This is a genomic window from Pseudomonas sp. E1BtOHC1, from assembly GCF_058744285.1.
Genome location: NZ_CP196023.1, coordinates 2663962 through 2719955, shown reverse-complemented (window position 1 = coordinate 2719955; position 55994 = coordinate 2663962). Strand labels below are relative to the sequence as shown.

Sequence of the window (55994 nt, the reverse complement as noted above, 5' to 3'; positions counted from 1 at the left end):
CAGCATCGTCAAGCCGGTGACCAAGTGGGCCACCACCGTGCTGGAACCGGGCCAGGTGCCCTATGCCTTCCAGAAAGCCTTCTATGAAATGCGCTCCGGCCGTCCTGGTCCGGTGCTGATCGACCTGCCATTCGACGTGCAGATGGCGGAAATCGAATTCGATATCGATGCCTACCAGCCCCTGCCCCTGGCCAAGCCAACCGCGACCCGGATCCAGGCCGAGAAAGCCCTGGCCCTGCTGGATCAGGCCGAGCGCCCGCTGCTGGTGGCCGGTGGCGGTGTGATCAACGCCGATGCCAGCGACCTGCTGGTGGAGTTCGCCGAGCTGACCGGCATTCCAGTGATCCCGACCCTGATGGGCTGGGGCACCATCCCTGACGATCACCCGCAGATGGTGGGCATGGTCGGCCTGCAGACGTCCCATCGCTACGGCAACGCCACCCTGCTCAAATCCGACGCGGTGCTGGGCATCGGCAACCGCTGGGCCAACCGTCACACCGGCTCGGTGGACGTCTACACCGAAGGCCGCAAGTTCATTCACGTGGACATCGAGCCAACCCAGATCGGCCGGGTATTCACGCCGGACCTGGGCATCGTCTCCGACGCCGGCAGCGCCCTGACCGTGCTGCTGGAAGTGGCTCGCGAATGGCAGACCGCCGGCAAGTTGAAAGATCGCAGCGCCTGGCTGCATGACTGCCAGCAGCGCAAGGCCAGCCTGCACCGCAAGACCCACTTCGACAACGTGCCGGTCAAGCCGCAACGGGTCTATGAAGAGATGAACCAGGTATTCGGCAAGGACACCTGCTACGTCAGCACCATCGGCCTGTCGCAGATTGCCGGTGCGCAGTTCCTCCACGTCTACAAGCCACGCCACTGGATCAACTGCGGTCAGGCCGGCCCATTGGGCTGGACCATCCCCGCCGCCCTCGGTGTGGTCAAGGCCGATCCGAACCGCCAGGTGGTGGCCTTGTCCGGCGACTACGACTTCCAGTTCATGATCGAAGAGCTGGCAGTAGGGGCGCAGTTCAACCTGCCGTACATCCATGTCGTGGTGAACAACTCCTACCTGGGCCTGATCCGCCAGGCCCAGCGCGGCTTCGAGATGGACTACTGCGTACAGCTGTCCTTCGACAACCTCAACGCACCGGAGCTCAACGGCTACGGCGTGGACCACGTTGCGGTCGCCGAAGGCCTGGGCTGCAAGGCCCTGCGGGTGTTCGAACCCAAGGACATCCAGCCGGCCCTGCGCCAGGCCCAGGAAATGCTCCAGACCTTCAAGGTACCGGTGGTCGTGGAGATCATCCTGGAGCGCGTAACCAACATTTCCATGGGCACCGAAATCAACGCGGTCAACGAGTTCGAAGACCTGGCGCTGGTGGGCAACGACGCCCCTACCGCAATTTCCCTGCTCGACTAAACCCTGTAGCCGCAACCCCAGGCTGCCATCAGGTTCGCAGAGCCTGGCCGAGATCTGCCCCGCACCCTCTTCAAGAGGCACTGCCGGGGCAGCCCGACCGCAGCCTTCGCCCGCTCTACAGGCTTCACCGATTCACAGGAGATCACCATGCCGCGCTTTGCCGCCAACCTGTCCATGCTGTTCACCGAACAGGACTTCCTCGCCCGCTTCAAGGCCGCCGCCGATGCCGGCTTCAGTGGCGTCGAATACCTGTTCCCCTACGAATTCAGCTCTGCCGAAATCAAGGCTCAACTCGATGCCCACGGCCTGACCCAGGTGCTGTTCAACCTGCCGGCCGGCGACTGGGGCAAGGGGGAACGCGGTATCGCCTGCCTGCCCGACCGGGTCGAGGAGTTCCGTGCCGGAGTCGACCTGGCCATCGCCTACGCCCAGGTCCTGGGCAACACCCAGATCAACTGCCTGGCCGGTATCCGCCCCCAGGGGGCTGACGCCGCGTTGCTGGAAAAGACCTTCGTCGCCAACCTCAAGTACGCTGCCGACAAACTGCAGGCCGTCGGCATCAAGCTGGTGATGGAAGCCATCAACACCCGTGACATTCCCGGCTTCTACCTCAACAACACCGCCCAGGCGCTGTCGATCCGCGAGCAGGTGGGCAGTGCCAACCTGTTCCTGCAGTACGACATCTATCACATGCAAATCATGGAAGGTGACCTGGCGCGGACCATGGCCAACCACCTCAGCCAGATCAACCACATCCAGCTGGCGGACAACCCCGGGCGCAACGAACCAGGCACCGGCGAAATCAACTATCGCTTCCTCTTCGAGCACCTGGACAGCATCGGCTACCAGGGCTGGGTCGGCTGCGAATACAAGCCACTGACCACCACCGAAGCGGGCCTCGGCTGGCTGAAAACCCACAACGCAATCTGACCCTGTACCTGCGTAGGAGCCGGCTTGCCGGCGAACAGGCCCGCAAGCCTTGCGCCGCCCTCGTGGCCGCTTTCGCTGGTAAGCCAGCTCCTACAAGGTCCCGTTGAATAGAGGATTTTTATCATGGCTAAAATCGGATTTATCGGCACCGGCATCATGGGCCACCCTATGGCCGCGAACCTGCAGAAGGCCGGTCACTCCCTGCTGCTCTCGGAACACCATGGCAAGGCCCCTGCCGACCTGATTGCCGCCGGCGCGGTGGCTCTGGCCTCGCCCAGGGAAGTGGCCCAGGAAGCCGAATTCGTCATCATCATGGTGCCCGATACTCCCCAGGTCGAAGACGTACTGCTGCGTGCCGACGGCGTTGCCGCCGGGATCGGCAAGGGCAAGATCGTCATCGACATGAGCTCCATCTCCCCCACCGCGACCAAGGCCTTCGCCGCCAAGATCAACGAGAAAGGCGCGCAGTATCTGGACGCGCCAGTGTCCGGCGGTGAAGTCGGGGCCAAGGCCGCGACCCTGAGCATCATGGTCGGCGGTGACAGCCAGGCGTTCGAGCGCGCCCTGCCGCTGTTCCAGAGCATGGGCAAGAACATCACCCTGGTGGGTGGCAACGGTGACGGCCAGACCGCCAAGGTCGCCAACCAGATCATCGTCGCCCTGAACATCCAGGCCGTGGCCGAAGCCCTGCTGTTCGCCTCGAAAAACGGTGCCGACCCGGCCAAGGTGCGTGAAGCGCTGATGGGCGGCTTCGCCTCGTCGAAGATCCTCGAAGTGCACGGTGAACGCATGATCAAGGGCACTTTCGATCCGGGCTTCCGCATCAACCTGCACCAGAAGGACCTGAACCTGGCCCTCAGTGGCGCGCGCGAGCTGGGGATCAACCTGCCCAACACCGCCAATACCCAGCAAGTGTTCAGCACCTGCACCGCTATTGGTGGCGGCAACTGGGACCACTCGGCCCTGATCAAGGGCCTGGAACACATGGCCAACTTCTCCATCCGCGAAAAGAAATAAGCAGCATCCGTAGCCGCTGCCACAGGCTGCGCCAAGGTTCGCAGGAAACGCCTCACGGCGGGCCAGGGAAAGGCCCTGCTGACCTTGTCGCCGCCTGAGGTGGCGGCTACACCCGTTTCAAGCCCCCCATAACAAGAAATCCGGGAGCCCGCCATGTCGGTCGATCCGCAACAATTCCTCCGAGAGCTGTTCGCCACAGCCATCGACGCCGCCCATCCGCAACAGGTTCTCGAAGCCCATCTCCCCAGCGACCGTAGCGGCCGCGTCATCGTCATCGGTGCCGGCAAGGCAGCGGCGGCCATGGCTCAGGTCGTGGAACGCAGCTGGCAGGGCGAAGTCTCCGGGCTGGTGGTCACCCGCTACGGCCACGGCGCCCCCTGCAACAAGATCGAAGTGGTCGAGGCCGCTCACCCGGTGCCCGACGCGGCCGGCCTGGCCGTGGCCAAGCGAGTACTGGAACTGGTCAGCAACCTGTCGGAACAGGATCGGGTGATTTTCCTGCTGTCCGGTGGCGGTTCGGCGCTGCTGGCCCTGCCCGCCGCCGGCATCACCCTGGCCGACAAGCAGGCTATCAACAAGGCCCTGCTGAAGTCCGGCGCCACCATCGGCGAGATGAACTGCGTGCGCAAGCACCTCTCAGCGATCAAGGGCGGACGCCTGGCCAAGGCCTGCTGGCCGGCGACGGTCTACACCTATGCCATTTCCGACGTCCCCGGCGACCTGGCCACCGTCATCGCTTCCGGCCCCACAGTGGCCGATCCGAGCACCTCGGCCGAAGCCCTGGCGATTCTCAAGCGCTACGCCATTGAAGTGCCGACAGCAGTGCGCAACTGGTTGCAGAGCCCCGACTCGGAAACCGTCAAGCCCGGCGACCCGTGCCTGGAACGCAGCCACTTCCAGTTGATCGCCCGCCCCCAGCAATCCCTGGAAGCCGCCGCGGTGAAAGCTCGCCAGGCCGGCTACAGCCCGCTGATCCTCGGCGACCTGGAAGGCGAATCCCGGGAAGTGGCCAAGGTCCACGCCGGCATCGCCCGTCAGGTGGCCTTGCACGGCCAGCCACTGGCGGCGCCCTGTGTGATCCTTTCCGGCGGTGAAACCACGGTTACCGTGCGCGGCAAGGGGCGTGGCGGCCGCAATGCCGAGTTCCTCCTGAGCCTCACCGACAGCCTCAAGGGTCATCCCGGGATCTACGCCCTGGCCGGTGATACCGACGGCATCGACGGCTCCGAAGACAATGCCGGGGCGATCATGACCCCGGACAGCTACGCTCGTGCTGCGGCCCTGGGCCTGAGCGCCAGCGACGAGCTGGACAACAACAATGGCTATGGCTACTTCGCAGCCCTGGGCGACCTGATCGTCACCGAGCCGACCCGTACCAACGTCAACGACTTCCGCGCCATCCTGATCCTCGAGAACCCCAAACATGACGCCTGACAAGAAAGTCAAAATCCTCGCCACACTGGGGCCAGCCACCGACAGCATCGAGGACATCCGCGAACTGGTGCAGGCCGGCGTGAACATCTTCCGGCTCAACTTCAGCCACGGCAGCCACGCCGACCATGCCCAGCGTTATGAGTGGATTCGCCAGATCGAACGCGAGTTGAACCATCCCCTGGGCATCCTCATGGACCTGCAAGGACCGAAACTGCGGGTCGGCACCTTCGCCGAGGGCAAGGTCCAGCTGGTGCGGGGCCAGGCTCTGCGCCTGGATCTGGACCCGACGCCGGGGACCGCCCAGCGGGTCAACCTGCCGCACCCGGAAATCATCGCGGCCCTGGAGCCCGGAATGGACCTGCTGCTGGACGATGGCAAGCTGCGCCTGCGGGTCATCGTCAAGCAGGCGGACGCCATCGAGACCACCGTGCTCAATGGCGGCGAGCTGTCGGACCGCAAGGGCGTCAATGTGCCCCAGGCAGTGCTCGACCTCAGCCCGCTCACCGCCAAGGACCGCCGCGACCTGAGCTTCGGCCTGGAACTGGGCGTGGATTGGGTGGCGCTGTCCTTCGTGCAACGTCCGGAAGACATCCGTGAAGCCCGCACCCTGATTGGCGACAAGGCCTACCTGATGGCCAAGATCGAAAAGCCTTCCGCGGTGGCCCAACTGCGGGAAATCGCCGAACTGAGCGACGCGATCATGGTGGCCAGAGGCGACCTGGGGGTGGAAGTACCGGCGGAAAGCGTGCCGCAGATCCAGAAGAACATCATCACTACCTGCCGTCAGCTGGGCAAACCCGTAGTGGTCGCCACACAGATGCTGGAGTCCATGCGTTTCTCCCCGGCGCCCACCCGCGCCGAAGTGACCGACGTCGCCAATGCCGTGGCCGAAGGCAGCGATGCGGTAATGCTCTCGGCGGAAACCGCCTCCGGGGAGTACCCGCTGGAAGCGGTGCAGATGATGAGCAAGATCATTCGCCAGGTGGAAACCGGACCGGATTACCAGACTCAGCTGGACGTCAGCCGCCCCCAGGCCGATGCCACGGTTTCCGACGCCATCAGCTGCGCGATCCGCCGGGTGTGCAGCATCCTGCCCGTGGCGGTGCTGGTGAACTACAGCGAGTCCGGCAGTTCCACCCTGCGTGCCGCCCGGGAACGTCCTTCGGTACCTATCCTCAACCTGACGCCGAACCTGCAGACAGCACGCCGCTTGAGCCTGGCCTGGGGGGTGCACTCGGTGGTCAATGACCGCTTGCGCCAAGTGGACGAGGTCTGTGCCACGGCCCTGGAAATCGCCCAGGCCCAGGGTTTGGCCAAACGCGGGGATACCGTGGTGATCACCACCGGCGTGCCGTTCGGCCAGCCGGGAACCACCAACTCCCTGCGCGTCGAAACCCTTCTCTGACCCGCCGCCACTGCCGCCGCAGCGCCCCCGACCTGCAGCGCGCCTCCCGAAGAGGATGCCGCTGGGGTCGAACGCTGCGTGCGACGGCCGCCGCCTCCGCCGACTTTCGTCATGCCTTCACAGTCTTTCAATGCCTTCTGCCCCGACTGGGCCACTGCCTTGCTCAACGGTTTCAGTCAGATTTTCCTCCAGCGCCACCCGCTGTGCGGCCTGCTGTGCCTGCTGGCGATCCTGATCAGCGCCCCCGCCCTGCTCGGCGGAGCCCTGCTCGGTGCCCTGGCCGGCCTGCTCACCGCCCAGCAACGGGGCTACGCCAAGGCCGACCGGCAAGCCGGACTCTTCAGCTACAACGGCGTGCTCCTGGGCCTGCTGCTGAGCCAGTACCTGCCCTGGTCGGTGCTGCTGCCGCCGCTGATCATCGCCGCCGGCGGCCTCAGTGCGATCATCACCCAGCAATGGCTGAAACGGGCCCGCAGCCCCGCAAGCCTGCCAGCCTACACCGCGCCCTTCGTGGTCCTGGGCTGGCTGTTGCTGGGCCTGATGGAACCCTTGCAACTCATGCCCCAGGCGGTGCCCGACCTGTCCATGTGGAGCCTGCTGAGCGGCGTGTTCCAGGGCTTGGGCCAGATCATGTTCCTCGGCCAGCCACTGGCCGGGCTGCTGATTCTCCTCGGCCTGCTGCTGGCCAACCGCCGCGCCGCGACCTGGGTCCTGCTCGGTTCCGCCAGCGGCCTGGCCATGGCGCTATGGCTGCATGAGCCCGACCGGGCCCTGCTGGGCCTGGGCGGCTACAACTGTGCACTGGCGGCCCTGGCCCTGGGCCAAGGGTCGCGACGTCCGTGGCGACCACTGGCAGGGATGTGCCTGGCGCTGCTGATCACCCCGGGCATCGTCGCCCTGGGGCTGACACCCCTCACCGCCCCCTTCGTCCTGGCCTGCTGGCTGGTGCATGCCGCCACTCGGGTCCTGGGCCGTACCCCTGGGGACAACGCACCTTGCGCTCCCCCGGCAACTCCCCCTAGGCTTCGCTGATCTTTGATTCAGGCGACTCCCATGGTTAACCGCGACAACTGGCGCCAGCGCCTCTACGTGATGATCTTCCAGACCGATACGGTGGCGGGAAGACGCTTCGATACGACCTTGCTGCTGATCATCCTCGCCAGCCTGGTGATCGTGATCCTCGACAGCATCGACGAGGTGCACAGCAACTACGCCGACGTCCTGGCCTACATCGAATGGGGCTTCACCCTGATCTTCGCCATCGAGTACGGACTGCGCCTGTATTGCTCCCCCAAACCCTTGCGCTATGCCTTCAGTTTCTATGGCCTGGTGGACCTGCTGGCGATCGTCCCCGGCATCCTTGCCCTGTACTACAGCGACGCCCAGTACCTGTTGATCATTCGCATCATCCGCATGCTGCGGATCTTCCGCGTGCTCAAGCTGTCGCCCTACCTGAAACAGGCCCATTACCTGCTCGATGCCCTGCGCGGCAGCAAGCAGAAGATCCTGGTGTTCCTGCTCAGCGTCTGCACCCTGGTCACGGTGTTCGGCACCCTGATGTACGTGGTGGAAGGCCCGGAGCATGGTTTTACCAGTATCCCCAAGGGCATCTACTGGGCCATCGTGACCCTGACCACCGTAGGCTATGGCGATATCGTGCCCAAGACCGTGATCGGCCAGATGATTTCGTCCATGGTGATGATCACCGGTTACTCGATCATTGCCGTGCCTACCGGGATTTTCACCGCGGAGTTGGCCAGCGCCATGCGCGGCGAACAGCTCAAGCACGACTGCCCGGTGTGCCGCAAGAACAGCCACGAACCGGCCGCCGCCTTTTGCTCTCGCTGTGGCAATGCGCTGTTCAAGAAACTGGAATAAGCAAAGTACTTTTTAATCTTTAAAGAGATATAGCGCCCCGGCTATAGTCGGCGGCAAATTGCCTTCACTCTCGAACAAAAGGAATGTGCAGTGAAAAAACTCTTCAGCGCCTCGCTTCTGGCCGCCGGCCTGGCCCTGGGCAGCGTCGCCCAGGCCGCACCGACCCTGCTCAACGTGTCCTACGACGTGATGCGCGACTTCTACAAGGACTACAACGCGGCCTTCCAGAAACACTGGAAAGCCGAGCACAACGAAAACATCACCCTGCAGATGTCCTTCGGCGGCTCCAGCAAACAGGCACGCTCGGTGATCGACGGCCTGCCGGCGGATGTCATCACCATGAACATGGCCACCGACATCAACGCCCTGGCGGACAACGGCAAACTGGTGCCGGACAACTGGGTGACGCGCCTGCCGAACAACAGCGCCCCCTTCACCTCGGCCACGGTGTTCATCGTCCGCAAGGGCAACCCCAAGGCCCTGAAAGACTGGCCGGACCTGCTCAAGGACGGCGTGCAAGTGATTGTGCCCAACCCCAAGACCTCGGGTAACGGTCGCTACACCTACCTCTCGGCCTGGGGCTACGTACTGAAGAACGGCGGCGACGAGAACAAGGCCAAGGACTTCGTCGGCAAGCTCTTCAAGCAGGCACCGGTACTGGACACCGGTGGCCGCGCCGCCACCACTACCTTCATGACCAACCAGATTGGCGACGTGCTGGTGACCTTCGAGAACGAGGCGGAAATGATCGCCCGCGAATTCGGTCGCGATCAGTTCGAAGTGATCTACCCAAGCGTTTCCGCTGAAGCCGAGCCACCGGTGTCGGTGGTGGACAAGGTGGTGGAGAAGAAAGGCACCCGCGCTGCGGCCGAGGAATACCTGAAGTACCTGTGGTCGCCGGAAGGCCAGGAAATCGCTGCCAACAACTACCTGCGCCCACGGGACCCGAAAGTCCTGGCCAAGTACACCGACCGCTTCCCGAAAGTCGACTTCCTGTCGGTGGAAAAAACCTTCGGTGACTGGCGCAGCGTGCAGAAGACCCACTTCAACGACGGCGGGATCTTCGACCAGATCTACACCAACGCCAAGTGACACGGATAGGCCAATAAAAAAGCGACCGTAAAGGTCGCTTTTTTTATGCCGCCAATCCGGGACTCAGAGAGCCCGCGCCGAACTGAACTGCGCAGCTTCGGCCGCCTGATGACGCTCATCCAGCACCGCCTCGGCCTCGACTTCGATCAACCACTCCGGCAGCGACAATCCGCTGACGATGATCCATGAGGACGCCGGTGGCTGGCTGGCAAAACGCTCCAGCAATACCGCACTGATGTGCTCCTGCTGATCCCGCGCCGCTTCGGCGATGTAGATCCGCAACATCACCACATCCGCCAACTGACCTCCAGCCTCGGCCAGGACCCTCTCGATATTGTCGAAGGCCTGCTCGGTCTGCTGCCGCAGGCCAGGTCCCACGGTGCGCTCCTGCTCATCCACCCCCACCTGACCGGACAGCAGCAGGCGCCGGCCACCCCGCACTTCCACCGCCTGGCTGAAACCGTATTGCAGGGAATTGAACACACTGGCTGGGTTGAACGTTGACTTTTCCATAAGGGACTCCCACCGCACTGAACGACCGGAAACCCTAAACCAAGGCCTCTGCGACTTCCACTGCAAGCGCGGCGCAGCAACATTTGGCAATGCAAGCTTCAGCGCGCGGTTGCCAATGCAACATCACCGCCCAGTGCAGCGTGCCCTTACATCGGCGGTGCGACTCCGTCCTTGCCTGCGGAAATCGACTGTGCAGTGAGTTTGCCATCGGCGCTCTGGGTGACGAACATCACCACCTTGACCCCGGCCTTGAGCAGGCTGCGATCCCCCGGCGCCAGATTGACGATGGGCACATCGTCCGGCACCAGGATCTTCTGCTGCCCGTCCTTGTAATTGACGGTGAGGGTGCGGCCATTGCTCACCACCAGATCACCGACGCGGCCGTTGGTCATGCTGCTGCCCTTGACCAGGTCGAAGGGGCGATGACCATCGCCGGTACCGGCCAGTTGCGGTGGAAACACATGCACTTCCAGGGCCTTGAGGGTGCCGTCGGCCATGGGCATCGCGGCCGAGCCGATATAGCTGCCGGGCTTGATGTCCTCGATATTGGCCAGGGTCACTCCACGCACCTGGGTCTGCGGCGTCAGCTCGACACTGACGTTCTCGCCGCTGTTGACATGCACCCGCACGACATCGCCGCTGATCCCGGTGATTTCCCCGCGCACCCCCATGCGCATGCCCGGAGCATCCTGGGCCTGGGCCGCAACACTGCCCAACATGAGCATCAGGGCCAGGCATTGAACCCTGCACAACAGACCAAGCAAAGACCGATTCATGGAACGGATTTCCTCAACTGAAAAAGTGCAAGGCAGCAGCATGCTGCCCCCGGGGCCGTAAAGAACATGAGCATGCTATCGAACAAGATGTAAGTAAATGTATCATCAGCCCTCGGCAGCGGCACGCCCCGGCAATCTCCAGAGCGCCATGAATCAGGCATTTATTCCCAGCAGGAATGAATGCTATCGCCCCGCCCTCTCTACTGCGTTACCCCGCGGTCTCTTAACCTCGCTCCATCCTTTCGCCGCCAAGAGAAACCTGATGACTTCCACGACCCAGGTGCTGCCCGCCAGCAACGTGACAATGACCCGAGGCATGGTGCTGCTGTTCGCCTTCTGCTGCGGCGCCATCGTCGCCAACATCTACTACGCACAACCGATCATCGAGCTGATCGCCCCGGACCTGGGCCTGTCCAGCTCCCTGGCCAGCCTGATCGTGTCCCTGACCCAGATCGGCTATGCCCTGGGCCTGTTCTTCCTGGTGCCTCTGGGCGACCTGCTGGAAAACCGCCGGTTGATGATCATCACCACTGTGGTGGCCATCGCCAGCCTGCTGGGGGCTGCGTATACCCAGCAGCCCAACGCTTTCCTGCTGGTATCGCTGCTGATCGGCTTCAGTTCGGTCTCGGTGCAGATCCTCATTCCCCTGGCTGCGCACCTGGCCCCCGAGGAGTCCCGGGGACGAGTGGTGGGCGGCATCATGGGCGGCCTGCTGCTGGGGATTCTCCTGGCCCGACCGGTGTCCAGCGTGGTGGCCGACCTCTTCGGCTGGCGCGCGATGTTCATCGCCGCCGCAGTGCTGATGGCCGGCATCAGCCTGGTATTGATGCTGACCATACCCAAGCGCCAGCCGGCCCACAGCGCCACCTACGGCCAACTGCTGCGCTCCCTGGGCGGCCTGCTGCGCCAGCAACCGGTCCTGCGCCAACGAGCCTTCTATCAGGGCTGCATGTTCGCCACCTTCAGCCTGTTCTGGACCGCCGCGCCCCTGGAACTGGCACGGCATCACGGTCTGTCACAAAGCCAGATCGCGATCTTCGCCCTGGTGGGTGCCATCGGCGCCATCGCCGCCCCCATCAGCGGACGCCTCGCGGATGCCGGCCATACCCGCATCGCCTCGCTGCTGGCCATGCTCCTGGCGGCCCTGAGCTTTATCCCGACACTGATCCATCCCGCCTACAGCGTCATCGGCCTGGCAGTGACCGGGGTGGTCCTGGATTTCTGCGTGCAGATGAACATGGTGCTCGGCCAACGGGCGGTGTATGCCCTGGACGCCCACAGTCGCAGTCGCCTCAACGCGCTGTACATGACCAGCATCTTCATCGGCGGCGCCTTCGGCTCATCGATTGCCAGTGCGGTGTACGAACACGGCGGCTGGCTCGGAGTGGTGCTGGTGGGCAGTGGGTTTCCACTGCTGGCCCTGCTGCGCTTCCTGCTGGTGGCGGACAACCGCCGCGCGGCCCGCACCTAGGCCGTGCGCCCAGGACCCGATAAACGTTTGGGCGCACACTCCCCAAGTGACCCCTTCTCAACCCAGCAAGGACAACCGATGGACCGCCTGGCCGCGATGGAAACCTTTGTACATGTGGTGGAAAGCGGCTCCTTCTCCGCTGCCGCCCGGCGCCTGAACCTGGGTCAGCCCGCCGTGTCGAAAAGCATCGCCCAGCTGGAGGCCTATCTGCAGGTGCGGCTGTTGCTGCGCTCCACCCGCGGCCTGAGCCCCACCGAAGCCGGCCTGGCCTTCTTCGAACGGGCCAAACGCACCCTGGAGGAAGCCAGCGAAGCGGAAAGTGCCGCCCGGGGCTCGGCCTCCCAGTTGCGCGGCACCTTGCGTATCTGCGCTGCGGTGACCTTCGCCCGCCTGCATATCGTTCCTCACCTGGGGCCCTTTCTCGAGCGCCACCCCGAGTTGCAGATCGACGTGGTGATGGATGATCACACCATCAATCTGGTGGAGGCGGGAGTGGATGTGGCCCTGCGCATGGGCAGCCTTGCCGACTCGACCCTCATCGCCCGCAAGATCGCCGAGTGCCCGCGCCTGCTGCTGGCCACTCCCGAGTACTTCGCCGAGCACGGCGAACCGCAGCATCCCGGTGAACTGACCGGGCATCAGGCGGTGATCTACAGCCGGGGGCCTGGCAATCTCTGGCACTTTGCCCAAGGCGACGACGAGCAACGGGTGAGTGTCAGCGGCAGGGTTCGAGTGAATGCCGCGGAAGGCTTGCGTGAATCGGTACTGGCCCACCAGGGGCTGGCAATGGCCTCGCAATGGATGTTTGCCCCGGAGCTGGCCAAGGGTGCGGTCAAGGCCGTGCTCACGGATTGGCAACTGCCCCGGCAACAGCTGTGGGCCGTGTTTCCCGGCGGGCGCCTGGTGAGTGCCAAGGCCCGGGCGTTTGTGGACTATGTGGAGCAGTTGCTGGAACGTCTCTGAAACCCTGGCCTCAGATACGCTCGCGCACCAGCACTTCGATATTCGTCGCCTCACCCCAGCGCCGCAGCCGGTCGATCAGGCTCAGGTCGGTTTCACCCACCAGATACAGGACGTCGATGGTCTGGATCGCGGCCCACTGGACGAACTCACTGCTGTCGAACTCGCCAAGACTGGCGAGCTGGAACTCGTTCTCGTAGAAACCTGGGATCACCGGGACCGGGGTGTCCTGGGGACTGGCCCCGGCAATGAACGGGCAGGACAGGTGCACCACGCCCCAATGGGCCACACGCCAGTTCCTCAGGGCTTCGTCCAGACGCGCACGGGCACCGCGGACAAAGCCCAGGCCGTCGATCACCACCCGCCGGTTGACGATCAGCCACAGCTTGCGCCGGCGTGGCGCCTTGAGCAGTACCTCGCCGGTAACCTTGGACGCCCGCAGCGCCAAGGCGATCACCAGCAGCAAAGGTGCGCAGTAGCCATAGAGCCTCTCGGTCTGACTGACCTCAGTCAGGCCATGCAAGCGCTGCACCTCGGCCCGCTGGTGCTCCAGCTCACTGAAGCTTTCCCCCAGGCGCTGCAGCCATTGCTGCACCAGCGGCGCTGAATACTCACCACGAAGGTCGCCCAGGGCCTGCTGCACCTTGATCACGGCCAAAGCCGACAGACGCCCATCGGCAGAACGCTCCAATGTGCCAAAGCGTTCGCACAGGTTGCTGACCTGGGCGGCATCCTGAGGCTCATGCAGCTCCAGCGCCGCCTTGCAGTGAGCGCTGCCGAGCATGTCGTCGATCTCGGCCAGCACTCTGCGCTGCGCTGCGTCCCGGGCACTTTGTGCCAACTGGTAGTCACTCTGGAACCAGTCCACCCGCACCGCCTGGGTGGCGCTGATCAGGGCCAGGGCAGCCAGCAGCAGCCAGCCGTAGTCGACTTTCTTCCAGCCGACCTCCCCCAAGCGGAAAACCGAGATCAGGCTCCAGCAGAAGACGTAGTACATGAAAGCGAAGGCCACCAGCAGGTACACCGGTGCCACGGACAAATAGATCAGCTCCGGCACGTCCGCCGGCCCCAGGCCGTACAACAGCAGCAGGACGCAGACCACAGCCAGCCAAAACACCATCGGCGCGACATAGGGTTTGTTCAGGTCTTTCTTCATCGGGCGCTCAACGGCTGATACTCAGGAACACCCCGCTGTATCGGCCAGCCTGGGCGGGGCTTAAATAATCCGCTGACCGCGGCAAGGCCGGCGCGGGCTCTGGCCCGCGCCTATGCAGTCAGGCAATAGCGTTGCAGATTACTGGAACTGGCGCCCCAGCCCTGCGGGTACACCATGGATGTCGGTGTCTTCCCAGGGACCGTCGGGGCTGATGGAACGGCTCCAGCCGTTGTTCCAACGGTAATAGGTGCGCTGGCGATAGAAGGTGTTGTTCTGGTTATCCAGCACATAGACCCCCAGCCGTGCATCCCAGTGGCTGTGCCCGCCGGGTGGCGGAGCGAAGCTGGCGGAGGTGCGTGGCAGAGGCTTGGCGGCGGGAACCGGCGCGCCGGGCTTGCCGGGAGCGGGAGCCGTGGACGGGACCGGGCGCGTACTCGGTCCCGCGGGCGGGATGGGTTCAGAGGAGGTCGGCGCCGGCCGATGGACCGTACAAGCGCTCAACCCCAGGACCAGTGACAACAGGGTGATACGAGCGATGGCGGTCATGGCGGCTTCTCTGATTATTGATCCGGACTGTCGATGGTCAGCTGTTGCGCGGCAGTGGTGCTGCTGGACAGGGGCTGGCTCTGCCCGACCCACTCGCCGGCCGTTGGCTGGCCGGCACGGGAAATGCGCGCAACCAGTTGGACTTCAGGGAAGTTCGACAGTTTCAACTGCGGCATCATCGCGTCGCTATCACCCAGCTCCACAGTGGCCGGCAGATCGGCGACGGTCAGGCGCTTGGCTGCCAACGGCGCGGGTGGGCCCTGGGTGGCGCGGGCGAAGATGAACACACTGTCACCCGGCTGGACCTTGGCCTTGAGCTCCGCGGCCAGATCGACCCGGACCTTGAGCAAGGCACCCTTGGCCTTGACCGCAGGCTCGGCCGCGACCTTGCCGCCGGCCGCCAGCAGTTTCTCGCTGGCGCGATCGATGCCCCCCTGCAACGCGGCACGGGAGTTGTCCTCCGGCGGCAATTGAGCCTGCAGGCGCTTCCAGTAATCGATGGCCTCCTGGAAACGCCCGCCTTCGAAGGCGGCGATACCCAGCAACCCGAGACTGGTGACTTCATTGGGATCGGCCTTCAGCGCTTCATCGGTCAAGCCCTGGACCTTGTCCGACCATTGCTTGTTATCGGCAAAGTACTGCGCCTGGGCCCATTGCCCCAACAGCTCGGGCTGGCGTCCGGCCAGGGCCACGGTGCGCTCGAAGATCTTCGCCGCGTCCGCTGGACGGTCCTGGGCCATGTAGGTACGCCCAAGGAAATACAGGCCCTCGGCAGAATCCGGCTGAGCCGCCACCGCGCGCTCCAGGCGCCGGGTCATTTCTTCCATGGACTGCGGCGCCTGGGCGAATTCCCGGGTCAGCTCGACCTTGTCGCTGGCACCAAAGTGCAGGTAAAGACCCAGGCCCAGCACCGGTACCAGCAACGCCGCCAGCAACGGCAGCGGCTTGCCCAGGCGCGAGGTCCGCGCCGGGCCGCTGCCTTCGGTGTCCGCCAACAGTTCCCGGGCCGCTTCCGCACGCCCCGCGTCCATCTGCTCGGCACTGAGCACGCCTTCCGCTTGCTGGCCGTGCAGCTCAGCCACGCGCTCTTCATAAAGCGCCACGTTCAGCGCGGTACGATCCTCTTCACGTTGGGCACGACGCTCACGCAATACCGGGATCAACAGGAAACTCAGGGCGATCAGGAGCAGCAGACCTGCTGCAAGCCAGAAATCAATCATGGGTGGTTTTTATCCAGCAGTTGGTCGAGGCGCTGACGCTCTTCGACGGAAAGCGTGTTCGGGCTGTCGCTGCGCTCGACGCGACGACGCCGGACAATCACGGCAATGATCACCAGGCCGCCCAGCAGCAGGCCGGCAGGGCCGAACCAGAGCAAGGCGGTCTTGCCGGTCAGGGCCGGCTTGTAACGCACGAAGTCACCGTAGCGATCCACCATGAAGTCGATGATCTGCTGATTGTCCTTGCCCTCGCCGAGCATGCGGAAAATCTCCTTGCGCAGGTCGGCGGCAATCGGTGCATTGGAATCGGCGATGTCCTGGTTCTGGCACTTGGGGCAGCGCAGTTCCTTGGTCAGTTCGTGAAACCTTTCGCGGTCAGTGTCATTGGCGAACTGGTAGGTATCAATGGCAGCGTGGGCCACACCAGCGATGCTCAGGCCGAGGATAGCGGCGGCTAACCAGCGCTTCATGGCTTGGCCTCATCTACCAGGGCCTGGTACTTGGCGGCGAGCTGTTCGCGCCACACCACTTCGTCGATCACCCCGACGAACTTGTCACGGATGATGCCCTTGGCATCTATGAAGAAGGTTTCCGGGGCACCGTAGACACCCAGGTTGAGCCCCAGGGAACCCTCCTCGTCACGCACGTCCAGCAGGTAGGGGTTGTGGAATTCGGCCAGCCACTTCAGGGCGTCGGCGTTGACGTCCTTGTAGTTGATGCCGTAGATCACCACGCCCTTCTCGGCGAGCTTGTTCAGCACCGGATGCTCGACCCGGCAGGAAATGCACCAGGTGCCCCAGACGTTGACCAAGGCCGGCTTGCCCAGCAGGTCGGCGCGGGTCAGGGTCTTGTCGCCCTGCACCGAGGGCAGGGAGAACTCGGGGAACGGCTTGCCGATCATCGCCGACGGCAGCTCGGCCGGGTCCAGATACAACCCGCGATAGAGAAACACCGCCACCACCAGGAACACCGCCAGGGGCAACATCATCATCCAGCGTCTCATGCGGTGGCTCCTGTCATGCCCAGCGCTTCGCGCACCCGGCTTTTAACCTTGACCCGATAACGCCGATCCATCGCCGCCAGCAAGCCACCGAACCCGGTGAGCAGGCCGCCGAACCAGATCCAGCGCACGAACGGCTTGACGTGCACCCGCACTGCCCAGGCGCCATCACCCAGGGATTCGCCCAGGGCGACGTACAGGTCACGAGTGAAACCGGCATCGATGCCGGCTTCGGTCATCATCGAACTCTGCACGGTGTACAGGCGTTTTTCCGGATGCAGCACCGCCACTTCCTTGCCGTTGCGGACCACGCGGACGGTGCCCTTGTCGGAGGTGAAGTTCGGCCCTTCGAAATGCTTGGCGCCTTCGAAAATGAAGTGATAACCGGCCAGTTCCATGGACTCGCCCGGCTCCAGGCGCAGGTCGCGCTCGGCGCTGTTCTGGCTCGACAGCACCACGCCCAGGGCGCAGACCGCAATGCCCAGGTGCGCCAGCTGCATGCCCCAATAGCTGCGAGTCAGGCTCGGCAGGCCCTTGATCAGGCCCTTGTGGCGGGTCTTGTCGAAGATGTCGCGGACCCCGGCCAGCAGCACCCAGGCCGCCAGCAGGAAGGTCGCCAGCACCGCCCAGTTGAAGTCACCGTAGGCAATGCCGGCCACCACGGCCAAGGCCACGCTGCCCAGCAGCACCGGACCGAGCATGCCCGCCAGCCATTTCACCGGAGTGTCTTTCCAGCGCACCAGCACGCCCACCGCCATCACCACCATCAGCAACGCCATCAACGGAATGAACAGTGCATTGAAGTACGGCGGGCCTACCGACAGCTTGGCCCCGGTCAGGGCGTCCAGCACCAGCGGATACAGGGTGCCCAGCAGGATCATCGACGCCGCTACCACCAGCACCAGATTGTTACCCAATAGCAGGGTTTCCCGGGACCACAGGTTGAAGCCTACATGGCTCTTGACCACCGGCGCCCGCAGGGCGAACAGGGTCAGCGAGCCTCCCACCACGAACAGCAGGAAGATCAGGATGAACACGCCGCGCTCAGGGTCCGAGGCAAAGGCGTGCACCGACGTCAGGACCCCGGAGCGCACCAGGAAGGTCCCCAGCAGGCTCAGGGAAAAGGCGGCAATGGCCAACAGCACGGTCCAGCTCTTGAACACACCGCGCTTTTCGGTAACCGCCAGGGAGTGGATCAGGGCCGTGCCCACCAGCCAGGGCATGAAGGACGCGTTCTCCACCGGGTCCCAGAACCACCAGCCGCCCCAGCCCAGTTCGTAGTAGGCCCACCAGGAGCCCAGGGTGATACCAATGCCGAGGAAGGCCCAGGCGACGATGGTCCAGGGCCGCGACCAGCGTGCCCAGGCAGCGTCCAGGCGACCGCCGAGCAGCGCGGCGATGGCAAAGGCGAAGGCCACCGAGAAACCGACGTAGCCCATGTACAGCATGGGCGGGTGGACGATCAGGCCGATGTCCTGCAACAGCGGGTTGAGGTCGCGACCGTCCGCCGGCACCTGGGGCAGAATCCGCGAAAACGGGTTGGAGGTCATGATCAGGAACAGCAGGAAGCCGGTGCTGATCATGCCCATCACCGCCAGCACCCGGGCCAGCATCACTTGCGGCAACTGGCGCGAGAACACCGACACGGCGAAGGTCCAGCCTCCGAGGATCAGCGCCCAGAGCAGCAGCGAGCCTTCGTGGGCGCCCCACACCGCGCTGAACTTGTAGTACCAGGGCAAGGCGGTGTTGGAGTTGCTGGCGACATAGGCCACCGAGAAGTCGTCGCTCATGAAAGCGTAGGTCAGGCAGCCGAAGGCGAACACCAGGAAGGCGAACTGGCCCCAGGCGGCCGGCTGGGCCAGGCTCATCCACAGGCGATCGCCGCGCCAGGCGCCCAGCAATGGCACCACGGCCTGGACCAGGGCAAAGCACAGGGCGAGGATCATCGCCAGGTGGCCGAGTTCGGGAACGAACAGTGCGGAACTCATGGCTTAACCCTCTTTCGCTGGTGTCGGTGCCGACTGACCGCTGTCTTTCAGGGCCTTGGTGACTTCCGGCGGCATGTATTTCTCATCGTGCTTGGCCAGCACTTCATCGGCCACCACCACGCCATCGGCGTTGAGCTTGCCCAGGGCCACGATGCCCTGCCCTTCACGGAACAGGTCCGGAAGGATGCCGCGGTAAGTGATGGTCACCGACTTGTTGAAGTCGGTGACCACGAATTTCACGTCCAGGGAGTCGGCGGAACGCTGCAGGGAGCCGGCCTGGACCATGCCGCCAGCGCGAATCCGCGTGTCCAGCGGTGCTTCGCCGTTGGCGATCTGGGTCGGGGTGTAGAACAGGTTGATGTTTTCCTTCAGCGCACTCAGGGCCAGGCCGACGGCGATGCCGACGCCGACCAGAATCGCCAGGATGATCAAAAGACGCTTTTTACGCAGCGGATTCACTTACCGTTCTCCCGGCGCAGACGACGCGCCTCTTGTTGCAGATAACGCTTGCGGGCCAGGATCGGCGCCACCAGCTCACGAGCCAGGACGACCAGGCAAATGCCATAGGCCGACCAGACGTAGAGGCCGTGATGGCCCATGGCAAGAAAATCGCTGAAGGATGCAAAACTCATTATGCGGCCTCCAGGCTGCGTTGGACTTCGGCCTTGACCCAGCTGGTCCGGGCTTCGCGCTTGAGCACCTCAAGGCGCATGCGCAGCAACAGCAGCACGCCAAAGAAACAATAGAAACCCAAGGACGTCAGCAGCAGCGGCAACCACATTTCCACCGGCATGGCGGGCTTTTCGGTGAGGGTGAAAGTCGCCCCCTGGTGCAGGGTATTCCACCACTCCACCGAGTATTTGATGATCGGGATATTCACCACGCCGACAATCGCCAGCACCGCGCAGGCCTTGGCGGCGCTGTCACGATTGCTGATGGCGGCATTGAGCGCAATCAGACCTGCGTACAGAAACAGCAGGATCAGCATCGACGTTAGTCGCGCATCCCAGACCCACCAGGAGCCCCAGGTCGGCTTGCCCCAGATTGCCCCGGTTACCAGGGCCAGGAAGGTGATCGAATGCCCGATGGGCGCCGCGCATTGCAGGGCGACATCGGCCAGTTTCATTTTCCACACCAGCCCGACCACACCGCACACCGCCAGCATTACGTAGCAGGACTGGGCCAGCATCGCCATCGGCACATGGATGTAGATGATGCGAAAGCTGTTGCCTTGCTGGTAGTCCGGTGGCGCAAAGGCCAGGCCCCAGACCACGCCGATGCCGATCAGCAACACGGCGGCGACGCTCAGCCAGGGCAGCAGCTTGCCGCTGATGCCGTAAAACCATTTAGGCGAGCCGAGCTTATGAAACCAAGTCCAGTTCATTCGTTGTTTCCATCACGGTTGCTCTTCGCTTTCACGAACAGCCAGGGTCTTTACTGGTTAAAAAACAACCAGACCTCATTATTCGCCGACGCTGATCTTCAGGCCAGCAGCTATTGCAAAGGGTGTAAGGGTCACTGCCAGGGCGGTCAGGCTCCCAAGCCACAGCAGATAACCTGTCGCCGGCATGCCCTGCAGTGCCGCCTGCAGGGCGCCACTGCCGAGAATCAGTACCGGGATGTACAAAGGCAGGATCAGCAACGCCAGCAGCAAGCCACCACGCTTCAACCCCACCGTCAGGGCTGCACCCACTGCGCCGAGCAGGCTCAGCACCGGAGTGCCCAGCAGCAATGACAGCAACAACACCGGCAGGCAGGCGGTAGGCAAGCCGAGCATCAAGGCCAGCAAGGGTGCAAGCAATACCAGTGCCAGGCCGGAAAAGGCCCAGTGTGCCAGTACCTTGGCCAAAACCAGAAGAGGCAGGGGGTGCGACGAAAGGACCCACTGTTCAAGGGATCCGTCCTCGAAATCACTGCGAAAAAGCCCGTCCAGCGAGAGCAGGACGGACAATAAGGCCGCTACCCAGACCAGCCCTGGAGACAAGGTTTGCAACAGATTTGTCTCAGGTCCCACGGCCAACGGGAACAGTGCAACGACGATGGCGAAGAACACCAGAGGGTTGGCCAGCTCCGCCGGGCGTCGAAACAGCAAACGCGCTTCACGGGCCAGCAATTGGGCAAAGACGCTCATGCCGCCCACCGCCCCAGATCCAGATCGCGGTAGCCCGCCGGCATGCGGGTCAAAGTGTGGTGAGTGGTCAGGACCACCATGCCGCCACGCTCACAATGATTGGCCAGGTGCTCCTCGAGCTGGGCCACACCCTGTTTGTCCAGGGCGGTGAAGGGCTCGTCGAGAATCCACAGCGGCGGCCCGTCCAGATACAGCCGGGCCAGGGCCACACGGCGCTGCTGGCCAGCGGACAGAGTGTGGCAAGCGACGTCTTCGAAGCCGCGCAGGCCGACGGCAGCCAGGGCCTGCCAGATGGCGTCGCGCGTTGCCGACTGGTGCAGAGCACAGAGCCAGTTGAGATTTTCTTCGGGGGTCAGGACATCCTTGATTCCGGCGGCGTGGCCGATCCACAACAGATTGCGCGCCAGTTCGGCACGCTGGGCATGCAAGGGCTGGCCATTGAGCAGTACCTGGCCGCTGGTGGGTTGCATCAGGCCGGCCAGCAGACGTAGCAGGCTGGTCTTGCCACTGCCGTTGGGGCCACTGATCTGCACCATGTCTCCGCCCGTCAGACGCAACTCGAGGTGTTCAAACAGCATCCGCCAGTCGCGCTCACAGGCGAGTGCTACGGCTTCGAGAAGAGGGCTGGTCAAGGGATAGCGGGCCTTTACGGGTTCAAGTCGGCGATGGAGCGGCCGTTAAAGGGATGCAGGATAAATGCATTGGCGGCCTGTTCTAGAGAGCTGCGTCAAACATTTGCAATGTTTTCACCACTCCCCCAAAGACGAGCGGCATTATACATGCGAAGCCCTACGCTAATGAGGGCTAATTTCCACAGGTTGTGTCCGAATGACAGGCGAAATGAACATCCTCCCGCTGCCCCAGGCGCCCGCTCCCGGCACCTCGCGCCCGCAGGTGATCAGCGGCGAACTGCTCAAGTTGGTGCAACCCATTGAAGGCCTGATTGCCGCAGGCCAGAGTGCCAAGGCCGAAGTGCTGTCCCTCAAGCAGGCCGACCAGACCTTCCAGTTGCTGCTCAAGGTCACCCTGGACAACGGCCGGCAGACCACCGTGCAGGCCACCAGCAGCCAACCGCTGCCCCAGGGCACCAGCCTGGCGGTCACCCAGCCGTCTGCGGGTAATCTGGCGATCACCGTGCAGCAGGCCATCGCGTCCAACGTTGCCGCCCTGACTCGCCTGGATACCACCCAACTGCCGGCCGGCACCCTGCTCCAGGGCAAGGTGCTGACCACGCAAGCCCTGCCTCAGGGCAACAATCAGCCGGCGATCTACCGCTCCCTGGTAAGCCTGCTCAACACCGCGCAAAGTGGCGCTACCCTGAGCATCGACAGCCCGCAGCCGCTGCGTATCGGCAGCCTGCTCAGCGCCTTGGTCTCAGACTCGCAAACCCTGAATTTCGTCCCCCTGAGCAACCGCCAGGAACAGCTGGCCATCGCTGCTCAGCTGTCTAGCCAGCAAAGCCGCCAAGGCTCCCTGAGCGGACTGATCAACGTTCTGCAGAACCTGCCAGCCGACAGCCCACTGCCCACTGTTTCAGCCGACCTGCGGGCCGCCGTGGAGCGACTACTGGCCGGCCTACCGGACCCACAGCAATTGAGCAGCCCCCGGGGAGTGGCCCAGGCCCTGCTGGGCAGCGGCCTGTTCCTGGAAGCCAAGCTGCTGGCCGGAGCCAACCCGGGGCAGGCTCCGGACATGAAGGGCGACCTGCTGCGCCTGATCGCGCAGTTGACGCCGGCCCTGCCCGCCTCCAGCAGTTTCAACGCGATCATCGCCGCCAACACCCTGGCGCAGTCATTACCGAGCTTCGTGCGCAGTGCCCTGGGCACCCTCGGCCAGGTCAGCGCCAAGACGCCGCCCAGCGGCTTCCCGCTGCCGGCACGGCTGCTGCAAAGCCTGGAGGGTGAAGGTGATCTGGAGCACTTGCTGCGCCTGGCCGCCGCCGCGGTATCACGCCTGCAGAGCCATCAACTGGCGAGTCTGGAGCAGAGCGGCCAGACCGACGATGGCCGGCAATTGACCACCTGGCAGCTGGAAATCCCCATGCGCAACCTGCAGGACATCGTGCCCTTGCAGGTCAAAATGCAGCGCGAAGAAGCGCCGGAGCCGGAGCCGCAACAAAAACGTGAAGAGCGAGAACCCAAGCAGCCCTTGTGGCGGCTCGATCTGGCCTTCGACCTGGAGCCCCTGGGCCCCTTACAGGTCCAGGCACAACTGATTCAAGGCCGGCTGTCCAGCCAGCTGTGGGCCGAACGCCCCTACACCGCGAGCCTGATCGAAAGCCACCTGGGCAGCCTGCGGGAACGCCTGCTGGCTTCCGGGCTGGATGTCGGCGACTTGGACTGCCACCTGGGCATCCCGCCCCAGGGCCCGCAAACCCGATTGGAACAACGCTGGGTCGACGAAACCGCATGAAGCACACACCTCCTCCACGCCAGGCCATTGCCCTCAAGTACGACGGCCAGCAAGCCCCGACCCTGACCGCCAAGGGCGACGATGAACTGGCGGAAGCCATCCTGAAGATCGCCCGGGACTATGAAGTGCCGATCTATGAAAATGCCGAGCTGGTGAAGCTGTTGGCGCGTCTGGAATTGGGCGAGAGCATTCCACCGGAGCTGTACCGGACCATCGCCGAAATCATCGCCTTCGCCTGGAACCTCAAGGGCAAGTTTCCGGCCGGGCATGATCCGCATCAGGTGGAGCTGGAGAAGGACATCACCGAGCGCGGTGACGATTATTGAAGAGAGGCCGCAGCAGGCGCTAAAGCGCAAGCTCCCCGGAGGAAGCTTGCGACTGGTGGCTAGCCTTTGTGCAGCTTGCTGACCAGCTCCGCCTCGGCCTGGGTCAAGCCGCAGGACTGGGTCAGCTCGTCGACACTGGCGCCCATGCCCACCAGGCGCGCGGCCTGGGCGAAGGACAGGCTGGAAGGGTCACGCTGCTCCAGCTGGGCCAGTTTGTCCGGCAAGGGGCCCACTACCGCTCGCAGTTCGTGCAGATCCTCGCCCATGCGCACCGTACCGCTCTGGTAATGGTCAACGCGCTTGGCCAGTTCCTTGATCCGCTGGTCGCGCACGGCATCGCCTTCGGCCTGTTGCGCGGCGATCTGCCGCTGATTGCGGGTGTACGACAGGAATAGCGCCACAGTGGCGACCCAAAGGATCGCCAGGACAATCACCGCTACCTCGAGGATCAATCAGATACTCTCCAGTTCCGACCATTCCTCTTCGCTCATCATCTTGTCCAGCTCAACCAGAATCAGCAGTTCGCCGTTCTTGTTGCAGACGCCCTGAATGAACTTGGCCGACTCTTCGTTACCGACGTTTGGCGCGGTTTCGACTTCCGACTGACGCAGGTAAACCACTTCCGCCACGCTGTCGACCATGATCCCGACCACTTGCTTGTCGGCTTCGATGATGACGATCCGGGTGTTGTCGTTGACTTCGGTAGGCACCAGGCCGAAACGCTGACGGGTGTCGATCACGGTGACCACATTGCCGCGCAGGTTGATGATCCCCAGCACATAGCTTGGGGCACCCGGTACCGGAGCGATCTCGGTGTAGCGCAGGACTTCCTGGACGCGCATCACGTTGATGCCGTAGGACTCGTTATCCAGCTTGAAGGTGACCCATTGCAGGATCGGATCTTCGGAACCCTGTGCAGACGACGACTTATTCATACCCTGACCCCTCAAAAAACCGTTGAAAACGGCGTGTGTTCTGTGTGGCCACATCCGACGGACGCGGCCTGTTGTTGGTTTACTTCGGCTTGTGGGCCGCTTGACTGATAGCCATCTGCTTGGCGCCGCCGGTGGCAATCAACTCGGCCAGTTCAGCAACGTCGAGCAAGGCACACATATGTTCAATCACCGTGCCGGCCAGCCACGGGCGCTGACCACGATGACTGCGCCACTTGATTTCGTTGGGGTCCAGGCGCAGGGAGCGACTGACCTGATGCACTGCCAGCCCCCACTCGTAGCCCTGGACCGAGATCACATACTGCAGGCCCTGGCGGAAATCATCGCGGTAGCGATCGGGCATGACCCAGCGCGCGGTATCCAGCACCTTCAGGTTGCCGGCCTGGCTCGGCAGGATGCCGAGGAACCATTCCGGCTGTCCGAACAGCGGTGTCAGTTCCTGCCCTGCCAGGGAATAGATCGACCCCAGGCATACCAGCGGCACTGCCAGAGTCAGACCGGCGACATCGAACAACAGGCATTCGAAAGGCTCGGCCGCCCAGCTGGGACGGTCGCTACCGGTGACCGGAGGCGGTGTATTGCTCGGCGGCAGGTGAACTTCCACCAATGGCGGCACCAGGGCCTGGAGCAGCGGCACCACCGGCGAGATCGAACTCGGCAAGGGTTCCGGGGCTTCCATTACTGCCGGTGTCAGCGGCGCAGGCGCAGGTGCAGCATCCCGGGCGGCGGGTGCCGCCTGGTGCTGGGCCTGTGCATCCCGCGCCTGCTCTTCCAGTACTGCAGCCTGGAACTCATCCAGTACTTCGCTGGAAGCCGCAAGTGTTACCGGCGGGGCCGGCGGAGCAACCTGGACCGGCGGCTCCGGTAGCTGTTCCTCTTCGGTAGCATCCTGCAGCAAAGCGTCCAGGTACGACTGCAGCGCCAGCTGGGGCCGGCTCTTGATATCCAGAGGACGGTTCATGAGGATGCCCACGCAAAAACCCCGATACAGTGATCTGTAGGGGTTATCGGCCGGGCTGTCGAGTGACTTGAATAGCGCTTCACGTCAAGCCACCTGCGCCACGAGTTGTTGAGCCAGCAGATGCTTGAGCAAGGCCTTGTAGGCCAGTACACCGCGGCTCTTGGCATCGAACTGAGAAGGGGTGACCCCTGCCCGGCTGGCATCCCGCAAGCGGGTATCCACCGGGATATAGCCCTGCCAGATTTCTTCGGGAAACTTGTCCCGCAAAATCCGCAGAGTGCCCAGGGAAGCCTGGGTCCGGCGATCGAACAGGGTCGGCACAATGGTGAACGGCAGCGGCTGCTTGCGCGAGCGATTGACCATCGCCAGGGTGTTGACCATGCGCTCCAGCCCCTTGACCGCCAAGTGCTCGGTCTGCACCGGAATCACCAGTTGCTGACTGGCCGCCAGGGCGTTGACCATCAACACACCGAGCAACGGCGGGCTGTCGATCACCGCGTAATCGAAATCCTGCCACAGCTGCGCCAGGCTCTTGGCGATCACGAGGCCAAGGCCACTCTGCCCCGGCGACTGGCGCTCGAGGGTGGCCAGAGCGGTGCTCGACGGCAACAATGAAATGCGCTCATGGCTGGTGCCCAGCAACAACTGGCCCGGCAGGTCCTGGGGCACATTGCCCTTGTGCAGGAACAGGTCGTAGCTGCTGTGCTCCAGGCTGTCCGGGTCATAGCCGAAGTAGCTGGTCATGGAACCGTGGGGGTCGAGATCGACCACGACCACGCGCTTGCCCGCCTCGGCCAGCAAACCGGCTAAAGCGATGGAACTGGTGGTTTTACCGACACCACCCTTTTGATTGGCAACTGCCCAGACTCTCATTCGGTTTGTTCCTCCCGCCCGGCCACAGCGGGGCGAGACATAGCGCTAAGTTATAAAGCAGGTGACGGAGAATTGACGGCGCTTCCCTGTACCGGCGTTTTCACTGGGGTTGGTGCAGTTTGTGTGCCAGCACGCTTGAGTGCCGCATCCGGTGTCGCATTGGCGGTTCCGGTGCCGGTCAGGCTGCGGCGCACATCGAGATTGCGCGACACCACCAGGACCACTCGGCGATTGCGCGCCCGGCCTTCGGCGGTGGCGTTGTTGCCCACCGGCTGGAACTCGCCATACCCCACAGAAGCCATGCGCGCCGGGTTCACCCCCTGCATTGCCAGCATCCGCACGATGCTCGCCGACCGGGCCGAAGACAACTCCCAGTTGGTCGGGTACTGCGCGGTCTGAATCGGCTGGTTGTCGGTGAAGCCTTCGACATGAATCGGGTTGTCGAAGGGTTTGAGGATCTTCGCCACCTTGTCGATGATGGTGAACGCCTGATCGCTGGGCATGGCATCGCCGCTGCCGAACAACAGGCTGGAATTGAGTTCGATCTCCACCCACAACTCGTTGCCACGCACGGTCATCTGGTTGGAGCTGATCAAGTCGCCAAAGGCGGCGCTGATGTCATCGGCGATGCTTTTCAGCGGATCACTGCCACCGGAGATGCCAGCGTCGGTCTGATCGCTGTCCTTGACCAGCGGCTTGGCCGGGGTCACGGTCTTGGGCCGCTCGTCACCGATGGGAATCGGCTTGAGACTGCGATCGGAGTCGGTAAAGACCCCGATCAAGGCTTCGGAAATCACCTTGTACTTGCCCTCGTTGATCGAGGAAATGGAGTACATGACCACGAAAAACGCGAACAGCAAGGTGATGAAGTCGGCGTAGGAAACCAACCAGCGTTCGTGGTTGACGTGTTCTTCTTGCTGGCGACGACGAGCCATAATCAGTCCATGAAGCCTTGCAGCTTCAACTCGATGGAGCGGGGGTTTTCGCCTTCGGCAATCGACAGAATGCCTTCAAGCAACATTTCCCGGTAACGGGACTGGCGCAAGGCAATGGCCTTGAGCTTGGCCGCGATCGGCAACAGCACCAGGTTGGCGCTGGCCACCCCGTAGATAGTGGCGACGAAGGCCACGGCGATACCACTGCCCAACTGCGACGGGTCCGCCAGGTTACCCATCACGTGAATCAGGCCCATCACCGCACCGATGATGCCGATGGTCGGCGCATAGCCGCCCATGCTTTCGAAGACCTTGGCAGCCTCGATATCGCGGCTCTCCTGGGTGTAGAAGTCCACTTCAAGGATGCTGCGGATGGCTTCCGGCTCGGCACCGTCGACCAACAGCTGCAAGCCTTTGCGCGAATAGGTGTCCGGCTCGGCATCCGCCACGCCTTCCAGGCCCAGCAGGCCCTCCTTGCGCGCCGTCAGGCTCCAGTTGACCACCCGATCGATACCTCCGGGCAGATCCACCCGAGGTGGAAACAGAATCCACACCAGGATCTGCATGGCCCGTTTGAAGGCACTCAACGGCGACTGCAGCAAGGCAGCGCCAATGGTCCCGCCAAGCACGATCAGTGCCGCCGGGCCATTGGCCAGGGCCGACAGGTGACCACCTTCCAGGTAGTTGCCGCCGATGATGGCGACAAACGCCATGATGATCCCGATAAGGCTGAGCACATCCATCAGAGACAGGCCTCGACCAGATGCCGGCCGATGTCGTCCAGGCTGTACACCGCATCCGCCAGGTTGGCTTTGACGATGGCCATGGGCATGCCGTAGATCACGCAGCTGGCTTCATCCTGGGCCCAGACCGCACTGCCACCCTGCTTGAGCAGACGCGCACCTTCACGGCCGTCAGCGCCCATACCGGTCAGTACCACCGCCAGAACTTTGTCGCTGTAAGATTTGGCTGCAGAACCGAAGGTGATGTCCACGCACGGCTTGTAGTTCAGGCGCTCGTCGCCAGGAAGAATCTTCACCGCACCACGACCGTCGATCATCATCTGCTTGCCGCCAGGAGCCAGCAGCGCCAGGCCCGGACGCAGGATGTCGCCATCCTCCGCTTCCTTGACGCTAATACGGCAGAGCTTGTCCAGACGCTCGGCAAAGGCCTTGGTGAAGGCCGCCGGCATATGCTGAATCAGCACGATAGGTGCCGGAAAGTTGGCCGGCAGTTGGGTCAGGACCCGCTGCAGCGCCACCGGGCCACCGGTGGAAGTACCGATCGCCACCAGCTTGTAGGCCTTGCGCTTGGGCGCCGGTGATGCCGGGCCGGCAGCCGGTGCCGGAGCACGGACTGGAGCAGGTGCAGGCGCTGGACGACTGCCGCCAAAGCTCGACGGCGCCGGAGCTGGAGCAGCCGGTTGCGGCGCCGGGGCGCTGTAGCTGCTGAAACGGCGATTACTGCGCGAAATGCTGTGGACTTTCTCGCACAGCAGTTGCTTGACCTTCTCGGGATTGCGCGAGATGTCTTCGAAATTCTTCGGCAGGAAATCCACAGCCCCGGCATCCAGCGCGTCGAGGGTCACTCGAGCGCCTTCGTGGGTCAGGGAAGAGAACATCAGGACCGGCGTCGGGCAGCGCTGCATGATATGCCGCACTGCGGTGATGCCATCCATCATCGGCATCTCGTAGTCCATGGTGATCACGTCCGGCTTGAGCGCCAGGGCCTGATCGATCGCCTCTTTACCATTGGTCGCCGTACCGACGACCTGGATATTCGAATCCGCTGAAAGAATTTCCGAGACGCGGCGGCGGAAAAAACCCGAATCGTCCACCACCAGGACTTTGACTGCCATAAACACTCCGTTAGGTGGGGCGAGGCCAACCGCCCCTCCCCGCCGAATCAAATACGCCGTGCGGCGTAACGCTTGAGCATGCTCGGAACATCGAGAATCAGAGCGATGCGGCCGTCACCGGTAATGGTGGCGCCGGACATGCCCGGGGTTCCCTGAAGCATTTTGCCCAAGGGCTTGATGACCACTTCTTCCTGGCCTACCAGCTGGTCGACGACAAAGCCGATCCGCTGGGTGCCCACCGAAAGGATCACTACGTGGCCTTCACGCTGCTCTTCATGAGCGGCGGAACTGACCAGCCAGCGCTTGAGGTAGAACAGGGGCAACGCCTTGTCACGCACGATCACCACTTCCTGACCGTCCACCACGTTGGTGCGGGACAGGTCGAGGTGGAAAATCTCGTTGACGTTGACCAACGGGAAAGCGAACGCCTGGTTACCCAGCATCACCATCAGGGTCGGCATGATCGCCAGGGTCAACGGCACCTTGATGACGATCTTCGAGCCCTGGCCCTTGGTCGAGTAGATATTGATCGAACCGTTGAGCTGGGAAATCTTGGTCTTCACCACGTCCATGCCCACGCCACGACCGGAGACGTCGGAAATCTCGGTCTTGGTGGAGAAGCCCGGGGCAAAGATCAGGTTGTAGCACTCGGTGTCGCTCAGGCGGTCGGCCGCGTCCTTGTCCATCACGCCGCGCTTGACGGCGATGGCCCGCAGTACGTTCGGGTCCATGCCCTTGCCGTCATCGGAAATCGACAGCAGGATGTGATCGCCTTCCTGTTCCGCCGCCAGCACCACCTTGCCACCGCGGGACTTGCCCGAGGCTTCGCGCTCTTCCGGCGATTCGATGCCGTGGTCCACCGCGTTGCGCACCAAGTGCACCAGCGGGTCGGCCAGGGCCTCTACCAGGTTCTTGTCGAGGTCGGTTTCTTCCCCCACCAGTTCCAGGTTGATTTCTTTCTTGAGCTGCCGGGCCAGGTCGCGAACCAGACGCGGGAAGCGCCCGAAAACCTTCTTGATCGGCTGCATGCGGGTTTTCATCACCGCGGTCTGCAGATCGGCCGTCACCACGTCGAGGTTCGACACGGCCTTGGACATGGCTTCGTCGCCGCTGTTGAGACCCAGGCGCACCAGACGGTTACGCACCAGAACCAGCTCGCCCACCATGTTCATGATTTCGTCCAGGCGCGCGGTATCGACCCGCACCGTGGTTTCTGCTTCGCTGGCAGGCTTTTCCGCTGGCGGCGCAGCCGCCGCGCGAGCAGGAGCCGGGGCCGGCTTCGGTGCTTCAGCCTTGGCCTCGGGCTTCTTCGCCACTGGCTTGGCGACTGCAGCGCTGGCTGTCGCAGGTGCAGCTGCCGCCGCCACGGCCGGCTTCGACGCACCCGGGGCTTCGGAGAATTTGCCCTTGCCGTGCAACTCGTCCAGCAGCGATTCGAATTCGTGATCGGTGATCAGGTCGCTGCCAGCGGCTGCCGCGCTTGGCGCAGCCACTGCCGGAGCAGGCGCCGCAGCCACGGCCGAATCCAGCGCATCCACGGCAAAGGTGCCCTTGCCATGCAATTGGTCCAGCAAGGCCTCGAATTCGTCGTCGGTGATTTCGTCGCCACCGGCGGCTGCGCCAGGCGTGGCGTTGGCCGCAGCCGGGGCCACCGCATCGGCGGCGAACTGGCCTTTACCGTGCAGTTGGTCCAGCAGCGACTCGAACTCGGCGTCAGTGATTTCATCGCTGGCCGGCTCGCCCGCAGCCACTGGAGCAGCGGCAGGCGCAGCCTCGGCGTCGGCCTTGGCGGCATTCAGCGAATCGAGCAGCAATTCGAATTCGTTATCGGTGATATCCCCGCCCTGGGCCTCAGGCTCGGCAACGGGTTCAGCCATCTCTTCCACAACAGGCGCTGGAGCCTCGGCACCGGCGGGTTCGGCCAGGCGCGCCAAGGCGGCCAGCAGTTCCGGTGTCGCGGCAGTAATTTCGGTGCGCTCACGGACCTGGCTGAACATGCCGTTCACCGCGTCCAGAGCCTCAAGCACCACGTCCATCAGTTCCGAGTCGACTCGCCGCTCACCCTTGCGCAGGATGTCGAAGACGTTCTCGGCGATGTGGCAGCACTCCACCAGCTCATTGAGCTGGAGGAAGCCGGCGCCCCCTTTAACAGTGTGAAAACCGCGAAAAATTGCATTGAGCAAGTCCGCATCATCTGGCCGGCTTTCCAGCTCGACCAGTTGTTCGGACAGTTGCTCTAGAATCTCGCCGGCCTCAACCAGGAAATCCTGAAGGATCTCTTCATCGGCGCCGAAGCTCATTAATGGGTGCTCCTAGAATCCAAGGCTGGAAAGCAAATCGTCTACATCGTCCTGACCGGACATAACGTCTTCCCGTTTATCGGCATGAATCTGCGGACCTTCACCCTTGGCGAGATGTTTTTGCGGATCTTTTTCAGCGAGGATCGATTCACGGTCATGTTCGATGCCGGCGAAACGATCGACCTGGCTGGCCATCAAGACGAGTTTGAGCAGATTGCTTTCGACTTCCGTGACCAACTGGGTCACACGCTTGATCACCTGACCGGTCAGGTCCTGGTAATCCTGCGCCAGCAGAATGTCGTTGAGGTGGCCCGATACGGTGCGGGTTTCCTGCTCGCTGCGCGTCAGGAAACTGTCGACCCGGCGTGCCAGTTCGCGAAACTCTTCAGCGCCGACCTCACGCCGCATAAAGCGCCCCCAGTCTGCGCTCAAGGCCTGGGCTTCAGTGCTCAGGCCGTTGACCAACGGGGTGCTGCTCTCTACCAGGTCCATGGTGCGGTTGGCTGCGGCTTCCGTGAGCCGGACCACATAGGACAGGCGCTCAGTGGCATCCGTGATCTGTGAAACTTCCTCGGCTTGCGGCATGTGCGGGTCAATCTGGAAATTGACGATTGCGCTATGCAGCTCGCGGGTGAGCTTGCCCACTTCCTGATACAGGCCGCGGTCACGGGTCTGATTGAGCTCATGGATCAATTGCACCGCTTCGCCGAACCTGCCCTTTTCAAGGCTTTCGACCAGTTCCAGCGCATGTTTTTTCAGGGTCGACTCAAAGTCGCCCAGTGAAGATTCGTTATGCTCCATAGCTCCCCCGTGGCGGAATGGCTACGCGTCTCAACCGATGCGTTCGAAGATTTTTTCGATCTTCTCTTTCAACGCCTGAGCCGTGAATGGTTTGACGACATAGCCGTTTACGCCGGCCTGGGCAGCTTCGATGATCTGCTCGCGCTTGGCTTCAGCAGTAACCATCAATACCGGCAGGTGCTTGAGTTTTTCATCGGCACGCACGTGGCGCAGCAGGTCGATACCGGTCATGCCCGGCATGTTCCAGTCTGTTACCAGAAAGTCGATGCTCCCGCTGTTGAGTACCGGAATGGCAGTGGTGCCATCGTCGGCCTCGACCGTGTTGGTGAAACCCAGATCACGCAACAGGTTTTTTATGATCCGCCGCATCGTTGAAAAGTCATCAACGATGAGGATTTTCATGTTCTTGTCCAATTCGACCTCCAAGCAGTCTTAAACGCATCCAGCACCTGAACGCGCCATTCAATCAATTCGGCATAACACACAACGACTGCATGGAGCACATACCGCAAGACCGGTGCAGCGCTTGCTTCACCGGTCCTGATCGCAGTGTCCCCACACTGCCTGTCAGCGCGCTCGCCACTCCCCCAAACGCCCCCGCAAGCGGGCTGCGCACTGGCTGTGTAACTGGCTGACCCGCGACTCGCTGACCCCCAGGACCTCACCGATTTCCTTGAGGTTCAGCTCTTCGTCGTAGTACAGCGCCAACACCAGTCGCTCGCGCTCCGGCAAATTGGCAATCGCATCCGCCAACGCAGCCTGGAAGCGTTCATCCTCCAGGTCCCGTGACGGCTCGAGATGAGCACTGGCGCCATCCTCATGCAGCCCTTCATGTTCGCCGTCCTGCAACAGGTCGTCGAAACTGAACAGGCGGCTGCCCAAGGTGTCGTTCAAAATCCCGTAATAATCGTCGAGACTCAATTGAAGTTCGGCCGCAACTTCGTGATCTTTAGCGTCACGACCGGTTTTAGCTTCAATTGCGCGAATGGCATCACTGACCATGCGCGTATTACGGTGCACCGAACGCGGTGCCCAATCGCCTTTGCGAACCTCGTCGAGCATCGCCCCACGGATACGAATACCCGCATAGGTTTCGAAACTCGCCCCCTTGCTCGCGTCGTATTTGGTCGACACTTCGAGCAAACCGATCATCCCGGCCTGAATCAGGTCTTCCACCTGAACACTGGCCGGCAACCGCGCCAGCAGGTGATAGGCAATACGCTTGACCAGGGGCGCGTAGCGCTCGATCAGTTCGTATTGGCTGTCACGTGCCGACTTCTTGTAGAGGTTGTAGCCGCTGGCAGTCATAGCACCGGTCCCGCTGTTTGATGCACTAGCCGCTCGACAAAAAACTCCAGATGCCCGCGTGGGTTCGCTGGCAACGGCCAGGTATCGACTTTTTGCGCGATGGCCTTGAACGCCAATGCACACTTCGAACGAGGAAAGGCTTCATAGACCGCACGCTGCTTTTGCACGGCCTTGCGTACGCTTTCGTCGTAGGGAACTGCGCCGACGTATTGTAAGGCCACGTCCAGGAAGCGATCCGTGACCTTGGTCAATTTTGCAAACAGGTTGCGCCCTTCCTGAGGGCTCTGGGCCATGTTGGCCAAGACCCGGAAACGGTTCATGCCATAGTCGCGGTTGAGCAGTTTGATCAGCGCGTAGGCGTCGGTGATGGAGGTCGGTTCGTCACAGACCACCAGCAACACTTCCTGGGCCGCGCGGACGAAACTGACTACCGAGTCACCAATACCTGCAGCGGTGTCGATCACCAGTACATCGAGATTGTCGCCGATGTCGCTGAAGGCCTGGATCAGACCGGCGTGCTGGGCGGGGCTCAGGTGCACCATGCTTTGGGTACCCGAAGCGGCCGGAACGATGCGAATGCCGCCAGGCCCCTGGAGCAGCACGTCGCGCAGCTCACAGCGCCCTTCGATGACATCCGCCAGGGTGCGCTTGGGGGTCAGACCCAACAGGACATCGACGTTGGCCAGTCCCAGATCGGCGTCCAGCAGCAAGACTCGCCGGCCGAGCTCAGCCAGAGCCAGGGACAAGTTCACTGACACATTAGTCTTGCCGACGCCACCTTTGCCGCCGGTCACCGCAATCACCTGTACGGGATGCATGCTGCCCATGTTCTTTCTTTACCTTGTCTTACTTAGACGGGGCCACATAACTGGCTGCGCGTTCACCATTGGAACAATGCATGGCAGACCATCGATGTAGATACACTGCAATCTATTCATGTCTACCTCAGCCGACCCGCTTGGTCGGGCTGTGATAGAGGTCAGCGAACATGTCGGCCATGGCTTCTTCGCTGGGTTCTTCCTGCATCTGCACGCTGACAGCGCGACTCACCAACTGGTGCCGGCGAGGCAGGTGCAAATCGTCGGGAATCCGTGGACCATCGGTGAGATAGGCCACCGGCAATTCGTGACTGATGGCCAGGCTCAAGACCTCGCCAAGACTGGCTGTTTCATCCAGTTTAGTCAGGATGCAACCGGCCAGACCGCAGCGCTTGTAGCTGTGGTAGGCAGCGGTCAGCACCTGCTTCTGGCTGGTGGTGGCCAGTACCAGGTAATTCTTCGCCCGAATCCCACGACCGGCCAGGCTTTCCAGTTGCATGCGCAACGCCGGGTCGCTGGCTTGCAGGCCGGCGGTGTCGATCAATACCACGCGCTTGCGCAGCAGCGGGTCCAGGGCCTGAGCCAGGGACTGGCCTGGATCGACATGGGTCACCGACACATTGAGGATACGCCCCAGGGTCTTGAGCTGCTCCTGGGCGCCAATACGGAAGCTGTCCATGCTCACCAGAGCGATGTTCTGCGCGCCGTACTTGAGGACATAGCGCGCTGCCAGTTTGGCCAGGGTGGTGGTCTTGCCCATGCCGGCAGGGCCGACCATGGCGATCACGCCACCCTCTTCAAGCGGCTCGACTTCCGGGGTCTGGATCATCCGCGCCAGGTGTGCCAGCAACATGCGCCAGGCCTGGCGAGGCTCGTCGATTTCGCTGATCAGTGCCAGCAGATCGCGAGACAGCGGGCCGGAGAGGCCGATGCGCTGCAGGCGACGCCAGAGGTTGGCCTGCTCGGGGCGACTGCCCTGCAACTGGCTCCAGGCAAGAGAGCCCAGTTGCACTTCCAGCAGCTCGCGCAGACCGTTGAGTTCGAAACGCATGGAGTCCAGAGCCCGATTATCGGGCGCCGGAGCAGCAGGAGCCGGCGCCGGGCGCGGACGCTCGGTCAGGGTCGGCTCGATCAGCGGCTCGGCGGCAGTCAATGGCAGACCGGCGAACAACTGGCGATTGGTGATCGAGGCGCTGTCGCCCTCGCCCCGCAGGCTCAGTTCGGCCTGGGCGGTGACGATCCGCGACTGGGTCTTGCGCAACTCGTCCTCGAGTTCCATGTTCGGAACCCGTGGCGACAACGCCGACAACTTGTAATCCAGCGCAGCCGTCAGCTCGACACCCCCGGCAATCCGCCGGTTGCCGATAATGGCAGCTTCAGCGCCCAATTCATCACGAACCAGTTTCATGGCCTGACGCATATCGGCGGCGAAAAAACGCTTAACTTGCATAACCCACTACCTCAGCCGTTGGGCCCTACTGTCGCAACGATGGTCACTTGCTTGTTGTCGGGAATTTCCTGGTACGCCAGCACATGCAACCCGGGAACGGCGAGACGCCCGAACCGCGAGAGCATGGCGCGGACCGGACCCGCTACCAACAGAATCACCGGTTGACCTTGCATCTCTTGACGCTGCGCCGCATCGATCAGCGAACGTTGCAGCTTTTCAGCCATGCTTGGCTCCAGCAGAACGCCTTCTTCCTGGCCTTGTCCTGCCTTCTGCAAACTGCTGAGCAAAATTTGTTCCAACCTTGGCTCCAAGGTGATCACTGGCAGCTCAGACTCAGTACCTACAATGCTTTGGACGATGGCGCGAGACAATCCGACCCGAACCGCGGCAACCAAAGCGGCAGTATCTTGACTCTTGGCGGCATTGTTGGCGATAGCCTCGGCAATGCTGCGGATATCCCGTACCGGCACCTGTTCGGCCAGCAGCGCCTGCAAAACCTTGAGCAACTGCGACAACGACAGCACACCCGGCACCAACTCCTCCGCCAGCTTCGGCGAACTCTTGGCCAGCAACTGCATCAGCTGCTGCACTTCCTCGTGACCGATCAGCTCGCTGGAGTGCTTGTACAGAATCTGGTTCAAGTGGGTGGCGACCACGGTACTGGCATCCACCACGGTGTAGCCGAGGGACTGCGCCTGAGGCCGCTGGCTGATTTCGATCCACACCGCCTCCAGGCCGAAGGCCGGGTCACGGGCAGAGATACCGTTGAGGGTGCCGTAGACCTGCCCCGGGTTGATCGCCAATTCGCGATCCGGATAGATCTCGGCCTCCGCCAGGATCACACCCATCAGAGTCAGGCGATAGGCACTGGGGGCCAGGTCCAGGTTGTCACGGATATGCACAGTGGGCATGAGGAAGCCCAGGTCCTGGGAGAGCTTCTTGCGCACCCCCTTGATCCGCGCCAGCAGCTGTCCGCCCTGGTTGCGATCCACCAGGGGAATCAGGCGGTAGCCAACTTCCAGGCCGATCATGTCGATCGGGGTCACATCGTCCCAACCCAGCTCCTTGGTTTCCATGGCCCGAGCCGGAGAAGGCAGCAGGTCCTGCTGACGCTGGACCTCTTCCAGAGCCTGGACCTTGACCAGATTCTGCTTTCTCCAGACCAGATAAGCCGCACCGCCAGCCACCGCTGCCAGGCTGAGGAAGGAGAAGTGCGGCATGCCCGGCACCAACCCCATCACCGCCATCAGGCCCGCGGCCACCGCCAGCGCCTTGGGCGAGGCGAACATCTGCCGGTTGATCTGCTTGCCCATTTCTTCGGAACCCGAAGCACGCGTCACCATGATGGCGGCCGCAGTGGACAGCAGCAGCGATGGCAGTTGCGCCACCAAACCGTCACCGATGGTCAGCAAGGCATAGACCTTGCCGGCGTCGGCAAAGGTCATGTTGTGCTGGAAGATACCGACCGCCATACCGCCGATCAGGTTGATGAAGAGGATCAGCAGGCCGGCGATGGCGTCGCCGCGAACGAACTTGCTGGCACCGTCCATGGAGCCGTAGAACTCGGCTTCCTGGGCCACCTCCAGACGACGCAGCTTGGCCTGATTCTGATCGATCAGGCCGGCGTTGAGGTCGGCGTCGATGGCCATCTGTTTGCCGGGCATGGCATCCAGGGTGAAGCGCGCGCTCACCTCGGAGATGCGTCCGGCACCCTTGGTCACCACCACGAAGTTGATGATCATGAGGATCGCGAAGACCACGATACCCACGACATAGTTACCGCCGATCACCACCTCACCGAAGGCCTGGATCACCTTACCGGCCGCGGCATGGCCTTCCTGGCCGTGGAGCATCACCACTCGGGTCGAGGCCACGTTGAGTGCCAACCGCAGCAAGGTGGCCACCAGCAGAATGGTCGGGAACACCGCGAAATCCAGCGGTCGCAGGGCGTACACGCAGACCAGCAGGACCACAATCGACAGGGCGATGTTGAAGGTGAAGAACACATCCAACAGGAACGCCGGCACTGGCAGCATCATCATGGCCAGCATGACCAACAGCAGCACAGGTACACCCAGGTTGCCTCGACCGAGGTCAACCAGGTTACTGCGAGCCGTGTTGATTAACTGAGAGCGATCCACCGATTTACCCCGTTCCGTAAAGCAAACTTTTGACGCCTGAAGCGGCTCGGGGCTGCTACTGCAAGAAGCCTTCCAACTTTGCCGCAGCGGCGCAATCGCGCCCTGAACCAGGAGGAACCGGCGTGCCGGCGAACAGGATCGCGGGGCCGCCCTCGTCGGCAAACGAAGCGTCGCAGGGCCGGCTGCAAGGAACAGAGTTACAAGGCGAGATAATGGCAATTAGCCATTTTTCTGACATAAGCAAGGCGCATTCGCTGGCAAGCCAGCGCCTGCATGCCTGGAACTAGACAGGATCGATGGGGCCGCCCGAGGACTGCTTGCCGCCAGTGTCGCGCTGCAGATCCGTAGGAATCGGCAAGTCCTTGAGCGGGTCCGGGCGCTTGCCCTTGCCTGCACGGTGCTGGCGAATCTGGTAGACATAGGCCAGGACCTGGGCCACCGCCAAGTAAAGCCCCGCCGGGATCTCTTCCTCAAGCTCAGTGGAGTAATAGATGGAACGCGCCAGGGCCGGGGACTCCAACAACATCACTTCATGGGCCACGGCAATCTCGCGGATTTTCAGGGCCAAGAAATCACTGCCCTTGGCCAGCAACACCGGCGCCCCACCCTTCTCGGCGTCGTACTTGAGAGCCACGGCGTAGTGGGTCGGGTTGGTGATGACCACGTCGGCCTCGGGGATCGCTGCCATCATCCGCCGCTGGGACATCTCGCGCTGGGTCTGGCGAATCCGCTGCTTGACCTCAGGCCGACCTTCCTGGTCCTTGTGCTCGTCACGCACCTCCTGCTTGGTCATCAACAGCTTCTTATGGGCCTGGTACAGCTGCACCGGCACATCCACCGCGGCGATCAAAATCAACCCGCAAGCCATCCACAAAGTGCTCCAACCCACCACCTGGACACTGTGGATGATCGCCAGCTCAAGCGGTTCGTGGGCGATCCGCAGCAGGTCGTCAATGTCCGACGACAACACCGAAAGCGCCACGAACAGCACCAGGCCGAACTTGGCCAGAGCCTTGAGCAACTCGATCAACGCAGTGAACGAAAACATCCGCTTGAGGCCGTTGGCCGGATTCATCCGACTGAACTTGGGCGCCAGGCTCTTGCCCGCAAACAGCCACCCCCCCAGGGATATCGGCCCGATGACGGCCGCCAGCAGCAAGGTCAACAGCACCGGCTGCACCGCCAGGATGGCGATCTTGCCCGAGTGCAGCAGGTACAGTCCCATGGCGCCCGGGCTGAGCAGCACTTCCCGGGGCAAAGAGAAGTTCAGGCGCATGATTTCCAGCAGATCCTGAGCCAGACCGCCCCCATAAACCAGCAGACCGCCCGCCCCCGCCAGCATGATGGCCAGGGTATTGAGCTCCTTGGAACGGGCGATTTCACCCTTCTCCCGGGAGTCCTTCTTGCGCTTCTCCGTGGGGTCTTCTGTCTTGTCCTGACCGCTCTCGCTTTCTGCCATGGCTCAGCGCGCCTTTGCCAGTTCGCGTAAGAACTGCAAGGCCTCGGAGGCCAGCGGTTGATACTGGTTGAGAATGTCGGCCAGGCTGATCCAGACAATGCCCATGCCGAGCACCAGGGTCAGGGGAAAGCCGATGGAGAAGATGTTCAACTGCGGGGCGGCTCGGGTCATCACGCCAAAGGCGATGTTGACCACCAGCAAGGCGGTGATCGCCGGCAGCACCAGGAGCAACGCCGCCCCCAGGACCCAACCCAGCTTGCCCGCCAACTCCCAGTAGTGGTTGACCATCAGGCCGCCGCCCACCGGCAGGGTGGTGAAGCTTTCGGTAAGGACCTCAAAAACCACCAGATGGCCATTCATGGCCAGGAACAGCAGGGTCACCAGCATGGTGAAAAACTGCCCGATCACCGCCACCGAGACACCGTTGGTGGGGTCGACCATGGAAGCGAAGCCCATGCCCATCTGGATCGCCACGATCTGCCCGGCGACCACAAAGGACTGGAAGAACAACTGCAGGGAAAACCCCAGCACCGCACCGATCAGAATCTGCTCGGCAATCAGCAGCAGGCCACTGAGATCCAGGGCATGCACTTCAGGCATGGGTGGCAGGCCCGGGACTATGACCACGGTAATCGCCAGGGCGAAATACAGGCGCACGCGACGCGGCACCAGAGTGGTACCAAAAATCGGCATCACCATCAGCAGCGAGGTGACCCGGAACAGCGGCAACATGAAGCTCGCCACCCAGGTACTGATCTGAGTGTCGGTCAGCGCCAACAGGGACATCGGCTCAGCCGATCAGCTGAGGAATACTGCCGTACAACTGACGGATGTATTCCATAAAGGTTTGCACCAGCCAGGGACCGGCAACAATCAGGGTCACCAGCATCACCAGCAGGCGCGGCAGGAAGCTCAGGGTCTGTTCGTTGATCTGGGTGGCCGCCTGGAACATGGCCACCATCAACCCCACCAGCAGGCTGGGCACCACCAGCACCGCCACCATCATGGTGGTCAGCCAGAGGGCTTCGCGAAACAGGTCTACCGCGACTTCTGGAGTCATTGTCGAGCACCCGCTAACAAGGTTTTAAACACCACCGAAACTGCCCGCCAAGGTACCGATGATCAGGGCCCAGCCATCCACCAGGACAAACAGCATGATCTTGAACGGCAAGGAAATGATCAGCGGCGAAAGCATCATCATGCCCATGGCCATCAGCACACTGGCCACCACCAGGTCGATGATCAGGAACGGGATAAAGATCATGAAGCCGATCTGGAAGGCCGTCTTGAGCTCGGACGTGACGAAGGCCGGCACCAGAATGGTCAGGGGCGCCTGGTCAGGGCTGGCGATGTCGGTGCGCTTGGACAGGCGCATGAACAACTCCAGGTCACTGCTGCGAGTCTGCGCCAGCATGAAGTCCTTGATCGGCACCTGGGCCTTGGCCACTGCATCCTGAGCCGTGAGCTTTTCCGCCAGGTAAGGCTGCAAGGCATCCTGGTTCACCCGGTCGAACACCGGAGCCATGATGAACATGGTCAGGAACAGCGCCATGCCGGTGAGGATCTGGTTCGACGGTGTCTGCTGCAAGCCCAGGGCCTGACGCAGGATCGAGAAGACGATGATGATCCGGGTAAAGCTGGTCATCAGCATGACGAACGCCGGAATGAAACTCAGCGCAGTCATGATCAGCAGGATTTGCAGGCTGACCGAGTATTCCTGCTGACCGCTGGCGTTGGTGCCCAGGGTGATCGCCGGGATCGACAACGGGTCGGCCGCCAGCGCCAGCGGCGCCGCCAACATCAGTGCCAACGTCAAGATGATGCGCAACGGCATTACTTCTTATCCTTCTGATCCTTGCCCAACAGCTCCATCAGGCGCTGGGCGAACTCGGGCGTCGCCTGCTCGGCACTGGGCACCTGCACCGGCTCTTTGAGTACATGCAACGGGGTGATAGTGCCCGGGGTCAGGCCCAGCAAAATCTGCTCGCTGCCCACTTGCACCAGCACCAGACGATCCCGCGGCCCCAGGGCCCGAGAGCCGATCAGCTCGATCACCTGCCCTTTGCCGGCGGGACCGGCCTGCTGCACTCGGCGCAGCAGCCAGGCGAGGAAGAAGATCAGCCCGATCACCAGCAGCAGGCCCAGTACCAGCTGGGTCAACTGCCCGCTGACGCTGCCCACTGCCGGGGCTGCAACCGCAGCGGTCGCAGCCGACTCTGCAGCCAGGGCGCCCAGGGGCAAGCCGAGCACAACCACGCCAAGCAGCTTGTTCACTTAGCGCAGCTTCTTGATGCGTTCGCTGGGGCTGATCACGTCAGTCAGGCGAATACCGAACTTCTCGTTGACCACCACCACCTCGCCATGAGCGATCAGGGTGCCGTTGACCAACACATCCAGCGGCTCGCCGGCCAGGCGGTCAAGCTCGATCACCGAACCCTGGTTGAGCTGCAGCAGGTTGCGGATGTTGATATCGGTGCTACCCACTTCCATGGAGATCGATACCGGGATATCGAGAATCACGTCCAGGTTGGGACCGTCGAGCGTGACCGGCTCATGGTTCTTGGGCATGCTGCCGAACTCTTCCATCTGCAAACGCCCGGAACCGGATGCGGCGCCTGCGTCAGCGGCCAGCAAGGCGTCGATATCGGCCTGGCCGGCATCACCGGTTTCTTCCAGTGCAGCAGCCCATTCATCGGCCAGCGCCTGGTCGTCCTGGGAGTTAATTTCGTCAGCCATCTTGGGTCCTCGACGGGCAAAAATTCATTGAACAGCAAACAGGTTGGAGCGCCGCTCAACGGCGCTCGATCGGCTCGATCACTTGCAGCGCCAGGTTGCCCTTGTGGGAACCCAGCTTGACCTTGAACGACGGCACGCCGTTGGCGCGCATGATCATGTCTTCCGGCAGTTCCACCGGGATCACATCGCCAGGCTGCATGTGCAGGATGTCCCGCAGGCGCAACTGACGACGGGCCACCGTGGCACTCAGCGGTACGGCCACGTCCAGCACGTCTTCGCGCAGGGCCTTGCTCCAGCGCTCGTCCTGGTCGTCCAGATCGGACTGGAAGCCGGCGTCGAGCATTTCGCGGATCGGCTCGATCATCGAGTACGGCATGGTCACGTGCAGATCGCCGCCGCCGCCATCGAGCTCGATGTGGAAGGTCGACACCACGATGGCTTCGCTGGGGCCGACAATGTTGGCCATGGCCGGGTTCACTTCAGAGTTTATGTACTCGAAATTGACCGGCATGATCGCCTGCCAGGCTTCCTTCAGATCGACGAAGGCCTGCTCCAGCACCATGCGCACCACCCGCAGTTCGGTAGGCGTGAACTCACGCCCTTCGATCTTCGCGTGACGGCCATCGCCGCCGAAGAAGTTGTCCACCAGCTTGAACACCAGCTTGGCGTCGAGAATGAACAGCGCCGTACCACGCAGCGGCTTGATCTTCACCAGGTTGAGACTGGTGGGCACATACAGCGAGTGCACGTATTCACCAAACTTCATGACCTGCACGCCACCTACCGCCACATCGGCGGAACGACGCAGCATGTTGAACATACTGATCCGGGTATAGCGGGCGAAACGCTCGTTGATCATTTCCAGGGTCGGCATGCGTCCGCGGACGATGCGATCCTGGCTGGTCAGGTCGTAGCTTTTGACGCTGCCGGGTTCGGCAGCGTGTTCGGTCTGTACCAGACCGTCGTCGACGCCATGGAGCAGCGCATCGATCTCATCCTGGGACAGCAGGTCCTGCACGGCCATGTCGTGTTCCTACTGCAGTACGAAGTTAGTAAAGAGCAACTGCTCGACCACCACTTTGCCCACCTCTTTCTGCGCCACTTCCTGGACGCTGGCAGTGGCCTTCTGGCGGAGCATTTCCTGGCCGACCGGAGTCGCCAGGGTGTCGAAATTCTGTCCGGAGAACAGCATCACCAGGTTGTTGCGGATCACCGGCATGTGCACTTTCAGCGCGTCCAGGTCTGCCTGGTTGCGCGCCAGCAGGGTAATGCTCACCTGCATGTAGCGCTGACGGCCGTTCTGCGTGTAATTGGCGACGAAGGCCGGGGCCATGGGCTCGTAGATCGCTGCCGGCTTGACGTTGCTGGCGGTTTCTGCAGCCGGCGCAGGCTTGCTCTGAGCACTGTGCATGAAGTACCAGGTGGCGCCGACCGACAAGCCGATGGCCAGCAACAACGCCAGGACAATCAAGAGGATAAGCTTGAGTTTGCTTTTCCCTGCGGTGGGTTTTTCTGCTGCTTCGCTCTTCGCCATGCCAATAATCCGTCACTATTCGGGGGTTCACAGTCGCACGGCAAGGCAAGAGCAAGTGTTATGCCAGATTTGTCTGAAATAGGGGGATAAACAGCGGGGAGGGAGAAGCAAGGGGCATGACGAGCTGTCTCGCCACGCCCCTTCTGTCACTCAATCAGGCGTAATAGTCCACAGCACTGGTGCCGATCACGGTCTGTACCGGGGCAGCCACTTCAGCCACGCCATGGGGCAACTCTTCGTCGCCACCGTCCAGGCGCGTGCCACTGGTACTGGAACCACTCCTGCGGTTCTGCTCCTGTTGCGCCTGCTCCTGACCCTGCCAGCCGCGGGACTGGTCGGAAACATTGACGTCCACCTGCCCCAACCCCTGCTGGTTGAACATGTCGCGCATACGGTGCATCTGCCCTTCCAGGGCTTCACGAACGCCGGCGTGGGCACTCATGAAGGTCACCTGGGTCTGCTGATCAGGAATCATGTGCACACGAATATCCAGGCGACCAAGCTCCGCAGGCTGCAATTGGATATCCGCCGATTTGAGGTTGGCGCTGGACAGGTACATCACCCGATTGACCACTTCATCGGTCCAGCCACTCTGGTGCATGGCCAGCGGCTGGTTGACCGGCACCGCATTGGCGGTCTTCGGCGTCGCCGCCTGGGTCAGGGCCGCCAGACGATTGGCGAAGTCATCCACCCGGGTATCGCTGGACGCTCCCTTGAGGTCTTTCAGGCCGTCGGCAATCAGACCAGTGAAGGCCTTTTCGCCGCCCTGCTCGGTGCTGTTCTTGCTGGCTTGCTGTTCAAGCATGCCGGCCATGCCATTGGCGAAGTTCTGCACCGACGTCAACTGACCGTCGGCATTGGCGTTCGCTGGCGCAGCCTTGGGCTGAGACTGACTGGAGGCCGAGACGTGTCCGCCCTGCTCCATGGCCAGACGCACCGCCGGCAAGGCATCCAGTGGATCGGCCTCGGGATCGAACGCCTCCTTGGGCGGCTCCGCCACAGGCGCCACCGTCGGCACTACCGCTGCCGCCACCACGGCTGGCGGCGCCACGGGCACTTCCACCTGAGGTTGCGCAACCACTACCGGCGGCGGCACTTCAGCAACCTGAGGTTGCGGCTGGATCGCCGGCAACAGACTCGGGTCCACCGGCGCCGGATTCACCGAGGCATCGGCCTGCGTGGTGTCGGCCGGCTTGCTGTCATCACTGGCGGCAGCGGCAGGCTTGCTGTCGCTGTTCGCCGACTTATCGGCAGGCAAGGTTTTGCCGCTATCGGCAACCGCTGGCTGCGGCGCGGCAGACTGATCGCTGGCAACATCCTTCTTCGGACTGTTGTCGACGCTCTTGTCACGCACGGGCTTGGGCGAGTTGTCGGCGAGGGCCGGCGGCTTGTTCTGCGGCTTGCTCTGGGACTCTTTGGCATAGAGCTGCGCAAAGCTGGACGCCTTGTCCCCAGGCTCGGCAACGCTTGCCAACGGGCTGGCAGGGGCCGCTTGAGTCTTGGACTTAGCGTTGGCCTGAGCAGTGGCCTGAAGAAGCGAATTAGGGGTAACAGCCATGGGACAGTCTCCGCTGCACGGGGATCATAGGTACAGTTGAGAGACTTGACTGCAAAGGTCGAGCCAGTTTTATCAACCAGCTGATAAAAGGTCGTTTCTCAGCAGTGAAAACGCTGCAGTTCTTGCTCGCACAGGCGCCGGACAATGGCGAACTCGCCATCGATCTCCCCCACCAGCTGACGAATGCCATCAATGGCCGACTGTCCGGCCCGCACCTCGAGCTCATGACAGAGCTCCGCCAGGCGGATAGCCCCCATATTGCTGCTACTGCCCTTGAGACTGTGGGCGGTTGCCACTAGCTGCAGAGCATCCTCGGACTTGCGCAACAGTCGCATCCGCTCCTCGGAATCGCAGACAAAAGTGTCCAGCAGGACGGGGTATTCATCCTCCATGACTTCCTGCAATGCGTTGAGCACCGTGTGGTCCAGATGTATCTCAGCCACTTGTTCACTCCTTGATCAAGAACCCCAGGATTATGCCAGAGCCTCCCAGGAAAACTCCACGCAGACACTGCGCCCGTCGTCCGCCCACACCGCCTGGCGGCTCATCTGTCGGATCAGGCTGACGCCGCGCCCCGACAAGCGCCCGGTATCGTTGGGCCGGGCCAGGATCGCCGCGACATCGAAGCCCTCGCCACTGTCTTCGACCCGCACGATCAGGCGCCCTCCCGTGTCCAGGGGCTGCACCTGCAAATGCACCCGGACAAAGCCGTCCTCCAGCTCCGCCAGCCTCACCGATCGCTCGCGGTAGTAGCGACTAAAGCCCTCAGCATCGCGCTTGAGCCGGGAATCGAGCTTGAGCACACCGTGCTCCAGCGCATTGGAATAGAGCTCGGCCAGTACGCTATATAAAGCCCCGCTCTGGGAGCGCAGGCCATGCACTTCAAGCAACAACTGCAGTAGATACGGCAAGGGGTTGAAGCGCTTGAGGGTAGCGGCGCGGAACTCGAAGCTCACCGACCAGTCCAGCGGGCAGGACTGGCCGCTGTCGGAGTACACCGGGGCCGGCGGCGCCAGCCTGGGAAATTCCGGCAAGCCGACTTCGACCATGCTCACGTCGTCCCGGGCACTGCCGCCAAAGTCCTCCAGGGCCTGTTGAATCTCCTCGAACAGCCGCTCCTGCTCACGGTTGGCGGCAAACACCCGGTGCAACCGCTCCACACCAAACAACTCATCCTCGGCATTACAAGTGTCGATCACTCCGTCGGACAGCAGGAATACCCGATCACCCGGCGCCATGGGGAACACCTCAGTGTGATCCTCGAAGGCCTCGGCACTCAGCACCCCGAGAGGTAGATGGCGCGCCACCAAAGGCGTACGCGCGCTGCTGGCTTCACGATACAAATACCCCTCGGGCATGCCGCCGTTCCACACCTCCACCGCCCGTCGCTGGTTACTCAGGCACAGCAGGGTTGCGCAACAGAACATATCCACCGGCAGGATGCGCTTGAGCTTGGCATTCATCTCCCGCAGGGTTTCCGGCAGCCCGTAACCCTTGGCGGTCATGCCATAAAACACCTCGGCCAGGGGCATGGCCCCCACCGCCGCAGGCAAACCATGACCGGTGAAGTCCCCCAGCAATACATGCATGTCACCCGCCGGGGTGTAGGCCGCCAGCAGCAAGTCGCCGTTGAACAGCGCATAAGGCGATTGCAGGTAGCGGATGTTCGACGCATCCAGACAACCGGAGTGGGCAACCTTGTCGAACACCGCCTTGGCCACCCGCTGCTCATTGAGCAAGTAATCGTGGTGACGAGTGATCTGGTCGCGCTGCGCCAGCACGGTTTCCTGAAGGCGCCGCAAGCGGTCCATAGCGTTGATCTTGGCGCCCAGGATCACCGGATTGTAGGGTTTGGCCAGAAAGTCGTCGCCGCCCGCCTCCAGACAGCGAGCCAGCGCCTCGCCTTCACTCAGGGAAGTGAGGAAGATGATCGGCACCAGCGTCTCTCCCGCCAGGGCCTTGATCCGTCGCGCCGCCTCAAAGCCATCCATCACCGGCATCATCGCGTCCATCAGCACGATGTGCGGACGCTGCTGCTCGAACAACGCCAGTGCCTCGACCCCATTGCTGGCCGCCAGCACCTGATGCCCCTGGCGCCGAATGATACTGGACAGCAGCAAGCGGTCCGCCGCGCCATCCTCGGCGATCAGCACACACAGGGGCTCGGCCATCGAGCGCATATCGCTCAACTGATGTCGAAAAGCTTGTCGAAATTGGAGATGGCGAGGATCTTGCGCACATCCGAGTTGCTGTTGATCACCCGGACATCGGCATTGTCGCCACCGGCATGATCACGCAACAGCAACAGCATGCCCAGAGCCGAGCTGTCGAGGTAAGTGGCTTCCTTGAGGTCCACCACGATGGACTCCGGCGTCCGGTTTAGGCGCTCGTAGGATTCACGAAACTCCTGGTGGCGCCCGAAATCGAAGCGCCCCCTGATGGAAATCGTGAGTTTCTGCCCGTCCGGGGATATTTCTGTAACGACCGACATGTGACTGCTTCCTTGTCATTGACGACGTTTAAAAGGTTTAGCACCCACTGACCCGGCGAACAACCTGCGGACGAAAAATGAGCGCTCTCAATAAGGATTCTGACGGGGCAGGCGCTGGGAAAGTTCATCCAGCAGCTTCTGTTCGCGCTTGTCCTCAAGCGCCCGAGCCTCATCGATGTAACGCTGCACCAGCTTGCGCAGCCCTTCCACCCGCGCATAAGCCTGCTGCCAAGCCTCGCGAGCGCGATCGAGGTTGCTCTGATGCCAGGCAAGGCTTTGCCGCTGCTGGGCCACGGCGGTATCCAACTGACTGAGAAAATACTGATAGTTCATCAACCAGTGACCACTGACGCCGAGCTTGCCGCGCTCGACCCACTGCTCCTGGTAGTCGCCACGAAAACGCTCCAGGTCCCCCAGCTTGCTCTGGGCCACACGTACCTGGCCGTGAAAGTACTCCAGACGCTGGGCAGCGGTACGCTCGGCGTTTTCCGCCATGTCCACCACCGGCGCCAGACGCGCCGCACGGCTGTCGGCCATGGCCGGTTAGCCTCCCGTCGCTGGAGCGAACAGCATTTCCAGGTGGGTCTGGCTATGACCCAGGCTGACGTTGTCGTTAAGCCCCTGGCGCAGGTAAGCGACCATCGCCGGCTGCAGGGAAATTGCGGTGTCGGTATCGCGATCGCCACCGGCGACGTAGGCGCCAACGCTGATCAAGTCCCGAGCCTGTTGATAACGCGACCACAGCTGCTTGAAGTATTGCGCCCTGGCCATATTGTCGGGGCTGATCACCGCCGGCATGACCCGACTGATGGAGGCCTCGATATCGATGGCCGGATAGTGCCCTTCTTCGGCCAGGCGCCGGGACAGCACGATATGCCCGTCGAGCACGCCCCGGGCCGAGTCGGCGATCGGGTCCTGCTGGTCGTCCCCCTCGGACAGCACGGTATAGAACGCGGTAATCGAGCCCCCACCGGCCTCGGCGTTACCGGCCCGCTCCACCAGCTTGGGCAGCTTGGCGAACACCGATGGCGGATAACCCTTGGTGGCCGGCGGCTCGCCGATGGCCAGAGCGATTTCCCGCTGGGCCTGGGCGAAACGAGTCAGGGAGTCCATCAGCAACAGGACGTTCTTGCCCTTGTCGCGAAAATATTCGGCAATCCGCGTGCAGTACATCGCCGCCCGCAAACGCATCAACGGCGCATCGTCCGCTGGCGAAGCCACCACCACCGAACGCTTGAGGCCTTCCTCACCGAGAATGTGCTCAATGAACTCCTTGACCTCACGACCCCGCTCGCCGATCAGCCCGACCACGATGATGTCGGCCTCGGTGAAGCGAGTCATCATGCCCAGCAGCACACTCTTGCCCACACCGGTACCGGCGAACAGACCGAGGCGCTGACCGCGGCCCACCGTCAATAAACCGTTGATGCTGCGAATGCCCACATCCAGCGGCTGGCTGATGGGGTCGCGCTTGAGGGGGTTGATGGTGGGGCCATCCATCGGCACCCAGTCTTCGGCACGCATGCCGCCCTTGCCATCCAGAGCCCGCCCGGCGCCATCCAGTACACGCCCGAGCATGCCCATGCCCATAGGCAGGCGCCCGGTGTCGGCCAAAGGGACAACCCGGGCGCCAGGAGCGATCCCGGCCACGCTGCCTACGGGCATCAGGAACACCTTGCTCCCGGAAAAGCCCATGACTTCCGCCTCGACCTGGACCGGGTGATAGCTGTCATCGTTGATCACCAGGCAGCGGGTGCCCATGGCGGCGCGCAGGCCCTCGGCCTCAAGAGTAAGACCGACCATGCGCAGCAGGCGGCCTTCAAGAATCGGCTGGCCCGGCAGCTTGATGGCCTCGGCGTAACCTCCCAGGCGCTTGCCGAAACTGGTGCGATCAAGGCGCATCGGGGTGTTCCGCAGGCTCGGCTTGCTCTGTGACGGTGGACTCTGCGGCGTCGACATCCGGCGCAGCCGGAGTCCGTGGGCCGAGGTCCAGGCTCAGGTCCGCAGCTGCCGGGTGCAGCGACTGCTCGTGCAACTGATCGAACAGTTGGTCCATGGCCTGGGTGATCCGGGTTTCGATGCTGGCATCGATGCGGCTGTGCTCGGTCTCGACCCGGCAACCGCCGGGCAACAGCGCCTCGTCCTCGACGATGCGCCAGCTTTCCTCATGCCGCTCGCGCAGGCTCTTGACCTGCTCGAAATCCTGCGGATTGACGTACAGGCGCACATTGCCAACCCCCAGGGGCAGCAGCTTGAGAGCCTCGCGCATGACGTGTTCGATCTGGCTGGAATCCATCGCCAGCTCACGCTGGATCACCTGACGGGTGACATGCTTGACCAGATCCACCAGGGATTTTTCGATCTGCGTATCTTGCTCGGCGATGGGCTCGAACAAATTGACCATCAGCTGTTCGAGCGCTTGCAACTTGGCGACCAGGGCGACTTCAGCCTCCTGGCGAACCTTGAGTGTGGTGCTGTGGAAGCCTTCCTTCTCGCCGGTGGCGAAACCTTCGTTATAGGCTTCCTGGCGAATGCTCTCGAGCTCTTCGAGGGTCAGTGGCTGGACTTCTTCCAGGGGCACTTCCTCGATTTCTTCCGGCACCTCTTCAGGCTCGGGCTCAGGCTCGGGCGGCTCGGGATCGAAACTGGGCAGTGCCCAGACGTCAAAACCCTCGACGTCCCGGGCACGAATCAGTTCGCTTTGGGACTCATCACTGCTGGACGACATAAAGCGACCTTAGATCATTTCTTCGCCGCCCTTCCCGCCGAGAACGATCTCTCCGGCTTCGGCCATACGGCGGGCAATAGTGAGGATTTCCTTCTGCGCAGTTTCCACGTCGCTGACGCGAACCGGGCCCTTGGCTTCCAGGTCGTCGCGCAGCAGCTCCGCCGCACGCTTGGACATGTTCTTGAAGATCTTTTCCTTGACCCCTTCGTCCGAACCCTTGAGGGCCAGAACCAGGACGTCGGAGGACACTTCGCGCAACAGGGCCTGGATACCGCGGTCATCGACATCGGCCAGGTTGTTGAACACGAACATCAGGTCTTCGATCTGACCGGACAGGTCTTCGTCGACTTCGCGGATCGAATCCATGAGCTGGCCTTCGATCGAGCTGTCGAGGAAGTTCATGATGTCGGCTGCGCGCTTGATACCGCCCAAGGTGGTACGGGACGCGTTGGAGTTGCCGGAGAACTGCTTCTCGAGAATCTGGTTCAGCTCTTTCAGGGCCGCCGGCTGCACAGTATTGAGCGAGGAAACCCGCAAAATGATGTCCAGGCGCGCCTTGTGGTCGAAGTTGCCCAGCACTTCACCGGCCTGATCCGGATCGAGGTAAGCCACCACGATGGCCTGGATCTGCGGGTGCTCGTAACGGATCACGTCGGCCACGGCCCGCGGTTCCATCCACTTCAGGCTGTCGAGGCCACTGGTGTTGCCACCCAGGAGGATGCGGTCGATCAGGCCGTTGGCCTTGTCTTCGCCCAGGGCCTGGGTGAGCATTTTGCGCACGTAGTCGTCGGAACCGACGCCGAGGCTGGTCTGATCGCCGACGATGTCGACGAACTCGCTCATCACCTGCTCGACCTGCTCGCGGTGCACGTTACCCATCTGCGCCATGGCCACACCCACACGCTGAACCTCTTTGGGCCCCATGTGGCGCAGCACTTGCGCAGCATCGGTAGAACCCAGGGACAGCAGCAGAATCGCGGCTTTGTCGACCCGGGTCAGTTTGGCGGTAGCGGCTCGGTTATCACTCATCTGCGTTAATCCACTCTTTCACGACCTGAGCCACACGCCCCGGGTCTTCAGCCACCAGACTCTTGATTGCGTTCAACTGAGCGTCATAACCCTCGCTCGGGCTCGGCAGCAGAATGCTTTGCGGGCCGCCGAGACTGACGCGGTCGTTGGCCAGCTCGCCGTCCAGGCCACCCATGCCGCCCAGCTCGACGTCGCTGCCCAGTCCTGCCAATTGCTTGTTCTTGCCGCCGCCAGTGATGTTGTTGAGCACCGGACGCAGGACACCGAACACCAGCACCAGGATGAACAACACACCCAACACTTGTTTGACGATGTCCCAGAACCACGGCTGCGAGTAGAACGGAATATCGGCGACCACTTCCCCACGCTCGGCGGAGAACGGCACGTTGATCACGCTGACACTGTCGCCACGGCTGGCATCGAAGCCCACTGCGTCCTGCACCAGGCGAGTGAAGCGCGCCAATTCGTCGGCGCTCCAGGGAGCACGGCTGGTTTCGCCGTTGGCCGGATTGACCTTGACCTGATCGTCCACCACTACCGCTACCGACAGGCGATTGAGACGCCCCTGCTGCTGCTTGGTGTGGCTGATGGAGCGATCGAGCTCGAAGTTCTTGGTGGATTGTTGACGCTTGTCCGACGGATACGGTGCCAGCATCGGCTGGCCGGTAGCCGGATCCATGATCTGCTGACCGTTGGCGTCCAACAGCGGCTGACCTGGCTGCACCATGCCGGCGGCAGCGGTAGCCCCACCGGTGGTTTGCGGCGCCGAAGCCGGGGATGGCGGCTGGTTGCTCAGGGCACCCGGAACGCCTTGCGGGCCATTGCTGCTGGAGCGCTGTTCGTTGACCGACTGCTCGCTGCGCAAGGCCGGCTGGTCGGGGTTGAACTGCTCGGAGGTGGATTCAACGGCACTGAAGTCGACATCCGCGGAAACTTCAGCCTTGTAGCGATCGTTGCCCAGCACCGGCTGCAGGATGTTGTGCACCCGCTGGGTCAGCATGCCTTCCAGACGACGGCTGTAGTCGAATTGCTTGCCGGCCATGGTCAGCGCGGAGTTTTCCGCTTGATCGGAGAGCAGGTTGCCCTTCTGGTCGACCACTGTAACTTGGGACTTGCTCAATTCGGGGACGCTGGTAGCCACCAGATTAACGATGGCCATGACCTGGCCCGGCTCCAGGGAGCGGCCGGAATACAGCTCTACCAGTACCGAAGCACTGGGCTTGCGCTCGTCACGGACGAACACCGAGCTTTTCGGAATCGCCAGGTGCACCCGGGCACCCTTGACATTGTTCAGGCTGGAGATGGTGCGGGCCAGCTCGCCTTCCAGGCCGCGACGATAACGGGTCGCCTCCATGAACTGGCTGGTGCCCAGGCCTTGATCTTTATCCAGGATCTCGAAGCCGACGTTGCCGTCACCCGGCGCTACCCCGGCAGCAGCCAGTTTCAGGCGGGCACGTGGCAGGTCATCGGCCTTGACCAGCAAGGCACCGGAATTGGGCTCGACGGTGTAGGGAATGTCGGCAGAAGCCAGGGTATCCATGACCTGTTTGGCGTCCATCCCGGCCAGGCTGCCGTACAGCGGCCGGTAATCGGGCTGCTGGGACCACAGCACCACGGCAAAGCCGATCGCCACGCTGGCGGCCAGGCCTACCAACAGGCCAACCTGACGCAGCATGGTCATCTGGGACAGGTTTTCCAGGAAGGACAAACCGAACAGCGGCGGTTTACCGTCTATCGGGGTGGCCTTGGCCGGTACGTTATCGGCGACTGCTTCTGCCATGACTCAATCTCGTCCTTAAACCGGCATCTGCATGATGTCTTGATACGCTTGAACCAGTTTGTTGCGCACCTGGGTCAAGGCTTGAAAGGACACACTGGCCTTTTGCGAGGAAATCATCACATCCGTCAGGTCCACACCGCTTTTGCCAATCTCGAAGGCGCCGGCCAACTGATTGGACGCCTGCTGGGTGTCATTGACCTTGTTCACGGCCTGGCCAAGCATGTCAGCGAAACTGCTGCCGCTGACCTCTGCCACTGCGGCGGATTTGGGCTGCGACATCGCGTCCATCTGCATGGCCCGCATATCCAGCATCAACCGATTAAATTCAACACCTTGGCTCATGGTCTACTCTCTCTGACGACCCGCAATTTTTTGACGCTCACTGTGCGGTTAGTGAGGTGTTAGCAACAAGGGTGCCAGCTCCATGGCCCAACTCGACAAAAGCCCATCCAGGGCTTTGCATATCAGTAATCAGGTCGCAAACAGATAAGCCTCGACGTCCATTCCGGCGTCACGCATCTGCGCCAATTTGTAACGCAGGGTGCGCGGACTGATGCCCAGACGCTCCGCCGCCTCCTTGCGCCGCCCACGTTCGGAACGCAGGGTATCGATGATCATCTGGAATTCCCGGCGCCGCAGATCATCCCCCAGGCCGCCCGACTCCTGGGGTGGGCCCTCATCCTCGCCGGCCACGCCGCGCAACGCCGACTGAACGGCAGGAGCCAGTGCCGGCAGGGGCGCACAGGCCACGGGCCCGGCCAGACAGAAATCTTCCGGCTGGATCAGACCGCCCTGCTGCAGGATCAATGCCCGCTGCAAAGCGTTGTCCAACTCCCGGACGTTGCCCGGCCACGGATAAGCCAGCAGGCACGCTTGCGCCTCAACCGAGAGCCTGGCGGCGGCGTGTTTCATTTTATTGACGTGTTTGGCCAGCAGACGCTCAGCCAGCGGCAGGATATCGGCGGTACGCTCGCGCAATGGCCGCCAGGCTAGAGGAAACACCGAAAGACGGTAATACAGATCTTCGCGGAAACGTCCGGCCGCCACCTCTCCTGCCAAGTCGCGGTTCGTGGTGGCCACTACCCGGATATCCAGAACGATAGGCTTGCGCGCCCCCACCCGCTCCACTTCACGCTCCTGCAACACCCGCAGCAACTTGGCTTGCAGTCCCAGGGGCATTTCGGAAATTTCGTCCAGGAGAATAGTGCCACCGTCGGCCTGCTCGAACTTGCCGGGCTGCGCGGCGATGGCCCCGGTGAAAGAACCCTTCTCGTGACCGAACAGGGTGGCTTCGAGCATGTTGTCGGGAATCGCCGCACAGTTGATGGCGATAAAGGGCTGGGTGCTCCGATGGGAATGCTGGTGGATGTAACGCGCCAGCACTTCCTTGCCCGTGCCGGACTCGCCGGAAATCAGCACAGTGGAATCACTGCGAGCCACGCGCGCGGCCAATTCCAGCAATTGCGCACTGGCCGGTTCGAAGGCTACCGGCCCCTCATCCTCGCTCGCACCCAGACAACCCAGTGCATGGCGCGCCACCAATTCGAGCAGGGCCCGAGGCTCAAACGGCTTGACCAGGTAATCGGCAGCGCCTTGACGCATGGCCTCCACTGCTCGCTCGACGGCGCCATGGGCGGTCATCAGCAATACCGGCAACTGCGGTTGGCGGGCACGTAACAGACCCAACAACTGATGGCCGTCCATGCCAGGCATGTTTACATCGCTGACCACCAGGCTGAAGGACTCCAAGGCGACCGCTTCCAGCGCCTCTTCCGCACTGCCGACCGCCTTGTAGTCATGGCCGGCCAGCAGCAGTGTGTCTGCCAGGGCCTCGCGCAATGCACGATCGTCTTCAACCAGTAGAACCTTGATTGCCATTACCTTCACTCCACTCCATGAGCACTGGAGAACAGAGGCAATGTCACCAGCGCACAAGTACCGCGCCCAGGACGGGAACGCAGCGACAATTCTCCCTGATGCGCACGGGCCACCGCCTTGACCACCGTCAGGCCAAGCCCGGTTCCATTGGCCTTGGTGGTGAAAAACGGCTCACCCAGACGCTCCAGGACCGCCGCATCGATACCACTGCCGCTGTCACTGATGCACAGCCGCAGGGTGTCACCACGACTGTACAGGTGCACCTTGAGCCGCGCCGCGCCGGCACTGGCTTGCACGGCATTTTCGATCAGGTTGAGCAAGGCCCCCACCAGGGTGTCGCGATTGCACAGCAATTCACCCTGATGACTGTCGCACTGCCAGCGCACGGCAACATCCTGAACATGGGTCAGGGCCGCGGCTTGCAGTGATTGCAGCAGAGACTTGGGGGTCAGACGATCGGTCAGGGGCAACTCACCACGAGCGAACACCAGCATGTCGCGCACCTGGTGCTCCAGTTCGTGCAGGCGCTCCTTGAGGCGCCCGGCGAAACGCTGATGAGTGGCCACCGGCAGTTCCTGTTCGGTGAGGTGACTGGCATACAACAGGGCCGCCGAGAGCGGCGTGCGAATCTGATGTGCCAGGGAAGCGACCATCTTGCCCAGCGAGGACAGACGCTCGTGGCGAGCCAACTGATCCTGCAGATGACGGGTTTCCGTCAGGTCGTTAAGCAACAC

59 protein-coding genes (2 of these 59 only partly in view) are annotated in these 55994 nt (G+C 62.5%); 12 read left to right on the top strand and 47 right to left on the bottom strand.

Annotated elements, in window-relative coordinates; translation table 11 throughout:
- The 8 genes from gcl to ACSSVC_RS12455 all read left to right on the top strand — a co-directional run.
- Positions 1-1417, top strand: partial view of a glyoxylate carboligase gene (gene gcl, locus ACSSVC_RS12490; protein ID WP_402894234.1) — the 3' portion only. It extends 359 nt beyond the left edge of the window; 1417 of the gene's 1776 nt are visible here — the last part of the coding sequence; its start codon lies off the left edge, out of view; its stop codon occupies positions 1415-1417.
- 147 nt (positions 1418-1564) lie between these two features.
- Complete coding sequence (gene hyi, locus ACSSVC_RS12485; RefSeq protein ID WP_253084451.1) at positions 1565-2347, top strand: hydroxypyruvate isomerase; 783 nt, start codon at positions 1565-1567, stop codon at positions 2345-2347.
- Positions 2348-2470: 123 nt separating this feature from the next.
- Positions 2471-3364, top strand: a complete 894-nt coding sequence (locus ACSSVC_RS12480; protein ID WP_346631961.1) for a 2-hydroxy-3-oxopropionate reductase — start codon at positions 2471-2473, stop codon at positions 3362-3364.
- Positions 3365-3517: 153 nt separating this feature from the next.
- Positions 3518-4798, top strand: coding sequence for a glycerate kinase type-2 family protein (locus tag ACSSVC_RS12475; protein ID WP_446438872.1), 1281 nt, complete (start codon positions 3518-3520; stop codon positions 4796-4798).
- Positions 4788-6203, top strand: a complete 1416-nt coding sequence (pyk, locus tag ACSSVC_RS12470) for a pyruvate kinase (RefSeq protein ID WP_346631963.1) — start codon at positions 4788-4790, stop codon at positions 6201-6203. Before ACSSVC_RS12475 ends, pyk begins: the two co-directional genes overlap by 11 nt.
- Positions 6204-6314: 111 nt before the next feature.
- Positions 6315-7235 (top strand): urea transporter, encoded by a 921-nt coding sequence (locus ACSSVC_RS12465; protein WP_446438873.1) that lies wholly within the window; start codon positions 6315-6317, stop codon positions 7233-7235.
- 21 nt (positions 7236-7256) lie between these two features.
- Entirely contained in the window at positions 7257-8081 is an 825-nt protein-coding gene (locus ACSSVC_RS12460; RefSeq protein ID WP_123723866.1) for an ion transporter, read from the top strand.
- 90 nt (positions 8082-8171) lie between these two features.
- On the top strand, positions 8172-9173 hold the full coding sequence (locus ACSSVC_RS12455; RefSeq protein ID WP_011060028.1) for a sulfate ABC transporter substrate-binding protein: 1002 nt from the start codon (positions 8172-8174) through the stop codon (positions 9171-9173).
- A 63-nt stretch (positions 9174-9236) separates the two neighbouring features.
- On the opposite strand, the gene ACSSVC_RS12450 is transcribed toward ACSSVC_RS12455, so the two are convergent.
- Complete coding sequence (locus ACSSVC_RS12450) at positions 9237-9686, bottom strand: RidA family protein (RefSeq protein WP_492612335.1); 450 nt, start codon at positions 9684-9686, stop codon at positions 9237-9239.
- Between the two features lie 146 nt (positions 9687-9832).
- Positions 9833-10462: a hypothetical protein gene (locus ACSSVC_RS12445; RefSeq protein WP_404938724.1), complete on the bottom strand. Its 630-nt coding sequence runs from the start codon at positions 10460-10462 to the stop codon at positions 9833-9835.
- Between the two features lie 262 nt (positions 10463-10724).
- Here ACSSVC_RS12445 and ACSSVC_RS12440 point away from each other — a divergent pair, with 262 nt between their 5' ends.
- Positions 10725-11933, top strand: a complete 1209-nt coding sequence (locus ACSSVC_RS12440) for an MFS transporter (RefSeq protein WP_346631966.1) — start codon at positions 10725-10727, stop codon at positions 11931-11933.
- 78 nt (positions 11934-12011) lie between these two features.
- Entirely contained in the window at positions 12012-12896 is an 885-nt protein-coding gene (locus ACSSVC_RS12435; protein ID WP_346631967.1) for a LysR family transcriptional regulator, read from the top strand.
- Positions 12897-12906: 10 nt separating this feature from the next.
- Here the strand turns inward: ACSSVC_RS12435 and ACSSVC_RS12430 are convergent, their stop codons facing one another.
- The 11 genes from ACSSVC_RS12430 to ccmA form a co-directional block, all read right to left on the bottom strand.
- Positions 12907-14049 carry a BAR domain-containing protein gene (locus tag ACSSVC_RS12430; RefSeq protein WP_346631968.1) on the bottom strand — a complete coding sequence of 381 codons (1143 nt, stop codon included), beginning with the start codon at positions 14047-14049 and terminating at the stop codon, positions 12907-12909.
- Between the two features lie 138 nt (positions 14050-14187).
- Positions 14188-14595 carry a hypothetical protein gene (locus tag ACSSVC_RS12425; protein WP_123723872.1) on the bottom strand — a complete coding sequence of 136 codons (408 nt, stop codon included), beginning with the start codon at positions 14593-14595 and terminating at the stop codon, positions 14188-14190.
- A 14-nt stretch (positions 14596-14609) separates the two neighbouring features.
- Positions 14610-15815, bottom strand: coding sequence for a c-type cytochrome biogenesis protein CcmI (gene ccmI / locus ACSSVC_RS12420; RefSeq protein ID WP_404938718.1), 1206 nt, complete (start codon positions 15813-15815; stop codon positions 14610-14612).
- On the bottom strand, positions 15812-16282 hold the full coding sequence (locus tag ACSSVC_RS12415) for a cytochrome c-type biogenesis protein (RefSeq protein WP_346631970.1): 471 nt from the start codon (positions 16280-16282) through the stop codon (positions 15812-15814). Before ACSSVC_RS12415 ends, ccmI begins: the two co-directional genes overlap by 4 nt.
- A complete protein-coding gene (locus ACSSVC_RS12410; protein WP_060838164.1) occupies positions 16279-16815 on the bottom strand; it encodes a DsbE family thiol:disulfide interchange protein in 537 nt (178 codons plus the stop codon). The genes ACSSVC_RS12415 and ACSSVC_RS12410 overlap by 4 nt, the downstream gene beginning before the upstream one ends.
- Positions 16812-18800 carry a heme lyase CcmF/NrfE family subunit gene (locus ACSSVC_RS12405; protein ID WP_402894265.1) on the bottom strand — a complete coding sequence of 663 codons (1989 nt, stop codon included), beginning with the start codon at positions 18798-18800 and terminating at the stop codon, positions 16812-16814. The genes ACSSVC_RS12410 and ACSSVC_RS12405 overlap by 4 nt, the downstream gene beginning before the upstream one ends.
- Before the next feature lie 3 nt (positions 18801-18803).
- Complete coding sequence (gene ccmE, locus ACSSVC_RS12400; protein WP_011060019.1) at positions 18804-19259, bottom strand: cytochrome c maturation protein CcmE; 456 nt, start codon at positions 19257-19259, stop codon at positions 18804-18806.
- Positions 19256-19432: a heme exporter protein CcmD gene (gene ccmD, locus ACSSVC_RS12395; RefSeq protein WP_011060018.1), complete on the bottom strand. Its 177-nt coding sequence runs from the start codon at positions 19430-19432 to the stop codon at positions 19256-19258. The genes ccmE and ccmD overlap by 4 nt, the downstream gene beginning before the upstream one ends.
- Positions 19432-20184 (bottom strand): heme ABC transporter permease, encoded by a 753-nt coding sequence (locus tag ACSSVC_RS12390; RefSeq protein WP_346631973.1) that lies wholly within the window; start codon positions 20182-20184, stop codon positions 19432-19434. The genes ccmD and ACSSVC_RS12390 overlap by 1 nt, the downstream gene beginning before the upstream one ends.
- Before the next feature lie 78 nt (positions 20185-20262).
- On the bottom strand, positions 20263-20931 hold the full coding sequence (gene ccmB, locus ACSSVC_RS12385; protein WP_060841898.1) for a heme exporter protein CcmB: 669 nt from the start codon (positions 20929-20931) through the stop codon (positions 20263-20265).
- A complete protein-coding gene (gene ccmA / locus ACSSVC_RS12380; protein WP_346631974.1) occupies positions 20928-21563 on the bottom strand; it encodes a cytochrome c biogenesis heme-transporting ATPase CcmA in 636 nt (211 codons plus the stop codon). The genes ccmB and ccmA overlap by 4 nt, the downstream gene beginning before the upstream one ends.
- A 196-nt stretch (positions 21564-21759) precedes the next feature.
- Here ccmA and fliK point away from each other — a divergent pair, with 196 nt between their 5' ends.
- Both fliK and ACSSVC_RS12370 read left to right on the top strand, forming a co-directional pair.
- Positions 21760-23343, top strand: a complete 1584-nt coding sequence (gene fliK, locus ACSSVC_RS12375) for a flagellar hook-length control protein FliK (protein ID WP_346631975.1) — start codon at positions 21760-21762, stop codon at positions 23341-23343.
- The gene (locus tag ACSSVC_RS12370; RefSeq protein WP_102878869.1) at positions 23340-23669 is read left to right on the top strand and encodes an EscU/YscU/HrcU family type III secretion system export apparatus switch protein; all 330 of its coding nucleotides are present in this window, start codon (positions 23340-23342) and stop codon (positions 23667-23669) included. Before fliK ends, ACSSVC_RS12370 begins: the two co-directional genes overlap by 4 nt.
- A 59-nt stretch (positions 23670-23728) precedes the next feature.
- Here the strand turns inward: ACSSVC_RS12370 and ACSSVC_RS12365 are convergent, their stop codons facing one another.
- The 34 genes from ACSSVC_RS12365 to ACSSVC_RS12200 form a co-directional block, all read right to left on the bottom strand.
- Positions 23729-24121 carry a DUF2802 domain-containing protein gene (locus tag ACSSVC_RS12365; RefSeq protein WP_123723879.1) on the bottom strand — a complete coding sequence of 131 codons (393 nt, stop codon included), beginning with the start codon at positions 24119-24121 and terminating at the stop codon, positions 23729-23731.
- On the bottom strand, positions 24122-24604 hold the full coding sequence (locus ACSSVC_RS12360) for a chemotaxis protein CheW (protein ID WP_011060011.1): 483 nt from the start codon (positions 24602-24604) through the stop codon (positions 24122-24124).
- A 79-nt stretch (positions 24605-24683) separates the two neighbouring features.
- A complete protein-coding gene (locus tag ACSSVC_RS12355; RefSeq protein WP_492612334.1) occupies positions 24684-25583 on the bottom strand; it encodes a CheW domain-containing protein in 900 nt (299 codons plus the stop codon).
- Between the two features lie 84 nt (positions 25584-25667).
- Positions 25668-26456 (bottom strand): ParA family protein, encoded by a 789-nt coding sequence (locus ACSSVC_RS12350; RefSeq protein ID WP_346631977.1) that lies wholly within the window; start codon positions 26454-26456, stop codon positions 25668-25670.
- 50 nt (positions 26457-26506) lie between these two features.
- Positions 26507-27394 carry a flagellar motor protein MotD gene (gene motD, locus ACSSVC_RS12345; RefSeq protein WP_492612563.1) on the bottom strand — a complete coding sequence of 296 codons (888 nt, stop codon included), beginning with the start codon at positions 27392-27394 and terminating at the stop codon, positions 26507-26509.
- Positions 27394-28134: a flagellar motor protein gene (locus ACSSVC_RS12340; RefSeq protein WP_102864005.1), complete on the bottom strand. Its 741-nt coding sequence runs from the start codon at positions 28132-28134 to the stop codon at positions 27394-27396. Before ACSSVC_RS12340 ends, motD begins: the two co-directional genes overlap by 1 nt.
- On the bottom strand, positions 28134-29249 hold the full coding sequence (locus ACSSVC_RS12335; protein ID WP_102864006.1) for a protein-glutamate methylesterase/protein-glutamine glutaminase: 1116 nt from the start codon (positions 29247-29249) through the stop codon (positions 28134-28136). Before ACSSVC_RS12335 ends, ACSSVC_RS12340 begins: the two co-directional genes overlap by 1 nt.
- A 47-nt stretch (positions 29250-29296) precedes the next feature.
- A complete protein-coding gene (locus tag ACSSVC_RS12330) occupies positions 29297-31549 on the bottom strand; it encodes a chemotaxis protein CheA (RefSeq protein WP_492612333.1) in 2253 nt (750 codons plus the stop codon).
- 12 nt (positions 31550-31561) lie between these two features.
- Complete coding sequence (locus ACSSVC_RS12325; RefSeq protein WP_011060004.1) at positions 31562-32350, bottom strand: protein phosphatase CheZ; 789 nt, start codon at positions 32348-32350, stop codon at positions 31562-31564.
- A gap of 30 nt (positions 32351-32380) precedes the next feature.
- Positions 32381-32752, bottom strand: coding sequence for a chemotaxis response regulator CheY (locus tag ACSSVC_RS12320; RefSeq protein WP_003183998.1), 372 nt, complete (start codon positions 32750-32752; stop codon positions 32381-32383).
- Positions 32753-32917: 165 nt separating this feature from the next.
- The gene (gene fliA / locus ACSSVC_RS12315; RefSeq protein ID WP_011060003.1) at positions 32918-33658 is read right to left on the bottom strand and encodes an RNA polymerase sigma factor FliA; all 741 of its coding nucleotides are present in this window, start codon (positions 33656-33658) and stop codon (positions 32918-32920) included.
- Positions 33655-34485 carry a flagellar synthesis regulator FleN gene (gene fleN / locus ACSSVC_RS12310; protein WP_016963180.1) on the bottom strand — a complete coding sequence of 277 codons (831 nt, stop codon included), beginning with the start codon at positions 34483-34485 and terminating at the stop codon, positions 33655-33657. The genes fliA and fleN overlap by 4 nt, the downstream gene beginning before the upstream one ends.
- Before the next feature lie 118 nt (positions 34486-34603).
- A complete protein-coding gene (gene flhF / locus ACSSVC_RS12305; protein ID WP_346631979.1) occupies positions 34604-35926 on the bottom strand; it encodes a flagellar biosynthesis GTPase FlhF in 1323 nt (440 codons plus the stop codon).
- 11 nt (positions 35927-35937) lie between these two features.
- A complete protein-coding gene (flhA, locus tag ACSSVC_RS12300) occupies positions 35938-38067 on the bottom strand; it encodes a flagellar biosynthesis protein FlhA (protein ID WP_346631980.1) in 2130 nt (709 codons plus the stop codon).
- Between the two features lie 283 nt (positions 38068-38350).
- Positions 38351-39526 carry a flagellar biosynthesis protein FlhB gene (gene flhB, locus ACSSVC_RS12295; RefSeq protein WP_346631981.1) on the bottom strand — a complete coding sequence of 392 codons (1176 nt, stop codon included), beginning with the start codon at positions 39524-39526 and terminating at the stop codon, positions 38351-38353.
- Positions 39527-39529: 3 nt separating this feature from the next.
- Positions 39530-40312, bottom strand: a complete 783-nt coding sequence (gene fliR / locus ACSSVC_RS12290) for a flagellar biosynthetic protein FliR (RefSeq protein WP_123723967.1) — start codon at positions 40310-40312, stop codon at positions 39530-39532.
- 4 nt (positions 40313-40316) lie between these two features.
- Positions 40317-40586: a flagellar biosynthesis protein FliQ gene (gene fliQ, locus ACSSVC_RS12285; protein ID WP_011059988.1), complete on the bottom strand. Its 270-nt coding sequence runs from the start codon at positions 40584-40586 to the stop codon at positions 40317-40319.
- Positions 40587-40610: 24 nt separating this feature from the next.
- Positions 40611-41360 (bottom strand): flagellar type III secretion system pore protein FliP, encoded by a 750-nt coding sequence (gene fliP / locus ACSSVC_RS12280; protein ID WP_011059987.1) that lies wholly within the window; start codon positions 41358-41360, stop codon positions 40611-40613.
- Positions 41360-41800, bottom strand: a complete 441-nt coding sequence (gene fliO / locus ACSSVC_RS12275) for a flagellar biosynthetic protein FliO (RefSeq protein WP_346631982.1) — start codon at positions 41798-41800, stop codon at positions 41360-41362. Before fliO ends, fliP begins: the two co-directional genes overlap by 1 nt.
- Positions 41801-42262 (bottom strand): flagellar motor switch protein FliN, encoded by a 462-nt coding sequence (gene fliN / locus ACSSVC_RS12270; RefSeq protein WP_346631983.1) that lies wholly within the window; start codon positions 42260-42262, stop codon positions 41801-41803.
- Positions 42263-42317: 55 nt separating this feature from the next.
- On the bottom strand, positions 42318-43286 hold the full coding sequence (gene fliM, locus ACSSVC_RS12265) for a flagellar motor switch protein FliM (RefSeq protein WP_011059984.1): 969 nt from the start codon (positions 43284-43286) through the stop codon (positions 42318-42320).
- A 9-nt stretch (positions 43287-43295) separates the two neighbouring features.
- Positions 43296-43796, bottom strand: a complete 501-nt coding sequence (gene fliL / locus ACSSVC_RS12260) for a flagellar basal body-associated protein FliL (RefSeq protein ID WP_346631984.1) — start codon at positions 43794-43796, stop codon at positions 43296-43298.
- 154 nt (positions 43797-43950) lie between these two features.
- Positions 43951-45354 (bottom strand): flagellar hook-length control protein FliK, encoded by a 1404-nt coding sequence (locus ACSSVC_RS12255; protein WP_346631985.1) that lies wholly within the window; start codon positions 45352-45354, stop codon positions 43951-43953.
- 98 nt (positions 45355-45452) lie between these two features.
- Positions 45453-45797 (bottom strand): Hpt domain-containing protein, encoded by a 345-nt coding sequence (locus ACSSVC_RS12250; protein WP_346631986.1) that lies wholly within the window; start codon positions 45795-45797, stop codon positions 45453-45455.
- 30 nt (positions 45798-45827) lie between these two features.
- Positions 45828-47534, bottom strand: a complete 1707-nt coding sequence (locus ACSSVC_RS12245) for an ATP-binding SpoIIE family protein phosphatase (protein ID WP_346632078.1) — start codon at positions 47532-47534, stop codon at positions 45828-45830.
- 5 nt (positions 47535-47539) lie between these two features.
- Entirely contained in the window at positions 47540-47845 is a 306-nt protein-coding gene (locus ACSSVC_RS12240) for an STAS domain-containing protein (RefSeq protein ID WP_011059979.1), read from the bottom strand.
- An 87-nt stretch (positions 47846-47932) separates the two neighbouring features.
- Positions 47933-48382, bottom strand: coding sequence for a flagellar export protein FliJ (gene fliJ / locus ACSSVC_RS12235; protein WP_446438880.1), 450 nt, complete (start codon positions 48380-48382; stop codon positions 47933-47935).
- Positions 48383-48388: 6 nt separating this feature from the next.
- On the bottom strand, positions 48389-49747 hold the full coding sequence (gene fliI / locus ACSSVC_RS12230; protein ID WP_346631987.1) for a flagellar protein export ATPase FliI: 1359 nt from the start codon (positions 49745-49747) through the stop codon (positions 48389-48391).
- Positions 49737-50573, bottom strand: a complete 837-nt coding sequence (fliH, locus tag ACSSVC_RS12225) for a flagellar assembly protein FliH (protein ID WP_346631988.1) — start codon at positions 50571-50573, stop codon at positions 49737-49739. The genes fliI and fliH overlap by 11 nt, the downstream gene beginning before the upstream one ends.
- 9 nt (positions 50574-50582) lie before the next feature.
- Complete coding sequence (fliG, locus tag ACSSVC_RS12220) at positions 50583-51602, bottom strand: flagellar motor switch protein FliG (RefSeq protein ID WP_011059975.1); 1020 nt, start codon at positions 51600-51602, stop codon at positions 50583-50585.
- Entirely contained in the window at positions 51595-53382 is a 1788-nt protein-coding gene (gene fliF, locus ACSSVC_RS12215; protein WP_346631989.1) for a flagellar basal-body MS-ring/collar protein FliF, read from the bottom strand. The genes fliG and fliF overlap by 8 nt, the downstream gene beginning before the upstream one ends.
- Positions 53383-53397: 15 nt before the next feature.
- On the bottom strand, positions 53398-53724 hold the full coding sequence (gene fliE / locus ACSSVC_RS12210; protein ID WP_123723956.1) for a flagellar hook-basal body complex protein FliE: 327 nt from the start codon (positions 53722-53724) through the stop codon (positions 53398-53400).
- Between the two features lie 129 nt (positions 53725-53853).
- The gene (locus tag ACSSVC_RS12205) at positions 53854-55260 is read right to left on the bottom strand and encodes a sigma-54-dependent transcriptional regulator (RefSeq protein ID WP_346631990.1); all 1407 of its coding nucleotides are present in this window, start codon (positions 55258-55260) and stop codon (positions 53854-53856) included.
- A 5-nt stretch (positions 55261-55265) separates the two neighbouring features.
- Positions 55266-55994, bottom strand: the 3' portion of a protein-coding gene (locus ACSSVC_RS12200; RefSeq protein ID WP_346632079.1) for a sensor histidine kinase. Its footprint extends 465 nt past the window's final position; 729 of the gene's 1194 nt are visible here — the last part of the coding sequence; its start codon lies beyond the right edge, outside the window; the stop codon is at positions 55266-55268.

Excerpts from the sequence above, each read along its gene's own strand:
- hyi (WP_253084451.1), top strand. The coding sequence starts at position 1,565 with ATGCCGCGCTTTGCCGCCAACCTGTCCATGCTGTTCACCGAACAGGAC.
- ACSSVC_RS12480 (WP_346631961.1), top strand. The coding sequence starts at position 2,471 with ATGGCTAAAATCGGATTTATCGGCACCGGCATCATGGGCCACCCTATG.
- ACSSVC_RS12475 (WP_446438872.1), top strand. The coding sequence starts at position 3,518 with ATGTCGGTCGATCCGCAACAATTCCTCCGAGAGCTGTTCGCCACAGCC.
- pyk (WP_346631963.1), top strand. The coding sequence starts at position 4,788 with ATGACGCCTGACAAGAAAGTCAAAATCCTCGCCACACTGGGGCCAGCC.
- ACSSVC_RS12465 (WP_446438873.1), top strand. The coding sequence starts at position 6,315 with ATGCCTTCACAGTCTTTCAATGCCTTCTGCCCCGACTGGGCCACTGCC.
- ACSSVC_RS12460 (WP_123723866.1), top strand. The coding sequence starts at position 7,257 with ATGGTTAACCGCGACAACTGGCGCCAGCGCCTCTACGTGATGATCTTC.
- ACSSVC_RS12450 (WP_492612335.1), bottom strand. The coding sequence starts at position 9,686 with ATGGAAAAGTCAACGTTCAACCCAGCCAGTGTGTTCAATTCCCTGCAA.
- ACSSVC_RS12445 (WP_404938724.1), bottom strand. The coding sequence starts at position 10,462 with ATGAATCGGTCTTTGCTTGGTCTGTTGTGCAGGGTTCAATGCCTGGCC.
- ACSSVC_RS12440 (WP_346631966.1), top strand. The coding sequence starts at position 10,725 with ATGACTTCCACGACCCAGGTGCTGCCCGCCAGCAACGTGACAATGACC.
- ACSSVC_RS12435 (WP_346631967.1), top strand. The coding sequence starts at position 12,012 with ATGGACCGCCTGGCCGCGATGGAAACCTTTGTACATGTGGTGGAAAGC.
- ACSSVC_RS12430 (WP_346631968.1), bottom strand. The coding sequence starts at position 14,049 with ATGAAGAAAGACCTGAACAAACCCTATGTCGCGCCGATGGTGTTTTGG.
- ACSSVC_RS12425 (WP_123723872.1), bottom strand. The coding sequence starts at position 14,595 with ATGACCGCCATCGCTCGTATCACCCTGTTGTCACTGGTCCTGGGGTTG.
- ccmI (WP_404938718.1), bottom strand. The coding sequence starts at position 15,815 with ATGATTGATTTCTGGCTTGCAGCAGGTCTGCTGCTCCTGATCGCCCTG.
- ACSSVC_RS12415 (WP_346631970.1), bottom strand. The coding sequence starts at position 16,282 with ATGAAGCGCTGGTTAGCCGCCGCTATCCTCGGCCTGAGCATCGCTGGT.
- ACSSVC_RS12410 (WP_060838164.1), bottom strand. The coding sequence starts at position 16,815 with ATGAGACGCTGGATGATGATGTTGCCCCTGGCGGTGTTCCTGGTGGTG.
- ACSSVC_RS12405 (WP_402894265.1), bottom strand. The coding sequence starts at position 18,800 with ATGAGTTCCGCACTGTTCGTTCCCGAACTCGGCCACCTGGCGATGATC.
- ccmD (WP_011060018.1), bottom strand. The coding sequence starts at position 19,432 with ATGAGTTTTGCATCCTTCAGCGATTTTCTTGCCATGGGCCATCACGGC.
- ACSSVC_RS12390 (WP_346631973.1), bottom strand. The coding sequence starts at position 20,184 with ATGAACTGGACTTGGTTTCATAAGCTCGGCTCGCCTAAATGGTTTTAC.
- ccmB (WP_060841898.1), bottom strand. The coding sequence starts at position 20,931 with ATGAGCGTCTTTGCCCAATTGCTGGCCCGTGAAGCGCGTTTGCTGTTT.
- fliK (WP_346631975.1), top strand. The coding sequence starts at position 21,760 with ATGACAGGCGAAATGAACATCCTCCCGCTGCCCCAGGCGCCCGCTCCC.
- ACSSVC_RS12370 (WP_102878869.1), top strand. The coding sequence starts at position 23,340 with ATGAAGCACACACCTCCTCCACGCCAGGCCATTGCCCTCAAGTACGAC.
- ACSSVC_RS12360 (WP_011060011.1), bottom strand. The coding sequence starts at position 24,604 with ATGAATAAGTCGTCGTCTGCACAGGGTTCCGAAGATCCGATCCTGCAA.
- ACSSVC_RS12355 (WP_492612334.1), bottom strand. The coding sequence starts at position 25,583 with ATGAACCGTCCTCTGGATATCAAGAGCCGGCCCCAGCTGGCGCTGCAG.
- ACSSVC_RS12350 (WP_346631977.1), bottom strand. The coding sequence starts at position 26,456 with ATGAGAGTCTGGGCAGTTGCCAATCAAAAGGGTGGTGTCGGTAAAACC.
- ACSSVC_RS12340 (WP_102864005.1), bottom strand. The coding sequence starts at position 28,134 with ATGGATGTGCTCAGCCTTATCGGGATCATCATGGCGTTTGTCGCCATC.
- ACSSVC_RS12335 (WP_102864006.1), bottom strand. The coding sequence starts at position 29,249 with ATGGCAGTCAAAGTCCTGGTGGTGGACGATTCGGGTTTTTTCCGCCGC.
- ACSSVC_RS12330 (WP_492612333.1), bottom strand. The coding sequence starts at position 31,549 with ATGAGCTTCGGCGCCGATGAAGAGATCCTTCAGGATTTCCTGGTTGAG.
- ACSSVC_RS12325 (WP_011060004.1), bottom strand. The coding sequence starts at position 32,350 with ATGGAGCATAACGAATCTTCACTGGGCGACTTTGAGTCGACCCTGAAA.
- ACSSVC_RS12320 (WP_003183998.1), bottom strand. The coding sequence starts at position 32,752 with ATGAAAATCCTCATCGTTGATGACTTTTCAACGATGCGGCGGATCATA.
- fliA (WP_011060003.1), bottom strand. The coding sequence starts at position 33,658 with ATGACTGCCAGCGGCTACAACCTCTACAAGAAGTCGGCACGTGACAGC.
- fleN (WP_016963180.1), bottom strand. The coding sequence starts at position 34,485 with ATGGGCAGCATGCATCCCGTACAGGTGATTGCGGTGACCGGCGGCAAA.
- flhF (WP_346631979.1), bottom strand. The coding sequence starts at position 35,926 with ATGCAAGTTAAGCGTTTTTTCGCCGCCGATATGCGTCAGGCCATGAAA.
- flhB (WP_346631981.1), bottom strand. The coding sequence starts at position 39,526 with ATGGCAGAAAGCGAGAGCGGTCAGGACAAGACAGAAGACCCCACGGAG.
- fliR (WP_123723967.1), bottom strand. The coding sequence starts at position 40,312 with ATGTCCCTGTTGGCGCTGACCGACACTCAGATCAGTACCTGGGTGGCG.
- fliQ (WP_011059988.1), bottom strand. The coding sequence starts at position 40,586 with ATGACTCCAGAAGTCGCGGTAGACCTGTTTCGCGAAGCCCTCTGGCTG.
- fliP (WP_011059987.1), bottom strand. The coding sequence starts at position 41,360 with ATGCCGTTGCGCATCATCTTGACGTTGGCACTGATGTTGGCGGCGCCG.
- fliN (WP_346631983.1), bottom strand. The coding sequence starts at position 42,262 with ATGGCTGACGAAATTAACTCCCAGGACGACCAGGCGCTGGCCGATGAA.
- fliM (WP_011059984.1), bottom strand. The coding sequence starts at position 43,286 with ATGGCCGTGCAGGACCTGCTGTCCCAGGATGAGATCGATGCGCTGCTC.
- fliL (WP_346631984.1), bottom strand. The coding sequence starts at position 43,796 with ATGGCGAAGAGCGAAGCAGCAGAAAAACCCACCGCAGGGAAAAGCAAA.
- ACSSVC_RS12255 (WP_346631985.1), bottom strand. The coding sequence starts at position 45,354 with ATGGCTGTTACCCCTAATTCGCTTCTTCAGGCCACTGCTCAGGCCAAC.
- ACSSVC_RS12245 (WP_346632078.1), bottom strand. The coding sequence starts at position 47,534 with ATGCGCTCGATGGCCGAGCCCCTGTGTGTGCTGATCGCCGAGGATGGC.
- ACSSVC_RS12240 (WP_011059979.1), bottom strand. The coding sequence starts at position 47,845 with ATGTCGGTCGTTACAGAAATATCCCCGGACGGGCAGAAACTCACGATT.
- fliJ (WP_446438880.1), bottom strand. The coding sequence starts at position 48,382 with ATGGCCGACAGCCGTGCGGCGCGTCTGGCGCCGGTGGTGGACATGGCG.
- fliI (WP_346631987.1), bottom strand. The coding sequence starts at position 49,747 with ATGCGCCTTGATCGCACCAGTTTCGGCAAGCGCCTGGGAGGTTACGCC.
- fliH (WP_346631988.1), bottom strand. The coding sequence starts at position 50,573 with ATGTCGTCCAGCAGTGATGAGTCCCAAAGCGAACTGATTCGTGCCCGG.
- fliG (WP_011059975.1), bottom strand. The coding sequence starts at position 51,602 with ATGAGTGATAACCGAGCCGCTACCGCCAAACTGACCCGGGTCGACAAA.
- fliF (WP_346631989.1), bottom strand. The coding sequence starts at position 53,382 with ATGGCAGAAGCAGTCGCCGATAACGTACCGGCCAAGGCCACCCCGATA.
- fliE (WP_123723956.1), bottom strand. The coding sequence starts at position 53,724 with ATGAGCCAAGGTGTTGAATTTAATCGGTTGATGCTGGATATGCGGGCC.
- ACSSVC_RS12205 (WP_346631990.1), bottom strand. The coding sequence starts at position 55,260 with ATGGCAATCAAGGTTCTACTGGTTGAAGACGATCGTGCATTGCGCGAG.